The sequence below is a fragment of the Nocardia abscessus NBRC 100374 genome (assembly GCF_000308455.1).
In the GTDB taxonomy this organism is placed as follows: domain Bacteria; phylum Actinomycetota; class Actinomycetes; order Mycobacteriales; family Mycobacteriaceae; genus Nocardia; species Nocardia abscessus.
On the sequence record NZ_BAFP01000110.1, the window covers coordinates 1 to 57,671 of the forward strand.

53 protein-coding genes and 1 tRNA gene (1 of these 54 running past the window's edge) are annotated in these 57,671 nt (G+C 69.5%); 37 read left to right on the forward strand and 17 right to left on the reverse strand.

Annotation, left to right across the window (positions count from 1 at the left end):
- Positions 1-184: 184 nt before the first annotated feature.
- Both ON19_RS22720 and ON19_RS22725 read left to right on the forward strand, forming a co-directional pair.
- Positions 185-532 carry a hypothetical protein gene (locus tag ON19_RS22720; protein WP_043696505.1) on the forward strand — a complete coding sequence of 116 codons (348 nt, stop codon included), beginning with the start codon at positions 185-187 and terminating at the stop codon, positions 530-532.
- An 88-nt stretch (positions 533-620) separates the two neighbouring features.
- Positions 621-1,466 carry a MerR family transcriptional regulator gene (locus ON19_RS22725; protein WP_043696750.1) on the forward strand — a complete coding sequence of 282 codons (846 nt, stop codon included), beginning with the start codon at positions 621-623 and terminating at the stop codon, positions 1,464-1,466.
- A gap of 16 nt (positions 1,467-1,482) precedes the next feature.
- On the opposite strand, the gene ON19_RS22730 is transcribed toward ON19_RS22725, so the two are convergent.
- Complete coding sequence (locus ON19_RS22730) at positions 1,483-2,832, reverse strand: TIGR01777 family oxidoreductase (protein WP_043696508.1); 1,350 nt, start codon at positions 2,830-2,832, stop codon at positions 1,483-1,485.
- Between the two features lie 76 nt (positions 2,833-2,908).
- Entirely contained in the window at positions 2,909-3,700 is a 792-nt protein-coding gene (locus ON19_RS22735; protein ID WP_043696511.1) for a phosphatidylethanolamine N-methyltransferase family domain-containing protein, read from the reverse strand.
- Between the two features lie 112 nt (positions 3,701-3,812).
- Between ON19_RS22735 and ON19_RS22740 the strand changes: the two genes are divergently transcribed.
- Positions 3,813-4,619: a nuclear transport factor 2 family protein gene (locus ON19_RS22740; protein ID WP_043696514.1), complete on the forward strand. Its 807-nt coding sequence runs from the start codon at positions 3,813-3,815 to the stop codon at positions 4,617-4,619.
- A 194-nt stretch (positions 4,620-4,813) separates the two neighbouring features.
- Here the strand turns inward: ON19_RS22740 and ON19_RS22745 are convergent, their stop codons facing one another.
- Positions 4,814-5,806, reverse strand: coding sequence for a sterol desaturase family protein (locus tag ON19_RS22745; RefSeq protein ID WP_083899558.1), 993 nt, complete (start codon positions 5,804-5,806; stop codon positions 4,814-4,816).
- A 213-nt stretch (positions 5,807-6,019) separates the two neighbouring features.
- Here ON19_RS22745 and ON19_RS22750 point away from each other — a divergent pair, with 213 nt between their 5' ends.
- The gene (locus ON19_RS22750) at positions 6,020-7,177 is read left to right on the forward strand and encodes a sensor histidine kinase (protein ID WP_227954640.1); all 1,158 of its coding nucleotides are present in this window, start codon (positions 6,020-6,022) and stop codon (positions 7,175-7,177) included.
- A complete protein-coding gene (locus tag ON19_RS22755; protein WP_083899559.1) occupies positions 7,174-7,845 on the forward strand; it encodes a response regulator in 672 nt (223 codons plus the stop codon). Before ON19_RS22750 ends, ON19_RS22755 begins: the two co-directional genes overlap by 4 nt.
- Positions 7,846-7,872: 27 nt before the next feature.
- Here ON19_RS22755 and ON19_RS22760 read toward each other — a convergent pair whose 3' ends face one another.
- A complete protein-coding gene (locus ON19_RS22760; protein WP_043696520.1) occupies positions 7,873-8,679 on the reverse strand; it encodes a VOC family protein in 807 nt (268 codons plus the stop codon).
- Positions 8,680-9,239: 560 nt separating this feature from the next.
- Here ON19_RS22760 and ON19_RS44735 point away from each other — a divergent pair.
- Genes ON19_RS44735 through ON19_RS22780 form a run of 4 tightly spaced genes read left to right on the forward strand, consistent with a single transcriptional unit; the run spans position 9,240 to position 10,994 of the window.
- Positions 9,240-9,665 carry an SH3-like domain-containing protein gene (locus ON19_RS44735; protein WP_043696523.1) on the forward strand — a complete coding sequence of 142 codons (426 nt, stop codon included), beginning with the start codon at positions 9,240-9,242 and terminating at the stop codon, positions 9,663-9,665.
- Complete coding sequence (locus ON19_RS44740; RefSeq protein ID WP_043696525.1) at positions 9,662-9,961, forward strand: SH3-like domain-containing protein; 300 nt, start codon at positions 9,662-9,664, stop codon at positions 9,959-9,961. Before ON19_RS44735 ends, ON19_RS44740 begins: the two co-directional genes overlap by 4 nt.
- Positions 9,958-10,668: a thiocyanate hydrolase subunit gamma gene (gene scnC / locus ON19_RS22775; protein WP_043696529.1), complete on the forward strand. Its 711-nt coding sequence runs from the start codon at positions 9,958-9,960 to the stop codon at positions 10,666-10,668. Before ON19_RS44740 ends, scnC begins: the two co-directional genes overlap by 4 nt.
- Positions 10,665-10,994, forward strand: coding sequence for a hypothetical protein (locus ON19_RS22780; protein ID WP_043696532.1), 330 nt, complete (start codon positions 10,665-10,667; stop codon positions 10,992-10,994). The genes scnC and ON19_RS22780 overlap by 4 nt, the downstream gene beginning before the upstream one ends.
- 78 nt (positions 10,995-11,072) lie before the next feature.
- Here ON19_RS22780 and ON19_RS22785 read toward each other — a convergent pair.
- Positions 11,073-11,146: transfer RNA gene (locus ON19_RS22785), tRNA-Met, on the reverse strand.
- Positions 11,147-11,673: 527 nt separating this feature from the next.
- Between ON19_RS22785 and ON19_RS22790 the strand changes: the two genes are divergently transcribed.
- The gene (locus tag ON19_RS22790) at positions 11,674-12,219 is read left to right on the forward strand and encodes a transglycosylase family protein (RefSeq protein WP_043696535.1); all 546 of its coding nucleotides are present in this window, start codon (positions 11,674-11,676) and stop codon (positions 12,217-12,219) included.
- Positions 12,220-12,301: 82 nt separating this feature from the next.
- Here ON19_RS22790 and ON19_RS22795 read toward each other — a convergent pair whose 3' ends face one another.
- Positions 12,302-15,301 (reverse strand): UPF0182 family protein, encoded by a 3,000-nt coding sequence (locus ON19_RS22795; protein WP_043696760.1) that lies wholly within the window; start codon positions 15,299-15,301, stop codon positions 12,302-12,304.
- 212 nt (positions 15,302-15,513) lie between these two features.
- On the opposite strand from ON19_RS22795, the gene ON19_RS22800 reads away from it, so the two are divergent.
- The gene (locus tag ON19_RS22800) at positions 15,514-16,095 is read left to right on the forward strand and encodes a PPA1309 family protein (protein ID WP_043696538.1); all 582 of its coding nucleotides are present in this window, start codon (positions 15,514-15,516) and stop codon (positions 16,093-16,095) included.
- A gap of 28 nt (positions 16,096-16,123) precedes the next feature.
- Here ON19_RS22800 and ON19_RS22805 read toward each other — a convergent pair whose 3' ends face one another.
- Positions 16,124-17,149, reverse strand: a complete 1,026-nt coding sequence (locus ON19_RS22805; RefSeq protein WP_218006469.1) for a YlbL family protein — start codon at positions 17,147-17,149, stop codon at positions 16,124-16,126.
- A gap of 127 nt (positions 17,150-17,276) precedes the next feature.
- On the opposite strand from ON19_RS22805, the gene ON19_RS22810 reads away from it, so the two are divergent.
- The 3 genes from ON19_RS22810 to ON19_RS22820 all read left to right on the forward strand — a co-directional run bounded on the left by ON19_RS22810 (position 17,277) and on the right by ON19_RS22820 (position 21,039).
- A complete protein-coding gene (locus ON19_RS22810) occupies positions 17,277-18,689 on the forward strand; it encodes a zinc-dependent metalloprotease (protein WP_043696544.1) in 1,413 nt (470 codons plus the stop codon).
- Between the two features lie 83 nt (positions 18,690-18,772).
- Positions 18,773-19,648: a hypothetical protein gene (locus ON19_RS22815; RefSeq protein ID WP_043696546.1), complete on the forward strand. Its 876-nt coding sequence runs from the start codon at positions 18,773-18,775 to the stop codon at positions 19,646-19,648.
- Positions 19,649-19,659: 11 nt separating this feature from the next.
- A complete protein-coding gene (locus ON19_RS22820; protein WP_051169206.1) occupies positions 19,660-21,039 on the forward strand; it encodes an ABC1 kinase family protein in 1,380 nt (459 codons plus the stop codon).
- Positions 21,040-21,417: 378 nt separating this feature from the next.
- Here ON19_RS22820 and ON19_RS22825 read toward each other — a convergent pair whose 3' ends face one another.
- The 5 genes from ON19_RS22825 to ON19_RS22845 form a co-directional block, all read right to left on the reverse strand.
- On the reverse strand, positions 21,418-21,741 hold the full coding sequence (locus tag ON19_RS22825) for a WhiB family transcriptional regulator (RefSeq protein WP_157106825.1): 324 nt from the start codon (positions 21,739-21,741) through the stop codon (positions 21,418-21,420).
- Between the two features lie 135 nt (positions 21,742-21,876).
- A complete protein-coding gene (locus tag ON19_RS22830) occupies positions 21,877-22,215 on the reverse strand; it encodes a hypothetical protein (protein ID WP_043696549.1) in 339 nt (112 codons plus the stop codon).
- A gap of 112 nt (positions 22,216-22,327) precedes the next feature.
- Positions 22,328-24,475, reverse strand: a complete 2,148-nt coding sequence (locus ON19_RS22835; RefSeq protein WP_043696765.1) for an ATP-dependent DNA helicase UvrD2 — start codon at positions 24,473-24,475, stop codon at positions 22,328-22,330.
- Positions 24,476-24,735: 260 nt separating this feature from the next.
- Positions 24,736-25,200: a MarR family winged helix-turn-helix transcriptional regulator gene (locus ON19_RS22840; RefSeq protein WP_051169207.1), complete on the reverse strand. Its 465-nt coding sequence runs from the start codon at positions 25,198-25,200 to the stop codon at positions 24,736-24,738.
- Positions 25,201-25,209: 9 nt separating this feature from the next.
- Positions 25,210-25,671, reverse strand: coding sequence for an EVE domain-containing protein (locus tag ON19_RS22845; RefSeq protein ID WP_227954639.1), 462 nt, complete (start codon positions 25,669-25,671; stop codon positions 25,210-25,212).
- A 196-nt stretch (positions 25,672-25,867) separates the two neighbouring features.
- On the opposite strand from ON19_RS22845, the gene ON19_RS22850 reads away from it, so the two are divergent.
- Complete coding sequence (locus tag ON19_RS22850) at positions 25,868-26,098, forward strand: mycoredoxin (RefSeq protein WP_157229813.1); 231 nt, start codon at positions 25,868-25,870, stop codon at positions 26,096-26,098.
- Between the two features lie 42 nt (positions 26,099-26,140).
- Here the strand turns inward: ON19_RS22850 and nudC are convergent, their stop codons facing one another.
- Together nudC and ON19_RS22860 are read right to left on the reverse strand one after the other, a co-directional pair.
- A complete protein-coding gene (gene nudC / locus ON19_RS22855) occupies positions 26,141-27,046 on the reverse strand; it encodes an NAD(+) diphosphatase (RefSeq protein ID WP_043696554.1) in 906 nt (301 codons plus the stop codon).
- A 46-nt stretch (positions 27,047-27,092) separates the two neighbouring features.
- Positions 27,093-28,148: a potassium channel family protein gene (locus tag ON19_RS22860; RefSeq protein WP_051169197.1), complete on the reverse strand. Its 1,056-nt coding sequence runs from the start codon at positions 28,146-28,148 to the stop codon at positions 27,093-27,095.
- A 442-nt stretch (positions 28,149-28,590) separates the two neighbouring features.
- On the opposite strand from ON19_RS22860, the gene ON19_RS22865 reads away from it, so the two are divergent.
- Positions 28,591-29,004 (forward strand): DoxX family protein, encoded by a 414-nt coding sequence (locus ON19_RS22865; RefSeq protein ID WP_043696557.1) that lies wholly within the window; start codon positions 28,591-28,593, stop codon positions 29,002-29,004.
- Here ON19_RS22865 and ON19_RS43925 read toward each other — a convergent pair.
- A complete protein-coding gene (locus ON19_RS43925; protein WP_083899562.1) occupies positions 28,961-33,631 on the reverse strand; it encodes an ATP-dependent DNA helicase in 4,671 nt (1,556 codons plus the stop codon). The two genes, ON19_RS22865 and ON19_RS43925, sit on opposite strands and share 44 nt — an antisense overlap.
- Positions 33,632-33,674: 43 nt before the next feature.
- On the reverse strand, positions 33,675-37,082 hold the full coding sequence (locus ON19_RS22875) for an ATP-dependent helicase (protein ID WP_051169208.1): 3,408 nt from the start codon (positions 37,080-37,082) through the stop codon (positions 33,675-33,677).
- 72 nt (positions 37,083-37,154) lie between these two features.
- On the opposite strand from ON19_RS22875, the gene ON19_RS22880 reads away from it, so the two are divergent.
- From ON19_RS22880 to narI, 13 genes are all read left to right on the forward strand, one after another.
- Positions 37,155-37,931 carry an alpha/beta fold hydrolase gene (locus ON19_RS22880; RefSeq protein WP_043696560.1) on the forward strand — a complete coding sequence of 259 codons (777 nt, stop codon included), beginning with the start codon at positions 37,155-37,157 and terminating at the stop codon, positions 37,929-37,931.
- 4 nt (positions 37,932-37,935) lie between these two features.
- Positions 37,936-38,247 carry an MGMT family protein gene (locus tag ON19_RS22885; protein ID WP_043696563.1) on the forward strand — a complete coding sequence of 104 codons (312 nt, stop codon included), beginning with the start codon at positions 37,936-37,938 and terminating at the stop codon, positions 38,245-38,247.
- A gap of 54 nt (positions 38,248-38,301) precedes the next feature.
- On the forward strand, positions 38,302-39,057 hold the full coding sequence (locus ON19_RS22890; protein ID WP_043696567.1) for a VOC family protein: 756 nt from the start codon (positions 38,302-38,304) through the stop codon (positions 39,055-39,057).
- 82 nt (positions 39,058-39,139) lie between these two features.
- Entirely contained in the window at positions 39,140-40,882 is a 1,743-nt protein-coding gene (locus ON19_RS22895; RefSeq protein ID WP_043696570.1) for an NTP transferase domain-containing protein, read from the forward strand.
- A gap of 553 nt (positions 40,883-41,435) precedes the next feature.
- The gene (locus tag ON19_RS42150) at positions 41,436-41,606 is read left to right on the forward strand and encodes a hypothetical protein (RefSeq protein WP_157229801.1); all 171 of its coding nucleotides are present in this window, start codon (positions 41,436-41,438) and stop codon (positions 41,604-41,606) included.
- A gap of 180 nt (positions 41,607-41,786) precedes the next feature.
- A complete protein-coding gene (locus ON19_RS22900; RefSeq protein ID WP_043696781.1) occupies positions 41,787-42,128 on the forward strand; it encodes a DUF1330 domain-containing protein in 342 nt (113 codons plus the stop codon).
- Positions 42,129-42,206: 78 nt separating this feature from the next.
- Positions 42,207-43,853, forward strand: coding sequence for a bifunctional S-methyl-5-thioribose-1-phosphate isomerase/methylthioribulose 1-phosphate dehydratase (locus ON19_RS22905; protein WP_051169198.1), 1,647 nt, complete (start codon positions 42,207-42,209; stop codon positions 43,851-43,853).
- Complete coding sequence (locus ON19_RS22910; protein ID WP_043696575.1) at positions 43,850-44,425, forward strand: 1,2-dihydroxy-3-keto-5-methylthiopentene dioxygenase; 576 nt, start codon at positions 43,850-43,852, stop codon at positions 44,423-44,425. Before ON19_RS22905 ends, ON19_RS22910 begins: the two co-directional genes overlap by 4 nt.
- The gene (gene mtnC, locus ON19_RS22915) at positions 44,422-45,111 is read left to right on the forward strand and encodes an acireductone synthase (protein WP_043696578.1); all 690 of its coding nucleotides are present in this window, start codon (positions 44,422-44,424) and stop codon (positions 45,109-45,111) included. The genes ON19_RS22910 and mtnC overlap by 4 nt, the downstream gene beginning before the upstream one ends.
- 686 nt (positions 45,112-45,797) lie before the next feature.
- Positions 45,798-49,508 (forward strand): nitrate reductase subunit alpha, encoded by a 3,711-nt coding sequence (locus ON19_RS22920; RefSeq protein WP_043696581.1) that lies wholly within the window; start codon positions 45,798-45,800, stop codon positions 49,506-49,508.
- A gap of 62 nt (positions 49,509-49,570) precedes the next feature.
- A complete protein-coding gene (narH, locus tag ON19_RS22925; RefSeq protein WP_043696583.1) occupies positions 49,571-51,355 on the forward strand; it encodes a nitrate reductase subunit beta in 1,785 nt (594 codons plus the stop codon).
- The gene (narJ, locus tag ON19_RS22930) at positions 51,352-52,032 is read left to right on the forward strand and encodes a nitrate reductase molybdenum cofactor assembly chaperone (protein WP_043696587.1); all 681 of its coding nucleotides are present in this window, start codon (positions 51,352-51,354) and stop codon (positions 52,030-52,032) included. The genes narH and narJ overlap by 4 nt, the downstream gene beginning before the upstream one ends.
- Entirely contained in the window at positions 52,029-52,787 is a 759-nt protein-coding gene (narI, locus tag ON19_RS22935; protein ID WP_043696590.1) for a respiratory nitrate reductase subunit gamma, read from the forward strand. Before narJ ends, narI begins: the two co-directional genes overlap by 4 nt.
- 67 nt (positions 52,788-52,854) lie before the next feature.
- Here the strand turns inward: narI and ON19_RS22940 are convergent, their stop codons facing one another.
- Entirely contained in the window at positions 52,855-53,310 is a 456-nt protein-coding gene (locus ON19_RS22940) for a VOC family protein (protein ID WP_043696782.1), read from the reverse strand.
- A gap of 320 nt (positions 53,311-53,630) precedes the next feature.
- On the opposite strand from ON19_RS22940, the gene ON19_RS22945 reads away from it, so the two are divergent.
- The 8 genes in view from ON19_RS22945 to ON19_RS22980 are tightly spaced (at most 28 nt apart) and all read left to right on the forward strand, a layout consistent with a single transcriptional unit that may run on beyond the window.
- Complete coding sequence (locus ON19_RS22945) at positions 53,631-54,266, forward strand: hypothetical protein (protein ID WP_043696593.1); 636 nt, start codon at positions 53,631-53,633, stop codon at positions 54,264-54,266.
- Between the two features lie 6 nt (positions 54,267-54,272).
- Positions 54,273-55,439, forward strand: a complete 1,167-nt coding sequence (locus tag ON19_RS22950) for an SRPBCC family protein (protein WP_043696596.1) — start codon at positions 54,273-54,275, stop codon at positions 55,437-55,439.
- On the forward strand, positions 55,436-55,849 hold the full coding sequence (gene gvpJ, locus ON19_RS22955; protein WP_174377721.1) for a gas vesicle protein GvpJ: 414 nt from the start codon (positions 55,436-55,438) through the stop codon (positions 55,847-55,849). Before ON19_RS22950 ends, gvpJ begins: the two co-directional genes overlap by 4 nt.
- Entirely contained in the window at positions 55,846-56,607 is a 762-nt protein-coding gene (locus tag ON19_RS22960; protein ID WP_043696599.1) for a GvpL/GvpF family gas vesicle protein, read from the forward strand. Before gvpJ ends, ON19_RS22960 begins: the two co-directional genes overlap by 4 nt.
- 3 nt (positions 56,608-56,610) lie before the next feature.
- Entirely contained in the window at positions 56,611-56,841 is a 231-nt protein-coding gene (locus tag ON19_RS22965) for a gas vesicle protein GvpG (protein ID WP_043696602.1), read from the forward strand.
- A 28-nt stretch (positions 56,842-56,869) separates the two neighbouring features.
- Positions 56,870-57,202 (forward strand): gas vesicle protein GvpO, encoded by a 333-nt coding sequence (gvpO, locus tag ON19_RS22970; RefSeq protein WP_043696605.1) that lies wholly within the window; start codon positions 56,870-56,872, stop codon positions 57,200-57,202.
- Entirely contained in the window at positions 57,199-57,585 is a 387-nt protein-coding gene (locus ON19_RS22975; protein ID WP_043696608.1) for a gas vesicle protein, read from the forward strand. Before gvpO ends, ON19_RS22975 begins: the two co-directional genes overlap by 4 nt.
- Positions 57,582-57,671, forward strand: partial view of a GvpL/GvpF family gas vesicle protein gene (locus ON19_RS22980; RefSeq protein WP_043696611.1) — the 5' portion only. 702 nt of this gene lie beyond the right edge of the window; only the first 90 of its 792 coding nucleotides appear in the window; its start codon is at positions 57,582-57,584; the stop codon falls past the right edge of the window. The genes ON19_RS22975 and ON19_RS22980 overlap by 4 nt, the downstream gene beginning before the upstream one ends.

Here is a 57,671-nt window from a genome sequence, read left to right on the forward strand (position 1 = left end):
GGTGGCGCCGCCTGCCGCGAGCACCGACGCGGCCAGCGCCGACACCGTCCCGGCGAGCAGGCGAGTGGACGTACGCAGCAGGTTGCGACGGTTCACGCTAACTCCTCCTCGATTATCGGCGACGCTGACCACCGTAGCACAGTAACGATGCATAATTGATGCAACCGAGATCCCAGGAGGAGCGATGACCCGGGTGCCGGCGACCCGCCTCGCGGGCATCGCGACCGCCGAACACGGGCTCGCCCTTCGACGCGCCGCCCTGCCCGGCCGGTGCGGCTGGGCGCACGACGACACCGCGCGCCGCACCGCGGCCCGCATCGCCGGATTTCGCGATTTCGCCTCCGGACCGGCTCTCGCACTCGCCCCGACAGAGGACCCCGTACGGCCCGCGAGTTCGGTCGGCATCGGCTCGGATCGCGGCGACACCGTGGCGCTCGGGCGGGCGTCGCGCGGACAACCGCAGTGCGCCGAGACCACCCCGACAACGGCGGGCCGAGGTCTGCTGTGCGCCGCCCACACCGGGCGGGGGTGACGCCGTGCCGGAACCGCGCGAACCGACCACACCGCACAACCACACGGGCGGGGCGGATCCCGTCGGCGGGGACGGGCAGAATGGGGCGATGCCCGCCGGTTCCGTCCCCGTGTCCGATGCGGCCGGATACACGGTGCGCGCGGTCGCCGAACGTCTCGGTATCCCGACCGCGACGCTGCGCAGCTGGAACCGTCGTTACGACATCGGGCCGACGCAACACCGCCCGGGCAAGCACCGCCTGTACACCGAGGCCGACATCGCCATGCTCGAGCGGATGCTCAGCCTGATCCGCGCGGGCGCGAGCCCGGCAGGGGCGGCGGCGACGGTGCGCGGCCCCGCGCCCACGCTCGGCCGGCGCGAATCACTGCTGGCCGCGGCCTTCGCGCTGGACACCGGCTCGGTGTCCAGCCAGCTCGACGCGCACGTCCGCGCGTTCGGCGTGGTGGACACGTGGAACCTGCTGTGCCGCCCCACTTTCGCCGACATCATCGATCGGCAGCTCGGCGGCGAGGGATGCGTCGACGTCGAGCACTTGCTGTCCTGGTGCGTCATCTCGGTGCTGCACCGGACCTATCCGCCGCCGATGGCCGACGGTCCCACACCGGTGGTACTGGCCTGCACCAGCGGCGAGACGCATTCACTGCCGCTCGAGGTGCTGCGCGCGGCTCTCGCCGAACGCGGCGTGGGCGCGCGGATGCTCGGCGCCGACGTCCCCGCCGCTGCGCTCGCCGACACCCTCGCCCGTTTCGACCGCCCCGCCGCCGTGCTGCTGTGGTCGCAACAGGAGTCCACCGCGTTGACCTCCGCGGTGCGCGCGTGCCTCGGCGCGGGCGCCCGGGTTCTGGTCGGCGGCCCGGGATGGGAGGCGGTCTTCCTCCCCGACGGCGTGGAGCGCGTCGACAACTTGGTCGACGCCGCCGACCGGCTCGCCTGAACTCACGCCCGGACGTTCAACCCGCGGTCCTGCCGAGCAGGTGCCGTAGCGCCGGTTCCAAGGTCTGCGCGCGGAACCGATGCCCGGCCTCGGCCAGCCGCGTAGGAACGACCCGCTGGCAGGCGGACGCCAACTCCCGGTTGCCTTCTCGGCCCAATAGCAGCGCAGGACCGAACCCGGGTACCGGGAACAGTGCGGGCCGGTGCAGTACAGCCGCGAGGACCTTGGTGTACTCGGCATTGCGAACCGGTTGCGGCGCAACGGCATTGACCGCGCCCGACAGACCGGCGTCCCAGAGTGCCCGATGGTAGACGTCGATCAGGTCATCGATCCCGATCCATGACAGCCACTGACGACCGTCGCCGATGCGCCCGCCCAGTCCGGCCGTGAACAGCGGGCGCAGCAGCCGCAGCGTACCGCCGCGCGGGGACTGCACGATCCCGGTGCGCACCCGCACCACCCGCACACCCGATTCCGCAGCGGGAGCCGTGGCCGCCTCCCACCCGTCGACCACGTCGGCGAGGAAGCCTGCACCGCGGGGCGACAGCTCGGTCAGCGTCTCGTCGCCGCGATCGGAGCCGTAGTAGCCGATCGCGGAGGCACTGACGAAGACCGGCACCGCCGCCTCGGCCGCCACCTCGGCGAGTTTGCGGGTCGGCCCGATCCGGCTGTCGGCGATCGCACGCTTGTGCTTCGCGGTGAACCGGCCCGCGATGGACGCCCCGGCCAGATGCACCACCGCATCCACGCCGTCCAGCAGATCCGGCGCGGGATCCTCGGTGTCCCACTGCCTTTCGTCCGCCGCACGGGGCGTGTGCCGGACCAGCCGCACCACCCGGTGCCCTCCGGTGGTCAGGAACGCGACCAGCGCCGAACCGACCATACCGGACGCTCCGGTCACCGCGACCGTCCTGCCCGCGAAACCCGCTCGCGCCGCCCGCGCGTGGGCCGCCAGATCGTCGGCGAGTTGCCGGTGGCGGTAGGCGAACATGGGGCGCAGCACCGTGGCGGGCACCGGCGCGTCCACCCGGTCCACCACCATGGTGCGGTTCTCCTCGACGACCTCGAAATCGTGGGTGTGCCGCCAAGGCAGCAATCCGGCGGGCAAGGAGCCGACTCCGTCGACCGTGACCGCGTCGACGAAACGGCGCGGCGGGTCGTACTCCCGTGGATCGTGCCGGGCCACCCAGCGCAGACCACCGGGCAGTCCGAGCACCGCCTGCCCATCGGAGAGCGAGCCCGATTCGGCGCGCGGCGATACCGGCTGCCAGGGCGGCGCCAGGCGGGTCAGCGCGCCGGGACGCGCGTGCCAGGCGAACACCTCGGACCGAGGAAGATCGATGACGCTCGCGTACTCGATGCCCATGACCCGACTGTAGCCCCGAACCGGCCCGATGCAGCGTTTATGCATCGTTATTGGAGACAAAATCATGCGCGGAGGGTCAGACCACGAACGGAATCAATGCCTTCCGCCCGGCCGGATAGTCGGCAAACTTCTCCCGGTACCACTTGTGCGTAGCGAAGGCGCGCGGGACCAGGTTGCCCGCGGTGATCAGGAAGATCACCACACCGGCCAACGACCACGTCGCCAGCGCGAAGCCCGCCCAGGCGATCAACTCGCCCAGATAGGCCGGGCTGCTGACGAAGCGGAAGCCGCCCCCGTAGGGGATGCGGTACTCGGCGGCGCCGGGATTCGCCTTGTCCCGCAGATTGCGCACGATCGACTCGGAGCGCACCAGCAGCGCGAACCCACCCAGATAGACGACGAGCCCGAGCAGGAACCGCGGATCGGTCAACCATTGCGGCCCGTACTGATCGAGGTAATCGTGGCTGAAGAACGAGCCGTTGAGGTAGCCGTGCAGCGCCGTGACGAACACGCCCGCGGCGAGCACCGAGATATTGAAACTGCTCCGCTTACCCGGCACCTGCCGGATGGACAGCGGGAAGAACCAGCCGCGGTTGCCGTAGTGCAGCGCCCAGATCGCCGCGAGCACCAGCGAGGTGGGCTCGAAACGGTTCGGGCCTGCGAGGTAGCAGACCGCGAACACCACCGTCGCGGGGATCTCCATCAGCCACCAGCCCAGCTTGGGGTTGAGGTTGAAACCGACCTCGGTGGTGGCGAAGCGCCCGTAGGGACTCTGCGCGAAGAAGCCGCCGACGAGCACGAACGCCGCGAAGGCGAAGGCGATCGTCAGTACGGTGTCGTAGGCGGTGTTCCCGGTGTACCAGTCCATCCAGTTCCTTCGTGGTGCGGAAGCGACCGGTGCGACACCGGAACGCGACGCCAAAACTAGAACTTGTTCTACCATGTGTCGAGTCCCGGCTCGTGTCAACGGAGGTACTGCCATGCCGCTGGATCCTTCGGCCGCAGCGCTGCTGACGGCCGTCGAGGCGTCACCGCGCGCGGTCGCCGCGCACGACAGGTCCGCGTGGGTCGGCCTGTTCGCCGTCGACGCCGAGGTCAACGACCCGGTGGGCTCCCGCCCGCATGTCGGCCGCGCGGCCATCGAACGCTTCTACGACACCTTCATCGGGCCGAACACGATCGCGTTCCAGGTGGACCGCGACCTGGTCCACCCCCCGACGGTGGTGCGCGACCTGACCATCGCGACCACGATGTCGACCGGCGCCACCGTCATGGTCCCGATGCATCTGCGCTACCGGCTGGTCGAGCAGGAAGGGGCGTGGAAGATCGCCCACCTGGCCGCGCACTGGGAGCTGGCGGGCATGATCTGGCAACTGCTGCGTACGGGGCTGCCCGGAATCGCCGCCGCGCTGAAGCTCGGACCGCAATTGATCGCCAACCAGGGCATCGGCGGGGCGCTCGGCATGTTGCAGGCGCTCGGCGGCGTGGGCCGCGGTGGAAAACGCGCCACGACAAGGCTTTTCGCGGCAGCCGCGAGCACCGACCTGAGCCGGGTACGCGAGCTGCTCGGCCATCGGGCCGACATCGAACTGCCCGCGGGAACGCCGGTATCGGTGGAGGAGTTCACCAACCGGGTGCGAAGCATGCGCTGGAGCAAGGTGATCGCCGCAGGCCGCACGGTCACGGCGAGTGTGCGGGTCGGCGGGGTACCGGGCGTGGCGGTCGCGGAGTTCGCGCCCGGCGGCGACGGCATCGTGGCCCTGCGGTTCTATCTCGATTCCGTCTGAATTCTTGTCTGCTGATCGCCGGGCACTCGGCCGTTTCGCCTTCGCGGATCACCACTGAACCAGCCCGGTGGCGCACGGCATCGAGCACGACCGCGCCCAGAGGCGTGCTCCGGACATACGGATGACCGGACGCGCTCGGCGCCCGGCCACCACGGGTTACAGGGTTCGAGCGGCGCCGGAAGGCGCCGTCGCGGTCAGGAGGTGAGCTGCCCGACGCGTTCTTTCACCTGGCCGGGCACGGGGACCTCGACTCGTTCCGACACCGGACCCTCGACTCGTTCGGACAGCGGACCCTCGACTCGTTCGGACAGCGGACCCTCGACTCGTTCGGACACCGGCTCCGCATGCTCCGTCCAGCCGGGCGGGCCGAAGACGTACCCGAGCCGCCCGCGCCACGTGCTCGCGCCGCGCACGTCGCGGATCAGCGCGGCCAATTCGTGATAGTTCACCTTCAACGGGTTGTCGGTGCCGATGTTCTTGGTGAGGCCGTAGCGGACCGGTTCGGTCTCGGCGGCGAAGCTGCCGAACAGGCGATCCCAGATGATCAGGATGCCGCCGTAGTTCTTGTCGATGTAGGGCTGGTTCGAGCCGTGGTGCACACGGTGGTGCGACGGTGTGTTGAACACGAACTCGATCGGCCGCGGCAGCGTGCGCACGCGCTGGGTGTGGATCGGGAACTGGTAGAGCAGGCCGATGCCCTGGAGCAGAAAGATCATCCACGCCGGGAAGCCGAGCAGCGCCGCGGGCACCCACGCCAGCCCGCGCAGCAGGCTCGCGACCGGATGCAACCAGGACAGGCGGATCGCGGTGGAGAGATTGAAGTACTGGCTGGAGTGGTGCACGCTGTGCGCGGTCCACATCAGCCGGACCCGGTGGTCGGCGCGATGCGCCCAGTAGTAGCACAGGTCCGTCACGACCAGGCCGAGCAGCCAGACCCACCACGACCGCGGCGACAGGTGCAGCGGTGTGATCGCCGCGGCACCGACCACCGCCGAGAACGGCACCACGTATTGCAGCAGTGGCTTCGTCAGCCTGCCCAGCGTGAACGTCACCACGTTGGAGGCGGTGTCGCGGACCGACCCGCTGGTCTGCGGCCGGTCCGGATCGCGCCGGTAGGCGATCCACTCCACCAGCATGAGCACCGCGAACGCCGGAATGGCATAGCTCAACAACTCCACACGGCCCATCAGTTCTCCTTCACCGTCCGTCGTCGACCTTCGACGCTACGGACGCGGGCCAGTGCGGGCATCGCGCCGGCGAGGGATTGCGCATCCCCCGTGCGGGGGACGCGCGGCGCAGCCCGCCCGTGCACAGTTGCGTCCGGCGAGGCCGCACGGGATGGCTAGGATGCCCAGGACGCGGCACCGGACACGGACGGAGGCGGTGACCATCTGTTGGATGTGAGCAGGTCACTGGCCCGCCAGTCGGTGCTGGTCGCGGTGGTGGCCGCCGTGATCGACGCGGTGGTGCTCGGACTCAGCGGCGTGTTCGCCGTGGCCCCGTGGCAGACGACCGCGGCTGTCGCGGCGATCGTCGCCGCCGATCTCGCCTTGGCCTTGCCGCCCCGGACAGCGGGCGCGGTCGCGGTGACGCAAGTGCTCGTGCGCCTGCTGGCCGTGCTGCTGCTGCATCGGCACGGATTCCCGATTCGAGTCGCCGACGTGGGGTTCCTGGTGGCCGGATATCGCGCGGGAGCATGGCTGGCCGGGCCCAATTCGGTGCTCACCATGGTGCTGCTGTGCGCCGGGGTGGCCGGGGCTCACCTGTTCACCGACAGCGCCGCTGCGCACGACTGGCGAATTCTTCTGGCCGCGACGGTGTCCGCGGGCTGCGTACCGTGGCTGGTCGGCCGCTACACCGCGGCACGGGGCGCCTACATCGCCGATCTGGAACAGCGTGCCCGATTGCGCCGCCAGGAGCACCGGGCGGCGTTGGAGCGGGCCGTCACCGAAGAACGGGCCGCCATCGCACGCGACCTGCACGACGTGATCTCGCATCACGTCAGCGCGATCGGCATTCACGCCGGTGCGGCGCGGCTGGCCCTGGGCGGCACCGCCGACGCGGCCGCCGCCCGGTCGCTGTCGGCCGTGGAGTCCAGTAGCCGAGCCGCGATGGTCGATCTGCGCCGCCAGCTCGATCTGTTGCACGGGCGCGAGGACGACGGGCAGCGCCAGCCGGGACTCGCCGACATCGACGGGCTGATCGAGCACGTCCGCGCGGCCGGTCTGGAGGTCGAGGTGACCGTGCGCGGCGACGCGATCGAGTTGCCGGACTCACTGAACCTCACCCTGTACCGCATCGTGCAGGAGATGCTGACCAACGCGCTGCGGCACGGGGACGGCACGCACGCGCGATTGGACGTGGAGTACCTGCCGAAGCGGGTCGTGCTGCGCGCGACCAATCCCCTCGCCGACGAACCGGCGATCGCCGACACCTCGGTTCCGCGCGGGCTCAACGGGATACGCCGCCGCGCCGAGCTGTTCGGCGGCGAACTGGACTACGGCCGCGACGCCACGCACTGGCGCACCACGGTCTCGATGCCGATCGGAGGATCGTGAACTCGCCCATCCGCGTCTTGATCGCCGACGACCACAGCATGTTCCGCTCCGGTCTGCGCGCCGTCGTCGACAGCCAGGCCGACCTGGACTGCGTCGCCGAGGTGGGCGACGGCCGCGACGCCGTCGCCGAGACCGCCCGGCTGCGACCGGATGTCGCGATCCTAGACGTCCGGATGCCGAAGCTGGACGGGCTGGCTGCCACCGCCGCGATCGTCGCCGCGGGCGGAACACACGTCCTGGTGCTCACCACCTACGACAGCGAGGCCAACCTCTATCGCGCCTTGCAGGCGGGTGCGAGCGGGTTCCTGCTGAAAAGCCTGCCCCCCGAAGAACTGGTCGCGGCCGTCCGGATCGCGGCACGTGGCGACGCCCTGATCGATCCGTCGATGACCCGCCGCCTCGTCTCCCGCTTCGCGAGCACGCTGGCGCCGCCGCGCACCCCGCCGGAAGTCGGCCTGCTCACCGCTCGGGAACTGGAAGTGCTGCTCCTGCTGGCCGACGCGCGCAGCAACGCCGAGATCGCCGCGCGGCTGTGCGTCGGCGAGGAGACGGTGAAGACCCATGTCTCCCGTATCCTCGCCAAACTCGGCGTGCGCGATCGGATCCACGCCGTCGTCTACGCGCACCAGCACGGCCTGGTCACGCCGGGCGCGCCGCGCTCCGGCTGACCCGGCGCGCCGCCGCACCGCTTCGAACTAGCCGCCGGCCGGTGGTTCGCCGACCGTGGTCGTGGGGTCGATGATGCCGAAGACCTCACCCTGCGGGCCCTGGACGATGCCCATGCGGCCGAAGGGGCTGTCGTCGGGGCCGCCCATGACGGTGGCGCCGAGATCGCGCGCCTTGGCCAGCGCGTTGTCGGTGTCGCCGACTTGGAACCAGGTCAGCCAATACGACGGGTCGTCGCCCGGCATCTTCGTCGAGTCGTTGACGCCGCCGAGGGCGTCGCCGTCCTGCGTCCGGCTGAAGGTCGAGTACACGAAGCGCTCGCCGTCGCCGATCTCGGTGTAGTGCCAGCCGAACACGTCGGCGTAGAACTGCTGCGCCTGCTTGTAGTCGCCGGTGTGCAGTTCGTTCCAGCAGTAGGCGCCGTGCTCGTTGTAGATGCCCGCGCCGGTGTGGGCCTTGGACTCCCAGATCCCGAAGACCGCGCCGGTGGGGTCGGCGGCGACGAACATGCGGCCGACGTCGAGCACGTCGAACGGTTCCATCATCAGCGAACCGCCCGCGCCCTTCACCTTCTGCGCGATGTCGTCGGCGCTGTCGGCGGCGAAGTAGGTGGTCCACACCGACGGCATCGGCATGCCCTCCGGCTTGGGCCCGATGCCGGCCGCCGCGCGGCCTTGGCGCATCGCCATCAGATATCCACCCGCCTCGGGCGGGCTGTCCTCGATCTCCCAGCCGAAGAGTTCGCCATAGAACCCGCGGGCGCGCGCCGGGTCGTCGACCTGACTGTCGACCCAGCACGGCGTTCCCTGCGGCCAGCTTCCGTCATGAGTGGGCATTACGGGGTGCCTCCTGACATCGGTTGCCGAGGTGCGGCCGGGACAGCCGGCACACGGCTAGTCAACCATCAGCATTCGGTGCGGGTGAGCCGATTCGGCCAACCGCGCCGGCGGCGTTCGCGAACCTGGAGTTCCAGGTGAAAGGTCCCCTTACACAGATCAGTCCCCGGTAGTCTCGTCGAAACCGTGAGCCTCAGTCGTCGCTGTGACTCCGGTGTTTCAACTGGCTGCCGGGGGCCTAGCCGGATCTTGGATCGGTGCTTCACTGCCTGCCGACGTCTCAGCGAGCAATGCACACACCTACCGGTGTTCCGGTGTACCTACTAGTCTCCTCCACTTTCCTCCCCAGTCAAGAGGCATGCACCGCCGATTCCCAGCGCCGTGTCCGGCGCGAACAGCCCTGCGGCACACCGCCGCAGACATCCTTCAGCAAACCGATCTCGCCGTGTACCCTTGGCAACCAGACCAGCTAATTGTGACTGGGGTCACATAGGCGTTCGCGCGCACGCCTTCCGCCACCGCCCCGCCAGGGCCACCGGATCCGTCACTACGGAGACATCATGAGCGCACCGAACCGATTCGACGAGCTGCAGCACCGCGTCGCGGACCTCGCACCGGTGTTCCGCGAACCGCTGGACTCGCCCTACGAGATCTCGAACGCATTGTTCGCCGCACTGCGGCACGTTCTGCACGACGTGGGCGGCCAGCCGGACATTCCGGTCGAGTACCGGGAGAAAGAGGAGGAGCCCTGGGAGATGAGCACCTACGTCACGTGTGAATGCCTCGGTTGGCGTGGCGTGTGGAACTCCGAGGAACGCAGGCGAGCGGAGAACGACCTCGGCGCGACGCTGTACTTCGGTCTCCCCTACTACGCGCGCTGGGCGACCGTCGCTGCGAAGACCTTGGTCGCCAAGGGACTGATCACTCCTGACGAACTGTCGGCCAAGCTGGACGAAGTACGCGCCCGACGGGAGGCGCGCGCATGACGAGGAAGTACCGGATCGGCGATCGCGTCCGGATCCGGGAGGCCACCTCGATGTTCCACACCCGCACCCAGGCCTACACCCGCGGCCGCACGGGTGTCGTCGTCGAGCACCGGCCGGACTGGATCATCCCGGAGGACGAGGCGTGGGGGCGCGAGGACGGCCGCGTCGAGCCGTTCTACGTCGTGCGGTTCCGCCAGAAGGATTTGTGGCCCAAATACACCGGTTTCGACGCCGACACCTTGGAGACGGAGGTTTCCGAGCACTGGCTCGAGCCCGCAGAGGAGGATGCCCAGTGAGCCGGACGCACGACCACGAGGCGCACGCGCCGATCCAGGCGAGCGAACAGATCAGCGAGTTCGAGGTGCTCGAGACGGCGATCCGGGAACTCGCCATCGAAAAGGGGCTGTTCTCGCAAGAAGACCACCGCAGGTTCGCCGAGTGGGCCGAATCCGTCGGCCCGCACGGCGGATCGAAACTGGTCGCGAAGGCGTGGACGGATCCCGACTTCAAGGCGCGCCTGCTCGCCGACGGGACCGAGACGTGCAAAGAGGTCGGCATCGACTGGCGCGACCCGACCGGATCCGGGACGCCGAGTGACTACACCTACTTCTACGTGCTGGAGAACACTCCCCAGGTGCACAACGTCATCGTGTGCACCCTGTGTTCGTGCTATCCGCGGCCGGTGCTCGGGATGTCGCCGGACTGGTATCGCACCCCCAATTACCGTCGGCGCCTGGTGCGCTGGCCCCGCGAGGTGCTCGCCGAATTCGGCTTGCACTTCCCGCCCGAGGTCGAGATCCGGGTGCACGATTCGAATCAGAAATCGCGGTTCATGGTGATGCCGATGCGCCCGGAGGGCACCGAGGGCTGGACCGAGGAGCAACTGGCCGCCATCGTCACCCGGGACACCATGATCGGCGTGGCGCTGCCCCAGGTCGACTGGACCGCGCAGCAGCCGCCGAACCGAGCCGAGTCCACCACGAGGAAGGATGGCCACCGGTGACGAGCGGCCCGTACGACGTCCTGCTGCACACACTGGATCCCGAACCGCGCCGGGAGAGCACGTTGCCCGAACTCGACCGCAAACCCGATCCCTGGGAGTCCAGCATGCAGGCCACGTGTGAGTGCCTGTCCTGGCGCGGCGCCCTGGACAACCTGGAACGCCGCCGTGCCGAGGACGCGCTCGGCGAGACGATCTATCACGACTTCCCGGTACGAACCCGCTCGGTCGTCGTCACCGCGCACACACTGATGGATCGTGGCGTCATCACCCCGGCGGAACTGCGCGCCCGCATGGACGCCGTCCGCGAGCGGTTCCACCGGCAGTAGAGCCTGCCAACCGACCGGACCCACGTAGACACAGACCGAAACGGCCCGGAACCTCTTGGTTCCGGGCCGTTTCCTTTGTAGCGGGGACAGGATTTGAACCTGCGACCTCTGGGTTATGAGCCCAGCGAGCTACCGAGCTGCTCCACCCCGCGTCGGTGAACACAACATTACACACGGGTTCCGGAAGACTGCAAATCGCCAGTTCAAACCCCCTTTCGGGGAGTTGAACAGACCAGCGGAACCCGAAGCGCAGGGACATCGCGGCCCACGGAATCGCGCCACAGCAACCGCCAACACGAGGCACATGTCGCTCGCGCCCACAAGATTCTCCACGAGACGAGCACTTCAAACGTGACGTACTTCACTATTTCGTAGTGATCTCACTCACATAACGATGCGATAACTTAGTGCCGGTCGAGCGTGTTGATGGCGTTTACCACCTGGAAAAACGTCGATATTCGGGTTATTCGCTTCATGCAATTCCAGCGTTATCCAGATGTGATCTGCTGAGATTTCTTCGTTACCGTCAGTCCACGGCCCGGATCATCCGAGACGGGCTCGAACTCGAACCGCCGAACACCGGCAACCCTGTCCCGCGGTTCGAGGATCCCCGACGACCTGGGGACAGGGACACGGCAGCTGGATCGCCGTGCCGGCGGGCGCAGGGAGGGAAACGACCATGACTGAGAACCGGAAGATCAGCACCCGCGCCTTCGGCCTCGCCGCCATCACCGGCGCTCTTGTTGCCGTCCCGTTCGCATTCTCCACCGCTTCGGCCTCCGCGGCGACCCACGACTGGGACGGCGTCGCACAGTGCGAGAGCGGTGGCAACTGGGGAATCAACACCGGAAACGGCTACTACGGTGGCCTGCAGTTCTCGCAGAGCACCTGGGCCGCCAACGGCGGCAAGGGCTCCGCGCACACCGCGAGCAAGGAAGAGCAGATTCGCGTGGCGGAGAACGTGCTCGCCACCCAGGGCCCCGGCGCGTGGCCGTCGTGCGGCAAGTACCTGCGCCCGGGCACCTCCGAGCCCGAGCCGCTCGTGCGGGCCGAGGAACTCCCCGAGGTGCCCGAACCCGCCCAGCCCGCAGTGGGCGCCGCGCAGTCCGTGGTCGAGCAGGCCAAGTCCGCCGCGGCCGAACTGGCCGAGCGGTACGGCCTCGAGGGCCAGTTCCAGCAGATCGTGAACCAGAACAGCACGCTGATCGACTCCTTCGGTCGCTGACCCACCCTGCACAGAAAGACGCCGCCATCACGATGATGGCGGCGTCTTTCGTTGTCGTAGCTATCGCGACGGCACCGCTATTTCAGCGACCCGCGTCCTGATACGCCTTGACGGCGGCTTCCAATTCATCGAGCGCTCGGCCGAAATCCTGGAAGTTTCCGCTGCGCATGGCATTTCGGACATTCTCGATCTTCCGGTTCAGCTCCGTCGCGGCCGCGTCCTTGGCCGAGGACGATCCGGTGGCAGGCGGCGGGACCGACGCGGGCGGCGGTGTTCCGGCGTTGCTGACGCCGTTGTTGCCCTGGTCGGCAGGCGGCGGAGCGGTGCCGGGCTTCGGCCTGGTGCCCGAGTCACCGCCGGACGGCGTCGCCAGCGCACCCGCGGCCGGGATGACCTGGTTCAGCGCCTCCGCCAAGGTCGAGGCGTAGCCCACCTTGACGTTGCCCGCCTCGTCGCGATAGCTGACCAGCACCCGCAGCAACTGCGGGAAGGTCGCCGTGTTCGGCCCCGTGTTGCGTTCGTTGTAGAACGGCTCCACGTACAGGATGCCGCCGTCGGCGATCGGCAGCGTCAGCAGATTGCCATATTTGATCTTGTTCGAATTGGACAGCAGCGTTTTCTCGCGCGACACCTCGGGCGCGGTCGTCATCCGGTTCTGCGTCTGCTGCGGACCCAATGTCTGTGTGTCCGTGGGCAATCGCCGAATCGTGAACTTCCCGTACCCATCCGGGTCCGATCGCACCGAGATATACGCCGCGAGATACGGCCGGTTGTAACCAGTCATGGCACTGGTCAGATTGAACGAGGGTTTGTTCGTTTTCGGATCGCCCAGCAGCACGTAATACGGCGGCTGGTTTGCGGTGGTCCCGCCCTCGGAGGTCGGGTCGGCGGGGACCGACCAGAAAGCGTTGTTGGTGAAGAATTCCCGGGGATCGTCCACGTGGTACTTGGACAGCATTTCGCGCTGGACCTTGAACAGATCCTCCGGGTAGCGGAAGTGCGCCCGCAGTTCCGGCGAGATCTCGCTCTCCGGCTTCACCGCGCCCGGGAACACCCCGCGCCAGGCCTTCAGCACCGGGTCCGAGGAGTCGACCTCGTACAGGGTGACGGTGCCGTCGTACGCGTCGACCGTCGCCTTGACCGAGTTGCGGATGTAGCTGACCGACTTGCGCGGCAGCAACCGGCCGGTCTTCTTGTCGATGCTGTCCTCGACGCCCTCCAGCGCGGTGGACTGCGCGTACGGGTAGTTGTCCAGCGTGGTGTAGGCGTCCACGATCCAGACGATCCGTCCGCCGACCACCGCCGGGTAGGCGTTTCCATCGGTGGTCAGCCAGGGCGCGACCTTCTGCACCCGTTCCCGCGGGCTGCGGTTGAAGATGATCTTGGAGTCGTCGGCGATGGCCGAGGAGAACAAGATGTTGCGCTCGGCGTACTTGGCCGCGAAGGCGAGTCGGTTGATCCAGTTGCCGATCGGCACGCCGCCCTGGCCGGTGTAGGTGTACTGCGCGACGTCGGAGTCGTATTCGCGCGGACGCTGGCCGTCCATCGCGCCGACGATCGCGTAGTCCTGATCCCACTGCGAGATCAGCTCGCCGAAGTACACCCGGGGCTGGTCGACCCGGATCCGCTGTTTGTCCGCGGGCGTGAAGAGGTCGCTCACCATGAAGATCGGGTAACCGCCGTCCCCGCTGCCCCCTGCGGCGTTCGGGTCCTCCGACGGCGGCTTGTTCACCCGGTTGGCGGGAGCGGCGACGAAACCGTTGCCGTGGGTGTAAACGGTGTGCCGGTTGATCCAGTCGGTCTGGTTGCCGCTCAGCGCCGCGGGCGAGAGCTCCCTGGCCGCGACGACGTAGTCCTGCACGTCACCGTCGAGGTTGTAGCGGTCGATGTCCAGCGACTCCGGGAAGCCGTAGAAGTTCTTCAGCTGGCGCAGCTGGGTGAAGGTGGGTGAGAGGATGTTCGGGTCGAGCAGCCTGGCGTTGCCGATGGTCGCGGCGTCCACCGGGACATCGAGCGGGCTCTTGCTGCTCTCGCCCTTGTAGTCCTTGTACTCGATCCTGTCGTTGGTGATGCCGAACGCCTGCCTGGTCGCGGCGATATTGCGTTCGATGTACTCGCTCTCTTTGTCCGCGGCGTTCGGACGCACCGAGAACTGTTCGACCACCAGCGGCCACACCGCGCCCACCAGGATCGAGGACAGCACCAGCAGGGCGGCGGCCATCGCGGGCACCCGCAGATCGCGCAGCACGATGCCGGCGAAGAACGCGAGCGCGCAGATCACCGCGATGGACAGCAGGATGAGCTTGGCGGGCAGCACCGCGTTGATGTCGGTGAACGAACCGCCGGTGAAGGTGGGTTCCTTGCGGCTGCTGGAGAGCAGTTCGTACCGGTCGAACCAGTAGGCGATCGCCTTGAGCAGCACGAAGAGTCCGGCGAGCACGGCCAGCTGGATACGCGCAGGCCGGGTCAGCGTGCCCTCACGGCCGGTCAGCCGCAGTCCGCCGAAGACGTAGTGGGTGACCAGGCTGGCGAAGAAGGCGATGACCACCGCGACGAACAGCCAGTTCAGCACCATGCGGTAGAAGGGCAGGTCGAAGGCGTAGAAGCCGACGTCGAGGCCGAACTCCGGGTCCTTCTCGCCGAACGATCCGCCGTTGAGGAACAGCTGCACAGTCACCCAGTTCGACTGCGCCACCAGGCCCGACAACAGGCCCAGCAGCACTGGAATGCCCGCGCCGAACAGCCGCAGCCTGCTCATCACGGTGGTGCGGTAGCGCGCGATCGGGTCGTTCGGGCCCGCCACCGGCACGAACACCGGCCTGGACCGATAGGCCAGCAGCAGCGCCAGCCAGACCACCAGGCCGACGAAGGCCGCCACGGCCACGAACAGCAAGACCCGGGTCCGCAGCACCGTGAGGTACACGTTGCGGAAATCCACTTCGCCGAACCACAGCCAATTCGTGTAGGCGTCCGTCAGCCGTGGCCCGAGCAGCAACAACGCCGCGAGGACGATGGCCGCCACCAGCAGCACACGGCTGCGTCGGGACAGCGAAGGTAAGCCGGTGGGGGGCCGCATGCCCACGATGCCACTCTCCAAGGTCCGGCGACGCTCGCACCGATACGCCCGGCCGATGCGCCGCAGTCCGATGTTGCGGGTGGTCCTTCCGGACCGTGTCCCGGCCCACTCTACGGAAATCGGACACCATGCAGCTGGCAGGGTTGCGCTTGCCGCGCCGGGGAACCGATCGCCCGGGTTTCCGGCTGGCCCGCTCGGCGGTTTGATTGGATGTTCGCGTGACCCCAGACCTGCACGCCGAACTCGTCCTTGCCCGCTCCGTCCGGGAGGTGGCGGAATTCGTCGACGCGGAGGGGTGGGGTCGTCCCCCACAGATGTTCGCGCTGGTGCCGACCGCGGACCTGGTCGCGGCGCAGCCGGAACTCGAGGATCAGCTCGACGAGGGCGACGAGCTGACCCCGGTCGCCCAGGAGGCGTTCCCCGACGACGTCACCGGCGGCTCGATCGCCCTGGACGAATTCCTCGCCACCACCAGCTGGCCCCCCGCCGTCCGAGGTTGTGTGCTGGTGCAGGAGATCGTGGTGCTTCCGCCGGACGCGGAGTCCACGCTCGACGACGCGCTGGCTCCGCTGCTGGCCGACCACGAGGCCGCCGACGCGGCCGCGCGCGCCGCCGCCGAAGCGCACCCGGAGCGCCGGGAGGCGCGGTTGTTCGCCGCGGTGCTGCGCGACGGCGCGTCGCTGTGCCTGCTGCAACTGCGACCCGAGGACGACGCCGACGACTTCGGCGAACTCGACCTGCGCACCTACCCCAACCTGGCGCCGAACCTGGTCGAAGCGCTGCACCACACGCTCGAGTGAAGCGCGGGCCGTGCGCTCGGGTGCGGCCTCACCCGCAGCTGACCGGCTCCTTGCCGGTGTTGATCTCGGTGAGCGACTGCACCGCGCCGGTGAGGCTCTCGACCCGCACCAGCCGCAGGCCCTCCGGGATCCGCTGCTTGGCCTCGTTGCAGTTGGCGTCGGGCACCAGGAACGTCTCCGCGCCTGCCTCCCGCGCGGCCATCATCTTGTACTGGATGCCGCCGATCGGACCGACCTTGCCGTCCTGATCGATGGTCCCGGTGCCCGCCACGAACTTGCCGCCGTCCAGCTCGCCCGGGCTGAGCTTGTCGATCAGGGCCAGGCTGAACATCAGGCCCGCCGACGGGCCGCCGATGTCGGCGAGGTTGAACGCGACCTGCAACGGCGGCCGGGCGCCCTCGCCCGGCGTCACGCCGAGGTAGCCCTTGGCGGGGTCGTCGGGACGGGCGCCGAGGACGATCGTCGCCGTCTGCTCGGTGCTCTCGCGCCGGAACACCACGGTCAGCGTGCTGCCGGGCGCTTGGCCGGAAACCGCCGTGATGACGTCCTTGGGCGTGCTCATGGGCGTGCCGTTGATGCTGATCAGCTCGTCGCCCGCGCGCAGCGCGTCATGGGCGGGTCCGTCCTCGGCCACCTTGCGCAGCAGTACGACCGTCGGCAGGTTCAGGTAGTGCAGCGCGGCGACCTCGGCGTTGCCCTCGGAGTCCTTGAAGTCCTGCTGGTTGGACTTGTCGATCTCCTCGCGCGAGACGCCGGGCGGGTAGACCTCCGAGCGCGGCACCAGGCCGTGCTTGCCGCTGGCCCAGAAGCCGAACGCCTCGAAGATGCTCAGCCCGTCCCGCACCGAGACGGTGGTCATATTGAGATGCCCGGTGGTCGGATCGACCTCGGTTCCCCGGACGTCCACGACTTCCTTGCCGTCCACCTTGCCGAGGGTGTTGAAGGTGGGGCCGGGACCGAGTGCGACATACGGCACAGTCACGACGCTGCCGACGACGCCGAGCAGGAGCACCGGGATCAGGGCGGCCACCAGGGTGAGGATCCGACGATTCACCTGGACCACAGTAGTGATACCCGGCGTCGCGAAGCGCCGGAGGCGGTCATTTCGCCCGGGCGCGCCGCCCCCGGTTTCGCGGCGCGCGAACATCGAGACGCTGTGCTAAACGCGTAACGTGAAGGGCATGAACGACCACCCCTTCGGATTCTCGAACCGCGACGACGACGATCGCAAGCGCGGTGACGAGCCGAGCGGTCCCGGCCCGAACGATCCGTTCGGTTTCGGTATCGGTGGGTCCGGCGCGGGCGGATTCGACCCGGCGCAACTCGGGCAGATGCTGACCTCGCTCGGCCAGATGCTCAGCGGCATGGGGCAACCGGGCTCGGCGCAGGCCGGGCCGGTGAACTACGACGTCGCCAAGCGGCTGGCCCGTCAGCAACTCGGCTCGACCATCGCCCCGGTGACCTCGGGCGCCGCGAGCGCGGTTGCCGACGCCGCGCACCTCGCCGAACTCTGGCTCGACAGCGCGACCACCCTGCCTGCGGGCGCGACCAAGACGGTCGCGTGGACCGCCAACGACTGGATCGAGCAGACCCTGCCCACCTGGCAGCGCCTGTGCGACCCGGTGGCGCAACAGATCTCGGGCATGTGGACCGCGTCCCTGCCCGAGGAGGCCAGGCAGTTCGCCGCGCCGATGGTCGGCATGCTCGGCCAGATGGGTGGCCTGGCGTTCGGTTCACAGCTCGGTCAGGCGCTCGGCCAACTGGCCAAGGAGGTGCTCACCTCCACCGACATCGGCCTCCCGCTCGGACCCACCGGCACCGCAGCGCTACTGCCCGCGGCGATTTCGGAGTTCAGTGCGGGACTGGAGCAGCCGGAGAGCGAGATCCTGGTGTTCCTCGCCGCGCGGGAAGCGGCCCACCAGCGACTGTTCGCGCACGTGCCGTGGCTGCGCCAGCAGGTGCTCGGCGCGGTCGAGGACTACGCGCGCGGCATCCGCATGGACTTCTCGGCACTGGAGCAGGCCGCGCAGGGCATCGACCCGATGTCGCTGACCGATCCCGCGAAGCTCGAGGAGATCCTGGCGCAGGGCACGTTCGAACCGCAGACCACGCCCGAGCAGAAGCAGGCGCTGGAACGGCTGGAAACGCTGCTGGCGCTCATCGAGGGCTGGGTACAGGTGGTGGTCGGCGACGCCGTCGGCGACCGGTTGCCCGGCGCGGGCGCCCTGGCCGAGACGCTGCGCAGGCGCCGCGCCACCGGCGGGCCCGCGGAGCAGACCTTCGCGACCCTGGTCGGCCTGGAGTTGCGGCCGCGCAAGCTGCGCGAGGCGGCGGCGCTGTGGCGCAGGCTCACCACCGACGCGGGCATGACCGCCCGCGACCGGGTGTGGGCGCACCCCGACCTGCTGCCGGATTCCGACGACCTGGACTCCCCCGCGGGCTTCATCGACTCGGTGATCGGCGGCGGCACCACCGCGTTCGACGATCCGCTGGCGCAACTGGCCGAAACCGAGGCGCGGGAGCAGGCCGCGCGCGAGCGCAAGGACGACGACGCAGGCCCCGACCTGGGCAAGGAAGGCGACGCTTCCGCCTGATCAAACTGTGGATGAAGCGAAACCCTGTGGATAACTGAGGATTTCGGCCCGACCCCGCCGCACGCGGTCCGCATACTGATGACATGACAACGACGTGTCGCGGTCCGCGATTGCGGCCGCGGGTGACCGTTCTGGTCCGCCCGACCGGTGTCGTGCAGCTCGGATGCGATCCGGAGACCGCGGTGGTGCTCGGTCCGGAAGGTATGGACGCCGAGACCGTCCTCGCTTTCCTGCGCCTGCTCGACGGTCTGCGCACCAAGCCGCAGATCATCTGGCGAGCCGGAGAGTGCGGGATCGACGCCGAGCGCGCCGTGGCCTTGCTCACCCTGGTCGACGAAGCCGGGCTGCTGGACCATCCCGAGGACCGGGCCGGGCAGGTGCGGGCGGTGCGGGTGCACGGCCTCGGCCCGCTGTCGGACGCCGTGTCGGCCGGTCTGCGCGCGTTGGGCGTGCGGCCGAGCCGGTCCAGGGACTACCCGTCCGGCGCGGCGACGGTGCGATCGTGGGGGTCGGATCTCGTCGTGCTCGCCGACGCGCTGATGCCCGATCCACGGCTGGTGCGCGATCTGCTGCTGCACCGCATCCCGCATCTGCAGATGCGCATCCGAGACAACAAGGGCGTGATCGGCCCGCTGGTGCTGCCGGGCGTCACCAGCTGCCTGCGCTGCGCGGACCTGATCCGCGCGCAGAACGACGCCGACTGGCCGCACCTCGCGGCGCAGCTGCTCGGCCGCGTGGGACACGCCTCTCCCGCCGGGATCGCCGCGACCACGGCGGTGGCCCTCGGCGAGCTGGAGGCGATCATCGACTGCTCACCGCGGCGCACCCCGGCCACGCTGGACGCGACGCTGGAACTGGATCTGGATTCACACCTCCTCGATCGGCGCTCGTGGGACCGCCATCCCGGGTGCGCGTGTGCGAGTGTTTCCGCAGGACTCGGCGCCGGGGCGCGAGGGTGATCAAGATTGCCATGGCCGCGGGCTGGTCCGTCCGCCATGATGGGTACGTGTCAGAGATCGTGCGCCGTCGCTCGTCCCGCAACGCCAAGTTGGCCAAGATTCCGCTCGGCATCGCCGGCCGTGCCGCCGTTGGGTTCGGTAAGAAGCTCGCCGGGGGCGACAAGTCCGAGATCAACGCACAGCTCAATCAAAGGGCCGCCGAGCAGCTGTTCAGCGTGCTCGGCGAGCTCAAGGGCGGTGCGATGAAGTTCGGGCAGGCGCTCAGCGTGATGGAGGCCGCCGTCCCGGAAGAGTTCGGCGAGCACTATCGCGAGGCCCTCACCAAGCTGCAGGCCGCCGCTCCGCCGATGCCGGCCGCCACCGTTCACCGGGTGCTCGACCAGCAGCTCGGCACCCAGTGGCGTAGCCGCTTCAGTGAGTTCGACGACACTCCGGCCGCGTCCGCCAGCATCGGGCAGGTGCACCGGGCGGTGTGGGCAGACGGCCGGACCGTCGCGGTGAAGGTGCAGTATCCCGGCGCCGACGAGGCGCTGCGCGCCGACCTCAAAACACTGTCGCGCATGTCCGGCCTGGTCGCGTCCGTGATTCCCGGTGCGGACGTCAAGCCGATCCTCGCCGAGATCACCGAACGCACCGAAGAGGAGCTGGACTACCGCAATGAGGCGGCCAACCAGCGCAGCTTCGCCAAGGGCTTCGACGGGCACGGCGAGATCGTGGTGCCGAAGGTGGTGGCCAGCGCACCGAAGGTGATCGTCACCGAATGGCTGGACGGCATCGCCGTCTCCACGATCATCAAGCAGGGCGCCGAGGATCCGGAGGGCACCCGTGCGCTGCGCAATCGCGTCGCGGGACTGATGGGCCGGTTCCACTTCTGCTCCCCCGAGGTGGTCGGACTACTGCACGCCGACCCGCACCCGGGCAACTTCATGATGCTGCCCGACGGCAGACTCGCCGTCATCGATTTCGGCGCCTGCGCACCGATGCCGGAGGGCTTCCCACCGGTGCTGGGCCGGATGCTCGCCCTGGCGGTCGAGGAGCGCTTCGCCGAACTCACCGAACTGCTCTACGACCACGGCTGGGTGATCCCCGGCCGAGTGGTCACCCACCAGGAGATCGCCGACTATCTGCGGCCGTTCACCGACCCGATCCAGACCGACTCGTTCCACTTCACCCGCCGATGGATGCAGCGCGTGGCGGGCAAGGCATCGGAGTTCTCCAGCCCGGAAATGAAAACCGCACGGGCCCTGCAACTCCCGGCGGAATACGTGATGATCTTCCGCGTGCTCGGCGGCTCCGTCGGCATCCTGGCCCAGCTCGATGCCGAACTGCCGTTCATGCAACTCGTCCGCACCTGGATGCCGGGCTTCAGCGAGGAGCGCACGGCCTCCTGAGCCGTACCCCTCAGCTCGGTCGAGCGAAGCCACCCGCGCTCTCCACTCGACTGCAAACGACTGTTCGCCTGCTCCCAACCCCGTCGAGTGCGAGTCTTACGAGCGCCGTTCGCGGCCCGTCTCGCGGCCGAGTGACCGAAGCGCATGCGCCGCAGGCGCGAGTCTCGGTCGCTCGGGCGCGAGACTTCCCGGGGCCGCGAACACGCAGCGCCGCAGGCGCTGCAAAAACCAACACAGCGCCGCAGGCGCTGCAACCAGACACAGCCGCCCACCTGAAACGGTGGGCGGCTGGTCTGCTTTCTCGTTCGTTGGCTCGGCCCGTGCCGGGACCGACCGAATCGAGCACATCGACCGGAGGGAGGGACATCACTCCCCGGCTCATGCCGGGACCGCGACCTTGCGCGGACGACCGCGGGGACGCTTGCGGGCGATCACGACACCCTGGTCGAAGATCTCACCGCCCCAAACACCCCATGGCTCACGACGATCCATGGCGGCGCTCAGGCAGCCCTTGCGGATCGGGCAGGTCGCACACAGCGCCTTGGCCTGCTCCAACTGGACCGGGCTCTCGGCGAACCAGAGGTCAGGGTCTCCAGCACGGCAGGGCAGGACCTTGGTGATCTCCTGGGTCCGAGTAGTCGACGCCACGGTTCGGCATGTCACGTCAGTAGTGGCCTGCGGCCAACCCTGTGCGGTGAACACGTCGTTCTCCTTCAGCTTGTTTGCAGCGGTTCGTTTGTTGTGCGAAACCGGTGCCGGTCGGCTGAAGGGCCGGAGAATACTGGCCACGGTTTCGCTGTCGTGCGATCCGTGGCCAGGAGGTCGGGGAGGAGTTCCCTACCTAGGTCGACATCTGTGTCGAGTCCTGATCACGGTCGCTGGGTGTGCGGTGCGGAGGCGTGCTGCCCGCGGATCCGCCGGCTCGAAGCCGACTTCATTCGCGAAGACACCGACTGCTGCCTCGGCAGCCGCCGGGTGCCAGCCCGCGCTGGGCTTGCCCTGAATCTCGGTACGGAAGGACGCGTGCATCGCAGCGGAATTCACTTGCGTGCAAGACGTGCCGAACGCACCGATTTCGGACAGACCGATCCCCTGCAAAGCGAGGATCCCCCGGGAGGCCGCCATGGGCGCATAGACCGCAACGCCGTTGGCGCTGAAGTTCATGATGTTGTCCACTGCTCTGCCTCCCTCCTGTACTCGTGTGTGTCGGTAACTGTACGCGCCGAGATGCCCTCCCGGTGCGTGAAATCCACCATAGGCAAGATCGTCCAGCGCCACAACCTATTTTCTACCTGCGGTTTTGTGATGTGGATCGAAGTCGGGACGCGACGATCGCGAGCACGTCCGCGCCGAACTGGTCGATCTTCTTCGCGCCGATGCCCGCGATCGCGGCCAGGGCGGCGTCGTCGGCGGGCAGTTGTTCGGCGATCGCGGTGAGCGTGGTGTCGGTGAACACCACGAACTCGCGCACCCGCAGTGCCTCTGCCTTCTCCGCACGCCAAGCCTGCAGTGCGGCAAGCAATTCCGCGTCCAGTTCGGCCGGGCAGCGACGGCAGCGGCCGAGCATGGTCGCGTAGGTGCCGATCAACGGTTTCGCGCAGACCCGGCAGGTCGGGCGGACGCCGCCGGCGGCGGAGGACGGCGCCGCGATCCGCGACGCGGGCGAGTCGTCGGGGACGAGGCCGTTGAGGAATCGGGAGCGCCGCCGGTTGCGCCTGCCGCCTTCGTTCCTGGCCAGCGCCCAGGACAGCCGCAGATGCTCGCGCGCCCTGGTGACCCCGACGTAGAGCAGCCGCCGCTCCTCCTCGAGCGCCGCCTCGTCGGCGACCGAGCCGTCGTCGGCGAGGACGTGCGCGATCGGCACGGTGCCGTCGGACAGGCCGACGAGGAACACCGCGTCCCACTCCAGGCCTTTCGCGGCATGCAGTGAGGCCAGCGTGACCCCTTGCACCGTGGGTGGATGCCTGGCCTCGGCACGGGTCGCGAGCTCCCGCAACAGCCCGGTCAGGTCCAGCCGGTCGTCGTGGCCGACCAATTCCTCGGTCAAGCGCACCAGGGCGACCAGCGAGGACCAGCGTTCGCGCGCCTGGGCGCCCGCCGGCTCGGTGGCGGTCAGGCCGACCGGGGCGAGCACCGCGCGTACCAGCGAGACCAGGGCGCTGCCGCTGCGCGCCTGGTCGGGCAGGTCGTCTCGGGCGGCGGCCTGCCGTAGCGCCTGCACGGCCTGCCTGACCTCCGCACGCGCGAAGAAGCCCTCGCCGCCGCGGACCTGGTACGGGATGCCGCGCTCGGTGAGCGCCTGCTCGTAGCTCTCCGATTGGGCGTTGATCCGATAGAGCACGGCGATCTCGGCGGCCGGCGTACCCGCGTCGATGAGCCGGCCGATCGCCTTGGCCACCGCTGTGGCCTCGGCAGGCGCGTCGTCGTATTCGGCGAACGCGGGCTCCGGTCCGTCGGCCCGCTGGCCGATCAATTGCAGCCTGGTGCCGGCGATGCGGCCGCGGGCCGCCCCGATCACCCGATTGGCCAGCGACACCACCTGCGGCGTCGAGCGGTAGTCACGTTCCAGCCGCACCACGGTGGCGTCCGGGAAGCGACGGGAGAAGTCCAGCAGGTAGCTCGGTGTGGCGCCGGTGAACGAGTAGATCGTCTGGTTGGCGTCGCCGACGACGGTCAGGTCGTCGCGGTCGCCGAGCCACGCGTCGAGCACGCGCTGCTGCAGGGGCGTGACGTCCTGGTACTCGTCCACGACGAAGCTGCGGTAGCGGCCGCGGAATTCGTCGGCCACCGCCGGATAGTCCTCCAGCGCGGCCGCCGTATGCAGCAACAAGTCATCGAAATCCAGCAGCAACCCGTCGGGCGTCGCCTTCAGCTTCTCGTAGCCCGCGTAGACCTCGGCGACGCGCAGTGCGTCATAGGGCGTCTCGCGGTGCTGTTTCGCGACCGCCGCCGTGTAGTCCTCCGGCGCGATGAGCGAGGCCTTCGCCCACTCGATCTCGCTGAGCAGGTCGCGGACGCTGTCGGTGGCGGTGGACAGCCCCGCCCGGTGCGCCGCCTGCGCGACGATCGGGAACTTGGCATCGATCAGCCGCCACGGGACATCGCCGACGATCTGCGGCCAGAAGTACTTCAGCTGCCGCAGCGCCGCCGCGTGGAACGTACGCGCCTGCACCTGGTTGGCCTCGCCGCCGAGGCCGAGCGCGCGCAGCCGGGTGCGCAACTCCCCCGCCGCACGTGCGGTGAACGTGACCGCGAGCACCTGATCGGCCTTCACGTGCCCCTGCGCGACCAAATGCGCGATGCGATAGGTGATGGTCCTGGTCTTGCCGGTACCCGCGCCCGCGAGCACACAGACCGGACCGCGCGGCGCACGGACGGCGGCGGCCTGCTCGGGGTCGAGGTCTGCGAGGTCAAGAGCGGGCACGGGGTCCATCATGACAGCGTCCACCGACACCCACCGTGCGGCCGGGGGTCCGGCCACGAGCTGCGCGCCGTCGATGCCACCGGCACCTAGCGTGTACCGGACTCGGCGACGCATCCGCAGGGGGCAACGGTGCCGGACTTCGAGACGGGTTCGATGCCGTGTTCTGCGCTGCGCGGACGGTCCGGCGCTGCGAACGGCTTGCTCGTGTCGTCACGGCTGCCTGCGCCGATCGCGCAGGCGGATCGCCGAGCGGGTCCGGGGAGCTACGCGGATCAGCGGTCGCGCAGCAGGCGCAGGGAGCGGACGAAGGCGCCGCCCGATGCGCCCAGCGGGGCGAAGTATTCCTCGTCACACGCCTCGACCGCGGCGATGGCCCGGTTGACCAGCGCCACACCGGCTTCGGTGGCGACCAGGGCCTTCGCCCGGCGATCGCTCGGGTGGTCGCGGCGTTCGAGCAGGCCCTTCTGTGCCAGCGTGCGCACCACCTGGGAGGTCATCATCGGATCGGTGGCGGCGTATTCGGCCAGGTCACGCTGCCGCACCGGTTCCGAGTGGCCCGCGGCGAGATAGGTCAGCGAGGCGAGCAGCACGAATTGCACGTGCGTCAGGTCGAACGGGGCCAGCGCCGCCCGTTGCGCGGCTTGCCAGCGGTTGGTCACCTGCCACAGCAACAGGCCGGGGCTTTCCTCGGCCGTGCGAAATCTGGAGCGCAGTCGCCCGTCCTGCGCCTCGTGCATCGGCATCCTTCACTCGTCCGTCATGGTCCGCGCGATCAGTGCGTAGTCGTGCGCGCTGAGTTCTATCAGGCCGCGGCGCAGGACCATTCCCCAGTTCGGCACGCTGGTGAATTCCAACTCGTCGCGCAGCGCATCGATCGGAGTCTCCCGCACGCCCGCTCGGTAGCTGATCGATCGGCGCCACGGCCGGAAGCAGCCGCCGCCGTCCTGTGGGGCGGCCTGCCAGGCGGGCCGATCATCGATCGTGCCGATCGCGGTGAACGAGCGCACCGGCGCTCCGGCGCGCATGCCCTCGCGCGGCGAGTAATAGACCAGCCCGTCGCCCGGCCGCATGCGCTCCACGGCCGTGCGCTTGCCGTGATCGGCCTGCGCTATGCCGAGCTCGACACCGCGCCGGACGTGTGCCCGGGAGACGACAGCCAGCCAGTATCTCGCGCTCGATCCGATGAGATTCCCGCCGCCGGCGGTCACCTGCCTCGCCGATGTCGGAGCACTCCCGTCGGCGCTCCTCCTGTCCACGCGAGTCTCCGTGGGCGCTTTCGGTGGGAACATGCGTTTAGTATGCGCGCATACTAAACGCGGCGCAAGGCGAGAAGGTTCGAGTTGGAACAGTGAGCGGTCCTCCGGCGTTGCAGTGTCCGTGACTGACGCGAACCCCACCCTGACGATGTACTCGACCACCTGGTGCGGCTACTGCCGCAGGCTCAAGACACAGCTGGACGAGGCGGGCATCACCTACGTCGAGATCGACATCGAGCAAGATCCGGCGTCGGCCGAGTTCGTCGGGAGCGTGAACGGCGGCAACCATGTCGTGCCGACCGTGAAGTTCGCCGACGGCTCCACCGCGACGAACCCGTCGCTGGCGGCGGTCAAGCAGGTCCTGGCCGGCCTGTCCTGATCAGCCGCCGCGCGCGGGCCACAGCGGCCCGCGCGCGTGCGCTCAGTCGATCGCGGCCCAGGATTCCACGATGGTGCGCGCTATGGAGATCGAGCCCGGCAGCAGCAGCTGGGCGCCCTCACCCTGCTTCGACCAGTCGCCCACCGCCAGCGCTTCGCGCACCTGCGCACGGGTGAACCAATCGGCTTCGGCGATCTCCCCGTCGGAGAAGACCAGCGGCTGCTCGGGATCGGCCACCGCGGCGAAGCCGAGCATCAGCGAGCGCGGGAACGGCCACGGCTGGCTGCCCAGGTAGCTGATCTCGCGCACGTCGAGGCCGACTTCCTCGCGCATCTCGCGCTCGACGCAGCGTTCCAGCGACTCGCCCGCCTCGACGAACCCGGCCAGCAGCGAGAACAGCGACTTCGGCCAGCTCTGCTGACGCGCGAGCAGCACCCGGTCGCCGCCGTCGTGGATCAGGCAGATCACCGCCGGATCGATGCGCGGGAACTCTTCGTAGCCGCTCTCGGTGATGCGCGACCACCCGGCCTTGGACACGGTCGTCACCGCGCCGTCCGCACCGTTGTATCCCGCCTTGTCGTGCCAGTTCAGCAGGGCGATCGCGGTGGAGAGCAGCCCGGCGGTGCGGTCATCGATGGCGCCGCCGGCCAGCGCGCGCAGATCGGTCAGCGTGCCCTCCAGCTCCGCGTCGCGCACCGCCCACAGGTGAACACCATCCTCGACACCGAGGAAGACCGCGTCCGGGTTCGGCTCGGCGGACAGCTCGAGGGCGGCGTCCAGGATCAGGACACCCTCGTCGAAGCGCACCTGCCCGCGCCGATTGACCCGCAGGAGTTTCGCGCTCCCCCAGCCCTCCTTCAGAGCCTGAGCGTCACCCCGGATCGGCTCGGCCCGGTCGACTACGGAACGGGACAGCAGTGGGACTCCATTGAGCTGAAATGCCGGCACGGTTCGAGACTATCGCGCCCGAGCTACCACTCGGCCCGCGCCGGGCTCACTTTCCCGATCGGCGGATGTACAGCAGTTTGTCGCCCGCGTCGATCGCGTCGACTTCCGGCTCGCCCACTCGGTGCAGCACGCCGTCGCGTACCACACCGAGGACGATATCGCCGAGATGCCGTGGCGAACCACCGATCTCGGACGGCTCCACCTGACGTTCGGCGACGGCGAAGCCCTCCTCGGGCGTGAGCAGATCCTCCATCATCTCCACCACGGTGGGCGTGGTCGTCGCGATGCCGAGCAACCGGCCCGCGGTCTCCGAGGACACCACCACCGAGTTCGCGCCGGACTGCCGCACCAGGTGGGTGTTCTCCGCCTCCCGGATCGCCACCACGATCTTGGCGGTCTTGTTCAATTCCCGGGCGGTCAACGTGACCAGCACGGCGGTGTCGTCGCGGTTGGTGGCGACCACCACCGACTCGGAGTTCTGCACACCGGCCAGTCGCAGCACGTCGGACTGGGTGGCCGAGCCGTGCACCGTGACCAGCCCGGCGTTCGCGGCCGCCTCCAAGGCGATCAGGTCGGTATCGACCACGACGATGTCGGCGGGCTGCACCCCGTCGCCGAGCATGGCGTCGATCGCGGTCCGTCCCTTCGTGCCGTATCCGACGACCACGGTGTGATTGCGCACTGTGTGCCTCCATCGCTGAATCTTGAAAGCCTGCCGGGAACGTTCGGTCAGCACGCCGAGGGTGGTGCCGACCAGAACGATCAGGAACAGGATGCGCAGCGGGGTGATGATGACGATGTTCGCCAACCGCGCCTCGGGCGTCACCGGGTGGATGTCGCCGTATCCGGTGGTCGACAGCGACACCGTCGCGTAGTAGAACGCGTCCAGGAACGAAAGTTCGTTTCCCGAGTTGTCGTGGTAGCCGTCGCGCCCGATATACACCACCAGCGCGGCCCCGAAGAGCAGCCCGGTCGCGAACAGAACCCGCCTGGTCAGCGAAATCCACGGGCTGGTCTGCACTTCCGGGATGCGCAGCAAGCCGACCAGGGCGAAATCGGGGCGGCTGGCCAATCCCAGTCCGCGCGCTCGATCACCGAACACCGGACACACCCGCCATCTCGTTGTTCGTGTCGGTCATCTCCGGTATTCCTTGTCCCTCCGGCACAGCAGGGGAGCCTACTGTGTTTATTTGTCCAGCGCCTGCGGCGCTGGGTGCTCGCGGCCCCTTTGTGGCTCGCGTTTGCGCGGCCGCCGCTTGCTCCTCCGTCGCGGACGCGGCGGCCGCGCAAACGCGAGCCGGGCCGCGAACGGCGCATGCTCGGTCTCGCTTCGCTCGAAACCGGTGGTTGAGCCGGTGTGGGGGCGTGGGGTGATCGCCGCACTATCAGGGGCTGCCTGCGGTGCCTTTGGTTCAGGATCGCCCGTTTCGCTTCGCTCGAATTCCGGAATGGCCGGAACGCCGCGTTCGGTGGTGCGGACCGTCGAGTCCGCGACCGGACGCACCCGGGTCGAAACGAAGCGGGCATTGATGTAAGGGTTCCTCATGGCAGAAAACACGCTGACTCCCGCGCTCGACGGCGGGCGACGGCCCGCGCTGGCCCTCGCTGCCCTGCTGTTCGGCACCGGGGTGCTGCATTTCGTCTGGCCGAAGCCCTTCGATTCCATCGTGCCGCGCGCGCTGCCCGGCAAGGCCCGTGACTACACCTATGCCTCCGGGGTGGCCGAAATCGGCGTCGCCGCCGCACTCGCGGTCCCGCGCACCCGCAGCTTCGGCGGACGTCTCGCGGCGCTGCTGTTCATCGCGGTGTTCCCGGCCAATGTGCAGTTCACCGTGGACATGCTGGCCAACGAGAAGGCGCCGCGGCTGGTCAAGATCGGGTCCGCGCTGCGGCTTCCGCTGCAGATCCCGCTGATCACTCAGGCGCTGGCGGTGAGCCGGCGGGCGCGGCGTTCCTGATCAGCTCGGCCAGCTCCTCCGGTCCGGCCAGGTTCACCGGCGCGATGGTGCGCCCGGTGCGCACATAGTGGAACGCTGCGCCGACGCGGTGCAGCATCTCCTGCTCCGGCCGTCCCTCGCGCGCGGCCATCAACCGCGCCCACGCCAGGCGGTACACCGCCAGCTGCATGGCGACCGCGGGTTCCTCGGCCGCACCTGGCTCGGCGCCGGTCTTCCAGTCGACCACGGTCCAGCGCCCGCCCGGCTCGGCGAACACCGCGTCCATCCGCCCCCGGATCACCGTGCCCGCGATCGAGGTCTCGAACGGAATCTCGACCTCGATCGGGCTGCGGTCGGCCCACCGCGAGTTCAGGAACGCCTCCTGCATCGCGGTCAGTTCGGCGTCCAGGCCCGCGTCGGCCGCACCGTCGGCGGCGCCCGGCAGCTCGTCCAGACCGAGCAGGCGGGTGGAGCCGAACCACCGCTGTACCCAAGCGTGGAACGCGGTGCCGCGGCGGGCGAGCGGATTCGGCGGGTAGGGCAGCGGACGACGCAGGCGGGCGGCGAGTTTCGCCGGGTCGGCGCGCAGCTCGACCAGGGCGGTCGCCGCGATCTGGCCGGGCAGCTCGACCTCCGCGGCGGCGACCGCCGCCGCTTGGTGCTCGGCGAGTAGTGCGTCGACGTCGGCGGCCCAGCCTTCCGGGTCGTCCGGATCCGGGGCGGATTGGGTGTGCTCCGGCCGGTACGGGTCATCCGGCGGGGGCGGAGCGAAGCCGCTCGCGGCGAATACCGGATCGTCGGCGGACAGGTACTCCTCCACCGGGTCCGGAGCCGCGCCGAAGTACGGCTCGATGTCCGCGTACGGGTCGGCGTATTCGGTCATGAAGTCGAAATCGTCCACGAGTTCGTCCGGTGGGAACTCGTCGTCGGGCGGATAGTAGGCCGGATCGTCCGGGTAAGCGGCCTCCGTATTTGGCGGTGAAGCCCCCGCGACCGCCGACAAGACCTCCGCCGGTGAAGCCTCCGCGTCCCCCGACGGGACCTCCGCGTCCGCCGGTGAAGCCTCCGCGTCCCCCAACGGGACCTCCGCGTCCGAGGAGGCCGGAGCTTCCGCGTTCGCCGGCGGGACCTCTCCCTCCAGCGGCGGGACCTCCTTCTCCCGCGCCCGGGCCTTCCCGACTGGCGGCGGGACCTCCCCCTCCCACAGCGGGACCTCCCCCTCCGGCGGTGAGGCCTCCGCGTCCGGCGGCACTAGCCCCTCCTCATCGAGGACGGGGCGAGGCTCGGCGGTCTCGTGCGCATCCGGACCGGCATCGGCCGGACGAGCGCGCAGGTCGGCCAGCGCCGCGCGGACCAGCGCCGCACCCTGCTCGATGGGGTCGCGGCGGGTGCTGAGCGGGTCGCGCGGCCACTCGGCGGTGGCGGGGTTGTCGGTGAACGGGTTGACGGATTCGGCCGCGGGCGGGTCGTCCCAGCGGTCGATCGCCAGGACGTCGTACGCCGGGCTGCCGGGGTCCTCGTGCGCGTGCTTCAGCTCCAGCAGGAAATCCGAGGGGCCCTTCGGCGTGCTGCCGGTCTCCGCCCAGTAGTGGGCCGAAACCAGCAGGACGCGTTCGGTTCTGGTGAGCGCGACGTAGAACAGGCGGCGTTCCTCATCGATCCGGCGGCGCTCCAGCGCCTCCTTGTGCGCCTTGATCGCACGGTCGAGGTCGGCACGGTCGTACAGGTCGGTGAGATCGAGTACCGGCACGCCCTCGGCCGCGTCGTCCTGTTGCCGGTCGCCCCGCAGCGACGTCGGCAGCTCGGCGAGCGCGCCGAGCCACGTGCCGGAACCGACCTTGGACGGGAACACGCCCTCCACCACGTGCGGGACCGCGACGATCTCCCATTCCAAGCCCTTCGCCGCGTGCACGGTCAGCACTTGGACGCGATCCTTCGCGACCTCGACCTCGCCCGGCTCGAGTCCGTTCTCGACCTCCTCCGCGGCGGCGAGGAAGGCGAGCAGCCCGCCGAGCGAGGCCCCGGTGTCCGCGGCGTACCCGGCCACCACTTCCGCGAACGCGTCCAGGTGCTCGCGCCCGGCGCCGGTGCCCGCCATCGCTCGCCGGGTCTGGGTCTCCACACCGACGCCGATGGTGCGTTCGACATCGGCGACCAACTCGGCCAACGGCTGACCACTGCGTTCGCGCAATGCGGCCAGCTCACGCCCCAGCGCCTCGATCCGGGCGAACCCGGCCGCCGAATATTGCTCCGGCGAACCTGGATCGGCGATGGCGTCGGCCAGCCCGGCCTGTTCGGCGGGCTCCGGGGCCACGTCCCGCAGCGCCTCGTCCAGCGTGGCGCCGTCGGCGATCTCGGCCCCGGCCTCGGACCCGGAGCGCCGGATGGACAGGTCCCTGGCGCGGCGGGCGAGCGCGGCGATGTCGGCGACGCCGACGCGCCAGCGCGCGCCGGTCAGCACGCGCATGGCGGCGCTGCCGGAGCCCGGTTCGGCGATCAGCCGGAGGGTGGCGACGATGTCGGCGACCTCCGGTGTGGCGAGCAAGCCGCCGAGCCCGACGATCTCCACCGGAAGTCCTTGCGCGCGTAGTGCTTCCGCGAGCGGCGCGGCGTCGGCATTGCGGCGTACCAGCACCGCCGACGTGGGTGGTTGCTGCTGCGCCGCGCGCCGGGCGGCCCACTGCGCGGCGATCCGCTCGGCTACCCACTCGCGTTCACCGGCGACGGTCTCGGTCAGCGCCAACGCCACCTCCCCCGGCCCGGCGTCGGGCTTGGCGCGCAGCGCGTCGACCGTCACCCCGCCGCCCTCGATCGCCTTGCGCCGCAATGCTTCCGCGACCAGGTTCGCCAGTGCCAGTGCCTCCGGAGGATTGCGCCAGCTGGTCAGCAATGCCAGCGTGGGGGCCGGTACCCCCGGCGCAGTGGGGAAATCGGTGGCGAACCGAGGCAGATTCGCCGCCGAAGCGCCACGCCAGCCGTAGATCGACTGCATCGGATCGCCCACGGCGGTCACGGCGAGCCGCTGCCCATCGTGTGGTCGCGAGCGCTGGTCGCGACCGGGCGCGGCGTGCGGATCGTGCGCACCGGCGAACTGCGGTTGCCGTTCCACCATCGTCTCGTTCGCGTCGGCGCGGCGCGACTGGACGCCTCGAGCGGAGTCACCGGGACCCGCGCCGACACCCGGCGTGGAGTGCGGCGGCCGATCCGGCTCACGCTGCCCCGCGACGGAGTGCGCTGCACGGCCACCCTGCGCAAGCCGATCAGCGGCCGGATCGAACACACCATCCGCCGACAACCACAAGTCCCGCACAGACGAATCAACATGTGCCTCATGCGCAGCGGCCGATGCGGATGTACCTCCGATCGGCGTATCCGGGTCTCGGACGATGTCGTGCGGCTCGCGCGCGGTCGTGCTGACGCCCAGCTGGTCACCGCCCACGCCGGGTGACAGCGGGCCCGACTCCCCCGTGGCGGAACTCGGCTCGCCCGTGCCGCTATGTCCTTCCCGCTCGGCTGAATCGGCAGGCGCGGCCGCATCGGACGACGCATCCCCCGTCGCCGAGTCCGACGACGTGCCATCCGAGAGCGGATCGCCGATGTTGCGGCCGTCGGCGGTCCGCTGTGGGTGCGGATCCGTGCGTGGCGAATCCCGGCCTGCGGTGAGAGCGGAATCACCATCCGGCACCCGAGATACTTCATGCGCGTCATACGGTCCGTGCCTCGGTGTAGCGTCCGGCGCGCCGCCGAACAGGGCGGCGAGCAGGACTCGCTGAGCGTGGCCGGTGTCCTGGTATTCGTCGAGCAGCACCAGCCGGAACCGGGCGCGTTCGGCGGCGGCCACCTCGGGGTGCTCGGCGGCCAAGCGCGCGGCCAGGGACATCTGCGCGCCGAAATCGAGTGCGCCCCGGCGGCGCAACGCCTCGGTGAGCTGGTGCACCAGCGGCAGCAGCGCCACCCGCTCCTGCTGCACCTGCACGATGTTGAGCAGCGTTTGGCTGGGCCCGCCCCGCTGCCGCGGGCCCGCGGGCAGCGTGTGCACCAGCTTCGCCAGCTCGGTGTGTGCCTCGGCCAACTCCTCCGGCTCGACCAGATGCTCCGCCAGCTGCCCGGACAGCGCGAGCACCGCCTCGGTGACCGACACCGGGGTGCGCTCGGTCTCCAGATCGCCGTCCCAGGTGCGGACCACCTGATGGGCGAGCTGCCAGAGCTGGGTCTGGGTCAGCAGCGTCGCCGAAGGTTCCACCGGAAGAAGCAGGCCGTGTTCGGTGAGCAACCTGCCCGCGTACGAGTGGTAGGTGCTGATCTCCGGTTCCGCGCCGGTCAGCTGGGCGCGCAGCCGACCGCTCGGGTCGAGTTCGCGCAGCAGCGGCGCGCCGGCCAGCCGGGCCAGCCTGGTCCGGATGCGGGCGGTCAGCTGCTGGGCGGCTTTGCGCGTGAACGTCAGCCCGAGCACCTCGTCCGGCAGGACGAGCCCGTTCGCGACCATCCAGACCACGCGGGCGGCCATCGTCTCGGTCTTGCCCGCGCCCGCGCCCGCGACCACGAGGGTCGGGCCCGGCGGCGCCGCGATCACGGCGGCCTGTTCGTCGGTCGGCGGCGGCAGGCCCAGCGCCTGCGCCAGCTGATGGGGCGTCACCCGGGCGTTCACGGCGGCGCCCCGGCGACCGGCCGCGGCGAGGCCGAGGGCGCGCTCACTCGTCGGTCACCTGTCTCCCGCTGTCCTGCACGGGACAGCTGCCCGCGACCGCGCAGTGGCGGCATCCGTCGTTACGCATGGCGAGGTAGCCGGGGCCCTGAGTGGACGCCGCGGCCCGGTGAATCGTGTCGCGCCAGTGCTCGAGCGCCTCGGCGTCCAGCGGGGGCTGCATGCGCTGGGTCGCCCCTTCCGCCTTGCTCGGCTTCGCGACATAGACCAATCGTGCCCCGCCGGGTTCGCCGGATGGATCGGCGGATTCTTCCGTGGCGTCGAGGGCACCCGTAGCGGCCGCCACCTGATAGGTCGCCAGCTGCGCGTGATCGACGGCGGCCTGCTTGGTGACCGGGGACTTGCCGGTTTTCACGTCGACGATCACGAAGCGGCCTTGCGCGTCCCGTTCCAGCCGGTCGACGCGGCCCCGGATCCGCACGGCGCGTTCGTCTTCGGTGCGCGCGGGCAGCACGCAGTCCACCGGCACCTCGACACCGGCCTGGGTGAGTTCGCCGCGGGTGTTGCGGACCCAGGCCTGGAAGTTCTCCAGCATGCCTTCGGTGCGGCGCAGCTCCTGCCTGGAATGCCAGCCGGTCCCGGGATCGACCGCCTGCCAGGCCCGGTCCAGCGCCGCACGCACTTGGTCCGGGGGCACCTTGCCCGCCAGCGCCTGCACCAGCGTGTGCACCAGGTTGCCCTTGACGGCGTGTGGATTGTCGCCGTCGGTGCCGCCGTGGCGTTCCAGTGCCCAGCGCAGCGGACAGGTGCGCAGCAACTCCACGGTGGAGGGCGACAGCGCCACCGGGCCCTCGTCCTCGGCCCACAGCGGACGCAGCGAGCTGAGTTCGGCGGTGCCATACCAGTCGTCGGGGTGGGTGCCGCGCACACCCGCGTCCGCCAGCCGCGCGAGCTGGTGCGCGGCGCGACGCCTGCGCTCCGGGTCTGCCTCGGGATCGCAGACCACGCCGCGCAATTCGGCGACCAGGGAGTGCATCACCAGGGCGCGGCCGGGATCGACCACCGGGAGCGCGCCGGGCTCGCTGTCGTCGTCGTGTCCGAGCAGCTCGGCGAGAAAACGCGAGGGCACCAGGTCACGTTCGCCTGCCACCGACTCCACCGCGGTGACCAGCAGGGATCGCCGGGCCCGGCTGCACGCGACGAACAGCAGCCTGCGCTCCTCGGCGAGAATCGGCGCCGCACGGCTCACCTGTTCACCCGCGTCGGACACCCCTGCGGTGAGATCCACCAGGTCCTCGGTGTGCAGCAGGGTGCCGCGCGAGCGCGGATCGGGCCAGATCCCCTCCTGCACGGCGGCGACGGCGACCACGTCCCATTCCCGCCCGGCCGCGGCGTGCGCACTCAGCAGCGCCACCGACTCGCCCGGTGCGGTGCGCGGCGCCGAGTCGAACGGAATCTCCTGCTGCGACAGATACTCGACGAACCCTTCGATGCTCGCGCGCGGCAGCCGGTCGACGTAGGCGGCGGCCGCGTCGAACAACGCGACGGCGGCGTCCAGATCGCGATCGGCCTGCATACCGACCGCGCCGCCGCGCTCCGATTGGGCCACCCAGCGCCGTTCCAGCCGGGAACCGGTCCACAGCGCCCACAGGACGTCCTCCAGGCCCGCGCCGCGCCCGCGCGCCTTGCGTGCCCGATGCAGCGCGTCCAGCACCCGGCGCAGCGGTGCCGCCTCGACCTCGGTGAGCCGGCCCAGGATCGCCGGATCTCCCGCTCCGATCAGCTGGTCGCGCAGCACCTGCGCGGAGGGGCGGTCGATGTCCGCGCCGCGGTCCGGGGCCGGATCGTCGTCCGTGTCCGGGGTTTTCGCACCGGCGCGCGCGGATTCCAGCACCGCGCGCCGAACGCCGCGGCGCAAGCGGCGCAAGGCGATCTGGTCGGCGCCGCCCAGCGGCCCGGACAGCAGGTCGAGGGCGTCCTCCGGCTCGAACGCCGGTTCCGCGCCCCGTTGCGCCGCCTCTCCCGCCAGCACCGCGCGCAGCGACAGCAGCATCCAGGCCGCGCCGCGCCTGCGCGCCAGCGGCGTGTCCAGCGTGGGCTGGCGCACCGGCACGCCCGCGGCGAGCAAGGCACGGCGCAGCGGCGCCAGCGACAGCGGCACCGATCGGACGATCACCGCCATCCGCGACCACGGCACCCCGCCGGTGAGGTGCGCGCGGCGCAGGTGATCGGCGATGAGCGCGGCTTCCTTCGCGGGTGTGGCCAGCACGCGGACCCGCACCTCGGTGCCGTCCTCCCGCGGTTCGGCGCGTTCCGGCACGGGGATGCGCTGCGGCGCACTGCCCGGCAGACGTGCGGCGATCCGCGCGACCGCCAGCTGGACCTGACCGCTGAAGCGGTGGTTCGCGCGCAGCACGACGCGCCGGTCGTCGGGCACGTCGAGTCCGGCGACGAACCGCGCGTCGGCGCCGCGGAAGGTGAAGACGGCCTGATCGGGATCGCCCGCGATCACCGTGATCCGCGCGCTGTGCCCGATCGCCTCGACCAGGATCGCCGCCTGCGGGTCCAGGTGCTGTGCGTCGTCGACCAGCAGGTATCGGATCCTGGCGCGTTCGGCAGCGAGCAGATTCGGGTCGGCGGCCAGCGCGTCCAGCGCCGCGCCGACCAGTTCGGCGGCGTCCAGCGCGGGCGCGGTCGCCTCCGGCGCCTCCACGCCCACCGACCAGCGCAGCAGCATCGTCTGCTCGTAGCGGATGGCGAAGTTGCCGGCCGCCACCCACTCCGGTTTGGCGTGCTCGCGGCCCAGCCGCACCAGGTCTTCCGGCCCGATGCCGCGTTCGGTGGCGCGCAGCATGAGATCGCGCAATTGCTCGGCGAATCCACCGAGCGCGAGCGCGGGCCGCAGTCGCTCCGGCCACAATCCGCGCGCGCCCTCGGCCATGTCGATCAGGTCGCCGCGCAGCATTTCGCGCAGCACGGCGTCCTGTTCCGCTCCGGTCAGCAAACGCGGCGGCGGATTGCCGTGCGCCATCGCGTGCCTGCGTAGCACGGAGAAAGCGTACGAGTGCAGGGTGCGCACCAACGGTTCTCGTGTGGCGCCGGGCACACCGTCCTCGACGCCGGGTTCGGGTCCGCTCAGCCGCGTGGTGATGGCATCGCGCACGGCGCCCGCCGCCTGTTTCGAATGTGTCAGCACCAGCACCGAATCGGGATCGGCTCCAGCCGCGATGCGCTCGGCGGCGAGGTCCACCAGCAGGGCTGTCTTGCCGGTTCCGGGCCCGCCGAGTACCTGCCAGGGCCGCCACCCGGGGCGCGCGGGACCGGCCTCGGCCGCGGCATCCAGCAGCGCGCGAACGTCGGCGCCCCAGTCTCGCGGCCGGGGCGCCACCACATTCCGGCGAACCAGTCGCACCGCGCCATCCGATCGCACCACGCGGGCTATTGCAACAGACACGACCGACACGCCGGTACACGCCTCCGTGTGACCGGCACTGCGCGCGATTCCGGCGCAGGTCACAATGGACCGGTGTCTGTTCTGAATGTCCACCGGTTCGGTCCGACGACGGGACCGGTGGTGCTCGCCCTGCACGGCGTGACCGGCCACGGCAAACGCTGGGAAGACCTGGCCACCCGGCATCTGCCCGACGTCCGCGTGCTCGCACCCGACCTGCGCGGACACGGTCGCTCGACCTCGCTGCCGCCGTGGAACTTCGAGACCATCGTCGATGACCTGGTCGACCTGGTCACCACGGAGGCGGACGGACCGGTGGTGGTGGTCGCGCACTCCTTCGGCGGCGCCTGCGCGCTGCACCTGGCGCATCGACATCCCGACCTGGTGCGCAAGCTCGTGCTGCTCGATCCGGCCATCGCGCTGGAACCGGAATGGCTCAACGAGATCGCGCTGTCCACCCTGGTCTCGGCCGACTACGACAGCGTCGACCACGCGCGCCGGGACAAGCTGGACACCGGATGGGGTGACGTCGAGCCGCGGCTGCTCGACGCCGAACTGCTCGAACATCTGATGCCCACCGCCGACGGGCGCTTCGGCTGGCGGATGAGCCTGCCCGCCATCAACTCCTACTGGGGCCAGCTGGCTCGCCACTGGGTGCTGCCGCCCGCGGACCTGCCCACGGTGCTGGTGCAGGCGATGAAGGTGCACCCGCCGTTCGTCACCCCGGAGTTCCGCGCGGCGCTCACCGAGCACATGGGCGCGAACCTGACCGTGCTCGAGTGGAACTGCGATCACATGGTGGCCCAGGCGTATCCGGCCGAGACCGGCGAACTCGTGCGCTCGGTGCTCTGAACCGATGCCGACCAGCGACGCCCAGATCGAGCAGGTTCGCGCCCTGGTGGCGTCGGTTCCGCCCGGCCGGGTCGTCACCTACGGCGACATCGCCGCGGCCGCGGGACTGTCCACGCCACGCACGGTGGGCTGGATCATGCGCACCGACGCGGCCGACCTGCCCTGGCATCGCGTGCTGGGCGCGAGCGGCAAGCCCGCCGCGCACCTGGCCCGTCGCCAGCTGCGCCTGCTCGCCGAGGAAGGCGTGCCGATCCGGGACGGACGTGTCGACCTGCGCGCCGCGCGCTTCCCCCTGCCCGATCCTGCGGCGGGCTGAGCACCGCTGTCCGAAATGCCTCCGAGCCGGATCGGCGGCCAGTACCGTTGATCCATGCCCACCCGCCTGGCATGTGTCGTGTTCGATGCCGACCGGCCGCGTTCGGTCGCGGACTTCTGGGCCGAACTGCTCGGCTGGAGTGTGACGCTCGACCGGCCCGACGAGGTGAACGTCGCGGCCCCCGACGCCGACGGTGGCGACCTCGCGCTGACCTTCCTGCCCGCGATGCGGGCCAAGGTCGGCAAGAACCGCCTGCACCTGGATCTGGCCACCCGCTCGCGGGAGCATCAGCGCACCCAGGTGGACCGGGCGCTGGCCTTGGGCGCGCGAGCGGTCAACATCGGCCAGGGCGCGGTGCCGTGGGCTGTGCTGGCCGACCCGGAAGGCAACGAATTCTGCGTCCTCGAACCCAGGGAGGAGTACGTGGACACCGGAGCCGTCGCGGCCGTGGTGGTCGACACGCGCGAGCCGGAGCGCCTCGCCGAGTTCTGGGCGGTCGCCACCGGCTGGCCGTCCACCCGGCGCGGTGAGCGGCTGGCCGGGCTGCGTTCGCCGACCGGACTCGGCTCCTGGCTGGAGTTCGTCCGCACCCCCGACGCGGGGACCGGCCGCACCAGACTGAGCCTCGACCTCACCTCGTTTCCCGCCGACGACCGCGCCGCCGAGGTAGCCAGGCTGCACGCCGCGGGAGCCACCACGATCGACCGCGGCGCCCCGGCCGCCGACCGCGACACCGACCTCGTGCTCGCCGACCCGGAACTCAACGAGTTCCGGCTGCTGCCACCGGCCCGCTTCTGGTCCAACGCCTGATCGACGCCGTCCGGTCCCCGGCTTCCCCGCCGTGACGAATTAGCATGACCGCCATGGTGTACCCAGCTCGAAGTCGTGGCCTATGACCGCCGCCGACGCGATCGTGCTCGCGGGCGGCCGGGCCAGCCGGATGGGCGGCGTGGACAAACCGGCTATCGTCATCGGCGGTCGTTCCATGCTCGAGGTGGCACTCGCCGCCGTGGCTTCGTGCGGGCACACGGTGGTCGTCGGACCGCACCGGCCCGAGCTTGCGCCGCAATTCGTCCAGGTGCGCGAGGTACCGCCCGGGTCGGGTCCGGTGGCGGCGATCGACACGGGGCTGCGCGCGCTCGGCTCCGCCGCGCCGCTGGTGGTCGTGCTGGCCGCCGACCTGCCGTTCCTGGCTCCGTGGGCGGTCACCGAACTGATCCGGCACGCCACCGAATCCGGCGCGGACGCGGTGTTCGCCGCCGACGAGTCCGGACGCCCGCAGTACCTGATCGGAGTGTGGCGGCGCTCCGCGCTGGCGGCCGCGCTGGAGGGGCTCGGCGCGCTGATCAACCAGCCGATGAAAGCGCTGGTGCCCGCCGCCGCCGCGATCATCCCGCTGCCCGGCGTCGGCGACTGCGATACCGAGGAGGAGGTTCGGCGAGCCAGGGCCACCGTCGACGCGCCACGGCGGCACCCACCGCTGGATCTCGATGAGGCGCGAGAGATGCTGCGCGGCACTCTGTCCCGGCTCACCGCCTACGAAGCCGACCTGCGTTCGGTGCTCGGGGCCGCGCTCGCAGGCCCGCTGACCGCCGCCGGGCCGCTGCCCCGCTTCGACGTTTCCGCGATGGACGGCTACGCGGTGGCGGGTGACGGGCCGTGGCGCCTGCGCCGCGACATCGGCTTCGCGGGCGGCAGGCGGCCGGTGGGGCTGCTGCCGGGTGAGGCGGTGCGAATCGCCACCGGCGCGCACGTACCGGACGGCACCACGGGTGTCCTGCGCGACGAGTTCGTGCACGTCGCCGACGAAACGCTGTACCGCCTGCCGGACACCCCGCTGCGCGACGACATCCGCCACCGTGGCGAGGACCGGCAGGCCGGTGATCTCGTCGCGCCGGAGGGCACGCCGGTCACCGCCGCGTTGATCTCCGCGGCCGCGAGCGTCGAAGTCACCGCGGCGCCGGTACGCGGCCCGGTGCGCGCGCGCATCGTCATGACCGGTGACGAGATCCGCAGCGAGGGGCCGCTGCAGGCGGGCCAGACCCGCGATTCGATCGGTCCGATCCTGCCGGAGCTGCTGTCCTGGTACGGCATTCGCACCGCCGACCGAGTGCACCTGCGCGACACGCCGCACGGATTCGACGAGGTCATGACCGTGGCGCCGGATCACGACCTGCTGGTGATCGTCGGCGCGACCGGCGGCGGGGCCGCCGACCAGCTCCGTGCCGCCCTGGCCCGCGCCGGAGCCGAGATCGTGGTGCCGCGCCTGCGGCTGCGTCCCGGCGGTTCCACCGTCGTCGCCGAACTCGCCTCCGGCACCACGGTGCTCGGCCTGCCCGGCAACCCGTTCGCCGCCGTCGCCACGCTCATGGCGCTCGCGCCCGCGATCGTCGAGGGCCGCACCGGCGCGCCCACGGCCCGCCCGCTGCGTGGGCCGCTGCACAACGCGGCAGAGATCGCGGCACAGGTGACCCGCGTCGTACCCGCTCGCGCCGCCGAGGAAGGCGGCTGGATCGGCGACCCGGCCATCCGCACCGCCCATCTCGGCGGCCTCATCGACCGCGACGGATTGGTCGTGGTCCCGCCCGGCGCCGTCGACGGCGCGACGGTCGAGTTCCTTCCGCTGCGCGGCTGAGCCGGCGTACGACACGACTCGTCCGGAACTGTCGCGCCTCAGCACAGTGGGACGCTGAAGCGATTGCACTGCAAGTAATCTCAGGTGACATCGGGCTCCGCCCCACGCGGAAGTGTGCCAGCGATTCCCGGGTCGGGCGGAAACAAATTGCCGCACAACAACTTATGTGACGACCACAGCGACCGGCCGCACCACGCGCACACCCCCGCCGCAGGGGAATTATTTTCGCCGCGATAAACCCGAGAACACGCGAAGTCGGAGCGATACCGACCACTCGCGAACGCGTGGGCGCGACCCGTTTTGTTACCGTTCGAACACACACCCGAGCCACCGGCAAACCACCCGCCAAGGAATGACACCGTGCCACCGATCCAGCCGTAGTTGCTATCGAAACCCACCTTCAATAGCGCCTCTACCTGCGCAAATACAACAACCGGCCGCTCCGGGCCATATTTTTCATTTCCCCTTCCGGAAGCTCCACCGGCTCGCTATCGTTTGTTCGTTAGGCTGTTCGTTAGGCGAATATCAATCCCCCGGAAAGGACCGTGTGGAGATGGCTGAAAAGTCGAAGAAAACGCCTAAGAAAATGCCGAAGCAGATGCCGAGGCAGCAGCAGCAACAGCGCCAGGAGCAGGACATGCGCGAGGGCTCGGATATGGAAGGCCGTCGGGGCACCAGGTCCGAGATGCCCGAACGGCGCGGCGAGCAGGACCGCCGCCAGTAGCTGATCTGCGCCACCCGCGCCGCCGGCCCCAACTCCTCCCGGGACCGGCGGCTGCGGTCGTACCAGGCCCGGTGTGCTTACCCCGCTTACCCCGGAGGTAATTGTCGCCCCGCGCGCGGCGGACCTACCGTCGGTTCGACGCCACTCCCGGTGTCGACGAACGAAGGAACGCCGACCATCATGTCCGCCTATGGCTTCGCCCACCTCCGCGGTCGCAGGCCCCATCCCGATATCCTGGAATACCTGGAGCGCATCCAAGCCACCTTGGACCCGTTCGGTGGCCGCTTCGTCATCCACGGGCCCCCGGCCGAGATCGTGGAAGGCAGCTGGCCCGGGAGCATGGTGCTGATCGAGTTCCCCGGCATGACCGAAGCGCGGGAGTGGTACCACTCGCCCGCCTACCAGGAGATCCTGCCGCTGCGCGCCGATCACATCGACGGCGACCTGCTGCTGATCGAAGGCGTCGGCCCGGACTACGATCCGCGCAAACGCGCCGCCGAGCTGCGCGCCGAGGCGACCTGACGCGATTTCCGCCCGCCATCCGCCGTCCGATACCGTTGACCAGGCACGACACAGCTCGACGCGATAAGGATGGGCCCGATGGACGACAGTTCTCTGGTCTGGGACGACGGCACGCTCGTCACCATCGACCAGCGCGGACTGCCGCATGAGGTCCGTGAGCTGCGACTGAGCACGGTCGATCAGGTCATCGACGCGATCAAGGCGCTGGCCATCCGCGGCGCGCCCGCCATCGGCATCGCGGGCGCGTTCGGCGTCGTCATCGCCACCGCCGCGCACACCGTGGACGGCGTGGTCGACGAGGCGGCGGTGCAGGCCGAGGCGGACCGGATCGCCGCGGCGCGGCCGACGGCGGTCAATCTGGCCTGGGCGGTGCGGCGGGTCCGGGCCCAGGTGGGCCGGGGGGCCGACGCGGTGCTGGCCGAGACACTCGACATGCTGGCCGAGGACGGCCGGGTCAACCGGGCCGCCGCCACGAACGCCGCCGACCTGGTGCAGCGCCTGTGTCCGGACCGGCCGCTGCGAGTGCTCACCCACTGCAATACCGGCCGGCTCGCGACCAGCGCGTTCGGCACGGCCATCGGCACGTTGCGGGTGCTGTCCGAGCGCGGTGCGATCGAGCAGGTCCTGGTCGACGAGACCCGCCCGCTGCTGCAGGGCGCGCGGTTGACCACGTGGGAACTCGCCGAAGCGGGTATCCCGCACCGGCTGACCATCGATTCCGCCGCCGCCTGGGCGATGGCGACCGGGCAGGTCGACTGCGTGCTGGTCGGCGCCGACCGGGTCACCGCCAACGGCGACGTCGCCAACAAGATCGGCACCTACGGTCTCGCGCTGGCCGCCCGCCACCACGACATCCCGTTCGTCGTGGTCGCCCCGGAGTCGACCCGCGATCTCGCGATGGCCACCGGCCGGGAGATCGTGGTGGAGGAACGGGCTGCGCCCGAAGTGACCGGATTCGGTGGTGTGGCAACGGCTCCCGAGCACACCGAGGTCTTCAACCCGGCCTTCGACGTGACGCCCGCCGAACTCGTGACGGCGGTGGTCACCGAGCACGGTGTGGTGCACCGATCCGATCGGTCGCACGGGGCGGCGATCGCGGAGGTCGCACGCGAGCTGTACCGGCGCGGCTGGATGCCGGGCACGGCGGGCAACATCTCGGTGCGCACCGGCGCGACCGCCGTCGTCACCGGAAGCGGGTTGTCCAAAGGCGAACTCACCGAGGGCGACATGGTCACCGTGCGCGTGGCGGACTCCGCGCCCGTGGCCGACCACGGACGCAAACCGTCCGCCGAGACCACGATCCACACCGCCGTCTACCGGAGCCGCCCGGCCCAGGCGGTCGTGCATATCCATCCGCCGTTCGCCACGGCACTCGCCACCCGCTCGGCGGTTCCCGGCGCGCTCGGCACGCTGCGGATCACCGACTACGAGCTGATCAAGGGGCTCGGCGGCGGCGATCCGGCCGTCGCGGAGATCCCGGTCTTACCGAACTGGCCAGAGGTGCCGCGCATCGGTGCGGACATCGAGCGCTACCTCCTCGACCATCCGGACGCTCTGCCGGTGCTGGTCATCGCCGGGCACGGCATCACCGCATGGGGCGAGAATCTCGCTCAGGCGCGCGATCGCGCCGAATGCCTGGAAGCATTGTGTGAGCTGGTGTCCCGCACCGGCAGTCCGGCGGCGTTCGGCCCGCGCGACGATGTACTCGAGATTGGACTGACATGACCCTGCTGCAGGTGATGGCCGCCGCCGACGCGGCCGACGTGCGCGTGCGTACCACCGACGACGAACGGATCGGCACCGAACTGGCCGGGCACGGCATCACCTTCGGCCGCTGGCCGGTGGTCGAGAACGCCGCGTCGGTGTCCTCCGACGAGCTGCTGGCGCACTACGAGAAGCACGTCGCCGAGCTGAACGAGTCCGGACGCTACCGGCACATCGATATCGCCCGCATCCACCCGGACGACGCCGACCCGCAGTGGCCCGAGATCGCCAAGGGCGCGCGCGGGAAGTTCCTCGATGAGCACCGGCACGCCGAGGACGAGGTGCGCTTCTTCGCCGCCGGACGCGGCTGCTTCTATCTGCACCTGGGCGAAGAGGTCCTCGCGGTGGTGTGCGAAGGCGGCGACCTGCTCTCGGTGCCCGCGGGCACGCTGCACTGGTTCGACATGGGCGAGCGCCCGGATTTCATCGCCATCCGCTTCTTCGAGGAAGAGGACGGCTGGGTCGGCGACTTCACCGGCGACAAGATCAGCGCGGGCTTCCCCACCCTCGACGAGCTGCTGACCGCGCCGTGATCGGCGCCGTCGTCGTCGACATCGAGGGCACCACCAGCCCTACCGCGTCGGTCCGCGAAGACCTGTACGGCTATACCCGGCAGCGGCTTCCGGGCTGGCTGGCCGAGGAAAGCCCGGCGGCGTCCACCGTCCTCGCCGCGACCAGGGAGCTGGCCGGGCAACCGGACGCGGGCCCGGCCGAGGCCGCCGCGATCCTGCGCGGGTGGCTCGACTCCGATGTGAAGGCCGAGCCGCTCAAGACCGCCCAGGGCTTGATCTGCGCGGAAGGCTTCCGCAGCGGCGCACTGCACGGCGAGTTCTTCCCGGACGTGCCACCGGCTCTCGCCGCCTGGCACGCCGCCGGGCTCGCGCTGTACGTCTACTCCTCGGGATCGGTGCACAATCAACAGGATTGGTTCGCCTTCGCCCGCGGCGGCAGCCTATCCGAACTGATCAGCGGATACTTCGATCTGTCTACGGCGGGCGGCAAACGCGAATCCGCCTCCTACGACAAGATCGCAGGCGCCATCGGCGCGCCCGCCGAACACATCCTGTTCCTGTCCGACCACCCGGACGAACTCGATGCCGCCGTCGCCGCGGGGTGGCGGGTCGTCGGCCTGGCCCGCCCCGGGGAGCCCAATCCCCCACGGCCGCCGCACCGCTGGGTCGACACGTTCGCCGACATCGTTCCCGCCCGGATCGCCTGACCCGCAGCACAAGCCTTCACCCGCTGTGCCGCAATCAGTTTCGCACTGGAAATCCGGTCTCATCGGGCATCGAGGCGACGACTACACACCGGGCGCAGCACAGCTGGTCGACGGGTGGGGCCCGCAACCCGCGCGGCCGAGACCGCGTCCACCACCGGTCACGACCCGAGACAGTGCCACCTGGCCCATTGCAGACAGACCCGCCACCGTGACCGGGGTGGACCGCGACGACACTCCGGGTGAATTCGTCGACGCTGGAACTCGAGCCCGCCGGGCACTGAATTCATCAGCAACAGATAATTTTCAGCGAATTGTGATTGTGCTTACAATACGTGGCGCGGAAGTCCGAGCCGAAACGCCGCGGAGGTGGTAAACCCAACGCCTACGACGAGCGATCGGATGTGTTAACAAATGTAAAGCACTGGAGAACCCATCGTTTCCAAAGCATCACCGACCGCGCCGCGGGCGGGCTATCCGGATCCGATTCCGTACAGTTCAGAGCATATTTCCCCTGGTCGGCCCGCAGGACGGCGCCCGGATGCGACGGGCTACCGTGACCGTGACGTTGCGCCGATCTCACAACTCACCATGCTCGCAAATGGGCTGTGAGAGAGACGTTTGGCCAGTCGTGCACGCCTCTTTACAGTCGGAACATCCACCCGATCGCACAGCTCGAAGGGGACGTCGTGGTTAATTCCCGTACCCAGGGTCACGCACCCTCCGGCCCGGCCACCGACGCCGGGGACGCGCTCCTGCGGCTGGGGAAATATTTCCACCGGGGCGAGGTGTCGTCCGATCAGCGCACGCTGCACAAGGTCGGCGGGCGCAGCGCCGACGAGTTCTACCGCGATCGCTGGTCCCACGACAAGGTGGTGCGCTCCACGCACGGCGTGAACTGCACGGGATCGTGCTCGTGGAAGATCTACGTGAAAGACGGCGTGATCACCTGGGAGTCGCAGCAGACCGACTACCCCTCGGTGGGCGCCGACAAGCCGGAGTACGAGCCGCGCGGCTGCCCGCGCGGCGCGTCGTTCTCCTGGTACACCTACTCGCCCGCCCGCGTGCGCTACCCCTACGTGCGCGGCACCCTGCTGGAGCTGTACCGGGAAGCCAAGTCCCGGCTCAAGGACCCGGTGCTGGCCTGGGGCGAGATCGTCGAGGACCCCGAGAAGGCGCGCAGCTACAAGGCCGCCCGCGGCAAGGGCGGATTCGTGCGCGCCGAGTGGTGGGAGGCGGCCGAAATCGCCGCTGCCGCACACGTCTACACGATCAAGCAGTACGGCCCCGACCGGGTGGCCGGGTTCTCGCCGATTCCGGCGATGTCCATGGTCAGCCACGCCGTCGGCGCCCGGTTCATCTCGCTGCTCGGCGGCTCCATGCTGTCGTTCTACGACTGGTACGCCGACCTGCCGGTGGCCTCGCCGCAGGTGTTCGGCGACCAGACCGACGTGCCGGAGTCCGCGGACTGGTTCGACGCCGGGTACCTCATCATGTGGGGCTCGAACGTGCCGGTCACCCGGACGCCGGACGCGCACTACATGACCGAGGCGCGCTACCGCGGCCAGAAGGTCGTGGTGGTCTCCCCCGACTACGCCGACAACACCAAGTTCGCCGACGAGTGGGTCCCCGCGCGTCCCGGCACCGACGCGGCGCTGGCCATGGCGATGGGCCACGTGGTGCTGAAGGAGTTCTTCGTCGAGAAGTCGACGCCGCGCTTCCTCGACTACATCAAGCGCTTCACCGATCTGCCGTACCTGATCACACTGGACGAGCACGACGGCGCGTATGTGCCCGGCAAGTTCCTCACCGCCGCCGACCTCGGGCACACCGGCGAAGGCGTGCAGTTCCAGACGGTGCTGCTGGACGCGCAGGCCGAGCCGGTGGTGCCGAACGGGTCACTCGGCCATCGCTTCGGCGAAGAAGGCGCCGGGCGCTGGAACCTCGATCTCGGGGACGTCGATCCCCTCCTGAGTCTGTATGGCCGCACCGACGATGCTGCGGCCGTACAGATTCCCCGCTTCGACAGTGACGTCCCCGGTGTGCTCACCCGCGGTGTGCCCACCAGGACCGTCGCGGGCAAGCGGGTCACCACGGTCTTCGATCTGCTGCTCGCGCAGTACGGCGTCGGCCGCGACGGACTGCCCGGCACGTGGCCGAGCGGCTACGACGACGCGGCCGAGCCCTACACCCCGGCCTGGCAAGAGGCCATCACCGGCGTGCCCGCCATCCAGGCGCAGCGCATCGCGCGGGAGTTCGCCGACAACGCCGACCGTTCCGGCGGCCGCTCGATGATCCTCATGGGCGCGGGCACCAACCACTGGTTCCATTCCGACCAGATCTACCGCGCGTTCTTCACCTTGACGCTGCTGACCGGCTGCCAGGGCGTGAACGGCGGCGGCTGGGCGCATTACGTCGGGCAGGAGAAGTGCCGTCCCGTCACCGGATGGTCCACCCTGGCCTTCGGCCTGGACTGGCAGCGCCCGCCGCGGCAGATGCAGGGCACGGTGTTCTGGTACCTCACCAACAATCAGTGGCGCTACGACCCGTTCACCGCGGAGTCGTTCGCCTCGCCGCTGGGCACGGGGAAGTTCGCCGGCCGCACGGCCGCCGACAACATCGCGCTGGCCACCCGGCTGGGCTGGATGCCGAGTTACCCGACCTTCGACCGCAACCCGCTGGACCTGGCGGACGAGGCCGAGGCCGCGGGCAAGACCGCGCCCGAGCACGTGGTGGACGGGCTGAAGTCCGGCGACCTGCGGTTCGCCTGCGAGGACCCGGACGCGCCGGAGAACTTCCCGCGCTGCCTGACCGTGTGGCGGGCCAACCTGCTCGGATCCTCGGGCAAGGGCAACGAATACTTCCATCGCCACCTGCTCGGCGCCGACTCCAACCTGCAGACCACCGACGCCACCGGCGTGCGGCCGCAGGAGCTGACCTGGCGCGAGACCGCCGCCACCGGCAAGCTGGATCTGCTGCTGTCGCTGGACTTCCGGATGACCAGCACCACGCTGTTCTCCGACATCGTGCTGCCCGCCGCCACCTGGTACGAGAAGCACGACCTGTCCTCCACCGACATGCACCCGTTCGTGCACGCCTTCTCCCCGGCCATCTCACCGCCTTGGGAGGCCAAGACCGATTTCGACGCCTTCCACCGGATCGCGCGCGGCTTCTCCTGGATGGCCGAGAAGCACCTGGGCAAGCGCAAGGACATCGTCGCCGTGCCGTTGCAGCACGACTCGCCGGACGCGACGGCCCAGGCGGGCGGGCGCGTGCTGGACTGGAAAGCCGGTGAGTGCGAACCGATTCCAGGCAAGACCATGCCGAAACTGGTCGTGGTCGAACGCGACTACCCGAAGCTCGCGGAGAAGATGGCCGCGCTCGGGCCGCTGATCGACACACTCGGCGTCACCACCAAGGGCGTCACCACCTACCCCGACCAGGAGGTCGAGTACCTGGCGGGCGTGAACGGCACGGTCGTGTCCGGCATCGCGCAGGGCCGCCCGTCGCTGGCCAAGGACACGCACGCGGCCGAGGCGATCCTCGCGCTGTCGGGCACCACCAACGGCCGACTGGCAGTGGAGGGCTTCCACGCGCTGGAGCGCCGCACCGGAACCCAGCTGGCCGACCTGGCCGCCGAGCACGAGGGCAAGCGGATCACCTTCGCCGACACCCAAGCTCGTCCGGTGCCGGTGATCACCTCGCCGGAGTGGTCGGGCAGCGAGACCGGCGGACGCCGGTACTCGCCGTTCACCATCAACACCGAGCGGCTCAAGCCCTGGCACACGCTGACCGGGCGGCAGCACTTCTACCTGGACCACGACTGGATGATCGAACTCGGCGAACAGCTGCCGATCTTCCGTCCGCCGCTGGACATGACCGCGCTGTTCCACGAGCCCTCGATCGGCGACGTCGGCGACAAGGGCGTCACCGTGCGCTACCTGACACCGCACTCGAAGTGGTCGATCCACTCCGCCTACCAGGACAACCTGCACATGCTGACGCTCTCGCGCGGCGGGCAGACGATCTGGATGTCCGATCGCGACGCGGCGAAGATCGGTGTGGCCGACAACGACTGGATCGAGGCGATCAACCGCAACGGCATCGTGGTCGCACGCGCCATCGTCAGTCACCGGATGCCGGAAGGCACCGTGTTCATGTACCACGCCCAGGACCGGGCGGTGGACGTGCCGCGCATCGAAGGCCTCGGCGAGGACACCAAGGGACGGGGCAAGCGCGGCGGCATCCACAACGCGCTCACCCGCATCATGATCAAGCCATCGCATCTCATCGGCGGCTACGCGCAGCAGTCCTTCGCGCTGAACTACCACGGTCCCACCGGAAATCAGCGCGACGAGGTCACCACGATCCGCAAGCGCTCGCAGAAAGTGGAGTACTGACATGAGCGAGCCAGGCACGAGGACACCCCACGCACCCACCGACGCGAGAAAGCGGTACTGACATGCGCGTCATGGCACAGCTGGCCATGGTGATGAACCTGGACAAGTGCATCGGCTGCCATACCTGCTCGGTCACCTGCAAGCAGGCCTGGACCAACCGCGGCGGCACCGAGTACGTCTGGTTCAACAACGTGGAGACCCGCCCCGGGCAGGGCTACCCGCGGCAATACCAGGACCAGGAGAAGTGGAAGGGCGGCTGGACGCTGAACAAGCGCGGCAAGCTCACCCTGAAGTCCGGGTCCCGGCTGAAGCGGCTGCTGAACATCTTCGCCAACCCCGATCTGCCCACGGTCGAGGACTACTACGAGCCGTGGAGCTACGACTACGACAACCTGCTGTCCTCGCCGCCGATGGACACGACACCGGTGGCGCGGCCCAAATCGCTGATCACCGGCGAGGACACGAACGTCACGTGGGGCGCCAACTGGGACGACGACCTCGGCTCCGGCCCCGAGCAGGTCGGCCGGGACCCGCTGCTGGCGAAGCTGTCCGACCAGGTGAAGCTGGAGTTCGAAGAGACCTTCATGTTCTACCTGCCGCGGATCTGCGAGCACTGCCTGAATCCGTCGTGCGCGGCGTCGTGTCCTTCCGGCGCGATCTACAAGCGCGCGGAAGACGGCATCGTGCTGGTGGACCAGGACAAGTGCCGCGGCTGGCGGCAGTGCGTGTCGGGCTGCCCGTACAAGAAGATCTACTTCAACCACAAGACGGGCAAGGCGGAGAAGTGCACCTTCTGCTACCCGCGCGTGGAGGTCGGCATACCCACGGTGTGCTCGGAGACCTGCGTGGGGCGGCTGCGCTACATCGGCGTCATGCTCTACGACGCCGACGCCGTACTGGAGGCCGCGTCGGTCACCGAGGACAAGGATCTCTACCCGTCCCAGCTCGGTGTGTTCCTCAACCCCCATGATCCGCGGGTGATCGCCGAGGCGGAACGGGCCGGGATCTCGCCGGAATGGATTCAGGCGGCCCAGGATTCGCCGGTCTACAAGCTGATCGTCGACTACCAGATCGCGCTGCCGCTGCATCCGGAGTACCGCACCATGCCGATGGTCTGGTACGTGCCGCCGCTGTCGCCGGTGGTGGACGTGCTCACCGAGACGGGCCACGACGGCGAGAACGCGTCGAACCTGTTCGGCGCCATCGACGCGTTGCGCATTCCGGTGGAGTACCTGGCCGAGTTGTTCACCGCGGGCGACGTGGGGCCGGTGCGCGCGTCGTTGCAGCGCCTCGCGGCGATGCGCTCGTTCATGCGGTCGGTGAACCTCGGGGAGGAGCCCGATCCCTCGATCGCGCCGTCGGTGCGGCTGGAGCCGGAAGAGATCGAGGCGATGTACCGGCTGCTGGCCATCGCCAAGTACGAGCACCGCTACGTGATCCCGACCGGCGCGGGAGCCCGTGCGCACGAACTGGATTCGCTCGCCACCGGATGCAGCCTGGACACCGACGGCGGGCCGGGTATGACGGCGTTCGACCAGATGGTGGAGAAATTCCACCTCACCGACAGCAACGAAGCCGCGCCGCAAGAGAAGTCGTCCCGGATCAACTTGCTGAACTGGGACGGCAAGAGCACCGAGGGCTTGCTGCCGACGAACGGGCAGGCGGACGACACCTCCGACGGGCACCCGAACGGCGCGTCCAACGGGCAGGCGAACGGCACCGTCAACGGGCACACGAACGGCGCGTCCAACGGCGGGCAGCCGAACGACGCCGGCAACGGGCACGCCGACGGTACGGGTGACGCGACCGTCGCGGGCGACCCGGCCTCGACCGGAGCAGGCCGATGAGTCTGCTCAAACTGCGCCGCCGCCCGGAACCGGCGGTCGAACTCGCCCAGCGCGACCGGCAATTGGTGTGGCGGATCGCCGCGCTGCTGCTGGACTACCCGAGCGAGCAGACGCTGGCCATGGTCGACCAATTGGATACCGCCGCGGCCATATTGCCGGACGAGGTACGCGCACACCTGAACGACTGCCTCGACTACCTGCGGACGACCCCGCCCCTGGAACTCGCCGCCGACTATGTCGCGACCTTCGACATGCGCCGCCGCGCCAGCCTGCACCTGACCTTCTACGCCTACGGCGACACCCGCAAGCGCGGGATGGCGCTGCTGCGGTTCAAGCACGCCTACCGGCACGCGGGCGTCGAACTCGGCGACGAGGAGCTGCCCGATCACCTGCCGGTGCTGCTGGAGTTCGCCGCCACCGTCGATCCGATCGGCGGCGAGCGGCTGCTCGGCGAGCACGTTCCGGTACTGGAGCTGCTGCGACTCTCGCTGGCCGACAACGGCTCTCCTTATGCGGGCGTGCTCGCGGCGGTCGGTGCGACGCTGCCCCCGCCGACCACCGCCGACCGCAGGCGCATCGCCGAACTCGCCGCCCAGGGCCCGCCCGAGGAGGAAGTCGGGTTGGAGCCCTTCGCGATGGACCCCTCGCTGTTCGACGGATCGGAAGGCCGACGATGAACGCAACGCCGAACCTACCGACCGCGCTGTGGCTGATCCTGCCCTACGTCGCGTTCACCTCGTTCGTGCTCGGGCACCTGTGGCGCTACCGCAACGACCAGTTCGGCTGGACCACCCGTTCCTCGCAGATGTACGAGAGCCGCCTGCTGCGCCTGGGCAGCCCGCTGTTCCACTTCGGCATGCTCGGGGTGTTCGGCGGTCACGTGCTCGGCGTGCTGATCCCGGAATCGTGGACGGCGGCGATCGGGATCTCCGAGCACCTCTACCACGTGATCGCGGTCGGCGCGGGGTCGGTGGCCGGTCTCGCCGTGCTGGCCGGGGTGGGCATCCTGCTCTACCGCCGGTTCACCGTTGCGGCCGTCCGCAAGGCGACGACCGGCAACGACAAGCTGATGTACGCGCTGCTGGCCGCCGCGCTGATCACCGGCCTGCTCAACACCTGGGGCAGCAATCTGCTGTGGGGCACCTACAACTATCGCGAGACGGTCTCGCCCTGGTTCCGCAGCCTGTTCACCCTGGCCCCGCAGCCCGAGCTCATGGTGGACACCCCGTGGACCTTCCAGCTGCACGGATTGGTCGTGCTCGCGCTGATCGGGCTGTGGCCTTACACCCGGTTGGTGCACATGTTCAGTGCGCCGATCGGCTACTTGGTGCGGCCCTACGTGGTCTACCGCAGCAAGGAATACGACGCTCCCGACAAGCGCCGTTACGCCCGTGCGTGGGACGCTCCCGTGACCCCCGAACGCTGGCGCTGACGGCGCCGTCGAGCGCGGGACCCCGCCCGGACAACGGCGTCCGAGCGGGGTCTTCGACGCGTGCGGATCAGGCGTTGTCGTAGGCGTCCTGCAGAACCCGGACGTCGAGTTTGGACATCGACCGCAGGGCGGTGCCGACGGCGATGGTCTTGGCCGGATCGTCACCGCCCATCAGCTTCGGCAGCGCGGAAGGCACGACCTGCCAGGACAGGCCGTAGCGGTCGGTCAGCCAGCCGCACGGCCCGGGCTCCCCGCCGTCCGCGGTGAGCGCGTCCCACAGCCGGTCGACCTCGTCCTGGGTGCCCACGATCACCTGCAGTGACGCGGCGTCGGTGAGCGGGTGGTCCGGCCCGCCGTTCATCAGCGTGACCGCGTGGCCGTCCAGCTCGAGCGAGACGATGAACGCCGAACCATCGGAGTTGCGGGAGATGTCTACCACCCGCGAGTTCGGAATCGCCGAGGCGTAGAAGGTGGCGGCTTCCTCGGCGGCGTTGTCGAACCAGAAGAACGTGTTGACGGACATGTGGTGCTCCTGTGTGGTGTGGTGTGTCCTGCTGTCACCTACCGGTCGGAGCTGCCGGTTCGGCTTCGACATACTTCGGGAAATTTCCCCGAATTTTTCTCCGGCAGCGTCGACCGCTCTTGGCCAGGTGATCGCTGAAAGCGCTTCGACGTACCGGGAGTTCGCGGCTTTTCGCTGGCAGAACCCATCGACCCATTCGGTAACCAGGCATACGCTGATGTTTGGCCTACGTGATGTGGTCTATCCCACTCTTGGGGACATGATGTCTCGACCCCCCCGGCTCCGCCGGTGCAGCGGTCGAGGCGAGCAAGGAGTGAGCAATGAAAGGTGGAGGAAAAATCGCGCTAGGGGTGGGCATCGGGTATCTGCTCGGCCGCACCCGCAAAATGCGCTTCGCGTTGTCGCTGGCGGGTGCCGCGATGGCCAAACGGTCGACGGGAACCCCCGGTGATCTGCTCGAGCGCGGGACCTCGCTGCTCAAGTCGTCGCCGGAGTTGACCCGGATCACCGACACCGTGCGCGGCGAGTTGCTCGGCGCCGCGCGGTCCGCCGCGGTCACCGCGGCGAGCAACCGCCTCGACGCGCTGAACACCAGGTTGCAGCAGGGTTCGACGCTGCTGGCGGACGAGGATCGACGTGGCTCGCGAGCGACCGATTCCGACGAGGACGAGTACGAGGACGAATCGTCCGAAGACGCGCGCGCGTCGGCCGACGGCGATCTCGAAGACGAGTACGAGGAAGACGAGGACCAGTCCGAACAGGGTGCGGACGAGGACGACGCCGAGCGGCCCGCCGCGCGGCGCGCTCGCCGACCGAGCACCGCGGGCAGGCGTGCGGCGAGTTCCCGCAGCGCGGACCGTTCGGCCGGTTCGGCGGATCGCAAGCCGTCCGGGAGTCGTGGACGCCGTAGTCGCACCGATACCGACGACGCCCCCGTGCGTCGCACGAGGAGGTGACCGGAGATGGCCAAGACGTTGCGTGACGCGACAGCCGGAGTCGGCAAGCTGGCCACCGACACGGCGGGCCGGGCCACCAAAGCCGCGGGCCGGGCGGGATCGACCGCCAAGAAGACAGCCCCACCGCCCACGCCGACCGGCCTTCTGCAGGAATCGATGCAGAACCTCGCCGGGACCCTGGCCGAACGCGCCGTGTCCGGGCTCACGAACCAGGTGTCGAAGACCGCGGGCCGGTTGACCGACTACGCCGAAGGGGGCGGAGGGAATCTGCTGTCGGCGCTGACCGGCGTGGAAAAGCTCGCCGGCGGCGCCTCACCGTTCCAGGCGGCCATGAGCATGGGCAAGAGCAAGATCGGCCACACGCTGCGCGAAGGGTTCCAAACGGCGAAGGAGTCCCTGACCGGCGGCAAGGGCAAGGGTGGTGGCAAGAAGATCAAGCTGACCAATATCGTCGAGCACATCGACGTCGGCGTTCCGGTCGACCTGGCCTACGACCAGTGGACCCAGTTCGCGGACTTCCCGAAGTTCACCAAGAAGCTCGAGCAGGTCGAGCAGACGGCCGACGAGAAACTCAGCTGGACCGGCAAAGTGTTCTGGTCCCGGCGCACCTGGGAATCCACGATTCTCGAGCAGGTGCCGTTCGAGCGGATCGTCTGGCGTTCCAAGGGCCACAAGGGCTACATCGACGGCGCGGTCACCTTCCACGAGATCGCGCCGGGGCTCACCCGCATCCTCGTCGTGCTGGAGTACCACCCCAAGGGGTTCTTCGAGAAGACCGCCAACATGTGGCGCGCGGCCGGTCGCCGGTGCCGCCTGGAACTCAAGCACTTCCAGCGGCACGTCATGACCGAGACCGTGCTGCACCCCGACGACGTCGTGGGCTGGCACGGCGAGATCCGCGACAGCCAGGTCGTCAAGGACGACGAGACCGCACGACGCGAGGAAGAGGAGAACGCCGAAGAAGACCACGCGGACGACGAGGGATCCGCGGCGGAGGAGCCGGAGGACGAGGAGCCGGACGAGGAAGACGAAGACGAGACCGACGAGCTGGACGCGGACGAGCGAGACGAGGACGAGGAGGACGAATCCGAGCCTTCCCGCCGCCGCCCGGCCGCCCGCCGCCGCACCACGGTGACCCGCCGGTCGCGCGAGAGGCGAGGAGCAAACGCATGACCATCGAACCCGCAGGAGGCGCAGGCGGTGGCGGAGCGGGCACGATGGCGCGCCCGAACTCCTCCAGCCTGGCCGACGTGATCGACACGATTCTCGACAAAGGCCTGGTCATCGACGCGTTCGCGCGTGTGTCGCTGGTCGGCATCGAACTGGTGACCATCGACGCACGCGTCGTGGTGGCCAGTGTCGATACGTATCTACGATTCGCCGAAGCCGTCAACCGGCTGGAGATCTCCACCAGCGAACCGAAGGGAATCACCGACATCGTCGGCGATGTCACCCAGGGCGCGGCGAAGCACAAGACGAGCGGCGCGCTCGAGGCGGCGGGCGAGAAGGTGATGAACTTTCTCGGCGATGTGGAGGACAAGCGCCAGACCGCGAGCAGGCCCAGGCGCAAGGAGGATCGATGACTACCGGTCAAGCCTCCGTGTACGTCTACGGCATCGTGCCCGCCGACGTGGAGCCCGAGCCGCACGCCACCGGTGTCGGCGACCCTCCCGGCGAGGTCGCGGTGGTGCGGCACGGCGAGATCGCCGCGCTGATCAGCACGCTCGAATCGGACCGGCCACTGGGCACACCCGATGACCTCACCGCGCACGCCGAGCTGCTGGACGGCTCGGCCGCCGTCGCTCCGGTGCTGCCGCTGCGGTTCGGTGCGGTCATGACCGACGCGGAGGCGGTGGAGAACGAACTGCTCGGGGCGAACGAAGACGAGTTCCGCTCCGCGCTGGAGCAGCTCGAGGGCCGCGCGCAGTTCGTGATCAGAGGGCGCTACGTCGAGGACACCATCCTGCGGGAACTGCTCGACGAGAACGCCCAGGCCGCCCAGCTGCGCGACGAGATCCGCGACAAACCCGAGGACGCCACCCGCAATGCCAGGATCGCGCTGGGCGAGCTGATCAATCAGGCCATCGAGGCCAAGCGAGCCGAGGACACGCACAGGGTGGTCGCCGAACTCGAGCAGTTCGAGGCACTCGTCAACCAGCGCGACCCCTCCCATGAGGAGGAGGCCGTCCACGTCGCGGTGCTGGTCGAGCTGGAACGGCAGGAACAGCTGGAGGAAACGCTGCGCCGGCTGGGCGAGGAGTGGGACGGTCGCGTGGAGCTGAACTTGCTCGGCCCCATGGCGGCCTACGACTTCGTGACGAAGCGCACACCCGAGGGGTGAGATATGGGTCTTCTCTCGACGATCTTGACATTGCCGGTCGCCCCGGTCCGCGGCGTCATCTGGCTGGGCGAACTGATCCAGGACCAAGTGGAGCAGCAGCTGCACGATCCCGCCACCATGCGGCGGGAACTCGAGGAGATCGATGCGGCCGCGGCAGCCGGTCAGCTGTCCGAAGAGGAGCGCAAACAAGCGCAGCAGGCGGTCCTGGATCGCATGACCGGTCGGCAGGCGTGATCGCGATCGATCGGAAGGAGTGACTCGCGTGGCACGCAAGACCACTTCCGACGACTCGGAGGATGTGCACTCGGCATCGGGCGAATCGTCGTCCCTTTCACCGGTCAGAGCCGCCGCGACGGCGGTCGAACACCTCGTGGAGCTGACTTCCAAGCAGGTGGAGGGCGTGACGTCGATGGAACCGACCGAGGACGGCTGGACGGTGGAGATCGAGGTACTCGAGGACCGCCGGATTCCGTCGTCCGCGGATATCCTCGCGCTCTTCGAGGTCGAGATCGATATGGATGGTGAGCTGCTGGCCTACCGCCGAACCAGACGCTATGCCCGCGGCAGCACCGACATCGGAAGGGCTCGGCAATGACGGTGGTCGGCGGCGGATCGTCCGCACCGCAGCCCTTCGGCGGCGAGCATCATTCGACGAACCTCGCCGACATCCTCGAGCGGGTGCTCGACAAGGGCCTGGTGATCGCGGGCGACATCCAGGTGAACCTACTCGACATCGAACTGCTCACGATCAAGCTGCGGTTGGTGATCGCGTCCTTGGAGACGGCCAAAGCGGTGGGCATCGACTGGTGGGAGACCGACCCCTGGCTCAACAGCAAGGCCCGCACGCTGGAACGGCAGGATCGCGATCTCGAGCTCGAGAATCGGGAACTGCGCGACCGGATCGCTCGACTGGAAGCGGCGAGCGAACGCCGTCAACCCATCGAAAGCCGCCGCGAGCCGAGGGAAGAGCAATCGTGACCGAGGGTCTCGGGGTTTGGCTGTATGCGGTCACGTCCAGCCGAGGCAACGCGGAGGACGTGGGCGAACTGACCGGGGTCGCGGGA

Coding starts and splice junctions, on each gene's coding strand:
- ON19_RS22720 (WP_043696505.1), top strand. CDS start 185: ATGACCCGGGTGCCGGCGACCCGCCTCGCGGGCATCGCGACCGCCGAA.
- ON19_RS22725 (WP_043696750.1), top strand. CDS start 621: ATGCCCGCCGGTTCCGTCCCCGTGTCCGATGCGGCCGGATACACGGTG.
- ON19_RS22730 (WP_043696508.1), bottom strand. CDS start 2,832: ATGGGCATCGAGTACGCGAGCGTCATCGATCTTCCTCGGTCCGAGGTG.
- ON19_RS22735 (WP_043696511.1), bottom strand. CDS start 3,700: ATGGACTGGTACACCGGGAACACCGCCTACGACACCGTACTGACGATC.
- ON19_RS22740 (WP_043696514.1), top strand. CDS start 3,813: ATGCCGCTGGATCCTTCGGCCGCAGCGCTGCTGACGGCCGTCGAGGCG.
- ON19_RS22745 (WP_083899558.1), bottom strand. CDS start 5,806: ATGGGCCGTGTGGAGTTGTTGAGCTATGCCATTCCGGCGTTCGCGGTG.
- ON19_RS22760 (WP_043696520.1), bottom strand. CDS start 8,679: ATGCCCACTCATGACGGAAGCTGGCCGCAGGGAACGCCGTGCTGGGTC.
- ON19_RS44735 (WP_043696523.1), top strand. CDS start 9,240: ATGAGCGCACCGAACCGATTCGACGAGCTGCAGCACCGCGTCGCGGAC.
- ON19_RS44740 (WP_043696525.1), top strand. CDS start 9,662: ATGACGAGGAAGTACCGGATCGGCGATCGCGTCCGGATCCGGGAGGCC.
- ON19_RS22790 (WP_043696535.1), top strand. CDS start 11,674: ATGACTGAGAACCGGAAGATCAGCACCCGCGCCTTCGGCCTCGCCGCC.
- ON19_RS22810 (WP_043696544.1), top strand. CDS start 17,277: ATGAACGACCACCCCTTCGGATTCTCGAACCGCGACGACGACGATCGC.
- ON19_RS22815 (WP_043696546.1), top strand. CDS start 18,773: ATGACAACGACGTGTCGCGGTCCGCGATTGCGGCCGCGGGTGACCGTT.
- ON19_RS22820 (WP_051169206.1), top strand. CDS start 19,660: ATGGCCGCGGGCTGGTCCGTCCGCCATGATGGGTACGTGTCAGAGATC.
- ON19_RS22835 (WP_043696765.1), bottom strand. CDS start 24,475: ATGATGGACCCCGTGCCCGCTCTTGACCTCGCAGACCTCGACCCCGAG.
- ON19_RS22840 (WP_051169207.1), bottom strand. CDS start 25,200: ATGCACGAGGCGCAGGACGGGCGACTGCGCTCCAGATTTCGCACGGCC.
- ON19_RS22850 (WP_157229813.1), top strand. CDS start 25,868: ATGTACTCGACCACCTGGTGCGGCTACTGCCGCAGGCTCAAGACACAG.
- ON19_RS22865 (WP_043696557.1), top strand. CDS start 28,591: ATGGCAGAAAACACGCTGACTCCCGCGCTCGACGGCGGGCGACGGCCC.
- ON19_RS22885 (WP_043696563.1), top strand. CDS start 37,936: ATGCCGACCAGCGACGCCCAGATCGAGCAGGTTCGCGCCCTGGTGGCG.
- ON19_RS22890 (WP_043696567.1), top strand. CDS start 38,302: ATGCCCACCCGCCTGGCATGTGTCGTGTTCGATGCCGACCGGCCGCGT.
- ON19_RS22895 (WP_043696570.1), top strand. CDS start 39,140: ATGACCGCCGCCGACGCGATCGTGCTCGCGGGCGGCCGGGCCAGCCGG.
- ON19_RS42150 (WP_157229801.1), top strand. CDS start 41,436: ATGGCTGAAAAGTCGAAGAAAACGCCTAAGAAAATGCCGAAGCAGATG.
- ON19_RS22900 (WP_043696781.1), top strand. CDS start 41,787: ATGTCCGCCTATGGCTTCGCCCACCTCCGCGGTCGCAGGCCCCATCCC.
- ON19_RS22905 (WP_051169198.1), top strand. CDS start 42,207: ATGGACGACAGTTCTCTGGTCTGGGACGACGGCACGCTCGTCACCATC.
- ON19_RS22910 (WP_043696575.1), top strand. CDS start 43,850: ATGACCCTGCTGCAGGTGATGGCCGCCGCCGACGCGGCCGACGTGCGC.
- narH (WP_043696583.1), top strand. CDS start 49,571: ATGCGCGTCATGGCACAGCTGGCCATGGTGATGAACCTGGACAAGTGC.
- narJ (WP_043696587.1), top strand. CDS start 51,352: ATGAGTCTGCTCAAACTGCGCCGCCGCCCGGAACCGGCGGTCGAACTC.
- narI (WP_043696590.1), top strand. CDS start 52,029: ATGAACGCAACGCCGAACCTACCGACCGCGCTGTGGCTGATCCTGCCC.
- ON19_RS22940 (WP_043696782.1), bottom strand. CDS start 53,310: ATGTCCGTCAACACGTTCTTCTGGTTCGACAACGCCGCCGAGGAAGCC.
- ON19_RS22945 (WP_043696593.1), top strand. CDS start 53,631: ATGAAAGGTGGAGGAAAAATCGCGCTAGGGGTGGGCATCGGGTATCTG.
- ON19_RS22950 (WP_043696596.1), top strand. CDS start 54,273: ATGGCCAAGACGTTGCGTGACGCGACAGCCGGAGTCGGCAAGCTGGCC.
- gvpJ (WP_174377721.1), top strand. CDS start 55,436: ATGACCATCGAACCCGCAGGAGGCGCAGGCGGTGGCGGAGCGGGCACG.
- ON19_RS22960 (WP_043696599.1), top strand. CDS start 55,846: ATGACTACCGGTCAAGCCTCCGTGTACGTCTACGGCATCGTGCCCGCC.
- ON19_RS22965 (WP_043696602.1), top strand. CDS start 56,611: ATGGGTCTTCTCTCGACGATCTTGACATTGCCGGTCGCCCCGGTCCGC.
- ON19_RS22975 (WP_043696608.1), top strand. CDS start 57,199: ATGACGGTGGTCGGCGGCGGATCGTCCGCACCGCAGCCCTTCGGCGGC.